This window comes from Cypionkella sp., from assembly GCF_034376685.1.
Taxonomy (GTDB): Bacteria; Pseudomonadota; Alphaproteobacteria; order Rhodobacterales; family Rhodobacteraceae; genus Cypionkella.
On the sequence record NZ_JAXMJJ010000009.1, the window covers coordinates 1 to 56722 of the forward strand.

Genomic DNA, 56722 nt, shown 5'->3' on the forward strand with positions numbered 1-56722 from the left:
GTCGGTGACATCGCCGCCCACCCGTTTGGAGGCATAAAACAGCACGTTCGGCTTGGCCGAGAACGGATCGCGCAAAATCCGCAGATCAGGACGCTCGGCAATGGTGTAGGCCGATTTGAAATCGCCAAAGGCAATCGCATAGGCGTTGGCGGCGATATCGGGCATGTCCTCGCAGATCAGCACAGGATAGCCCATCAGACGCGCAGGTTCCGCCGCAGCCAAGCCATCCGACCACATGAAGCGGCCATCAGCATCCTTCATCTTGCGCACTGCACCTGCGGTTTTCGAATTCATGATGAAGCTGGCATTGGCGCGGTAATCCGCCCCCAAGGCATAGACCAGGCTGATGATGCAATCGACCGAGTTGGTCGGTGCGAAATCTGCTGCGGCCCCGGTTGGGATGTAGCCGATGTTGCCCCAGCTCCAGGACGCATTGGCAACCTTGGTCGGCAGCAAGATGCCCTTCGGTTTGTCGACGCCATCACCGTTGATAAACGCCGAAGCCTCGGCACGGATGAAGCGGGTGGCGATCTTGCCCGCCAACCAGCCCTCCACGTCAAACGCGCTGTCATCGAGCAAGCGTTGCGACGCCTTCGGCATCGCCGACAGCTCATGCAGCTTGATCGAAATCCGCTCAATCGCAGGAGTCCCGGTCTCTGCCGTCGCCGCCGCTTCCGTGGCCCAACCCGAGCCGACTTCCGAACGGTCAATCAGCACGTCAAACGACGTGGCTTCCACCTGAACCACATTTGCAATCGCCCGCAGCGACGAGGTCGAAACCAGCATCGAGCGGATGCTGTCCGCCGTCTGCGGGTCCACCAGATAGCCGCCATCGGCGGCGACGGCGGTGGACATCGCCTTGCCTTCCAACACAAGGCCGCGCAGGCCGTCATCATCGCCCGAGCGCAGATAGGCGCCAAACGCCTTCTTGTGCGGCACGTCAAGTTCCGCCGAGGCCGACAGCGTCGGGCGGGTATAGGTCATCTGTTTGCGATCAAGCATGGTCAATCTTTCGTCCTGTTGTTGCAGTGATTGTTTCACATCGTCCTGAAAGCCCCTGAAGGCGCTCAGAAATCCGGCCATCGCGGATTTCACTTCCGCACCCGGATGTGCGGCTGGATTCTGGTTCATACCCATCTGGGCCGCAGGCAAAGCCTCACCGGCCCGAGCCTTCGTCTCGGTCATCTTGATTTCCCCGTGTTTGGTCGTGGAAGTTGTTTGGTCGTGAAAGGCCGCTAGTTGCGCTCGGCCAGGGATTGGCGCGCGTCGTCAAACACCTGCGCCATTTTGCGCCAAAAATCAGCTTCAGGCAGATCGCCCTTGGCCGAAACCCGCGCCTCGGGAAGCATCGGGAAGGTCACCAGTGACACCTCCCAAAGCTCCAGCTCAGACAAAAGGCGCTGCCCTTTGCCATCGCGTTCCGCTCTGACCGTGCGGTAACCAATCGACAATCCGTCAATCGCCCCCGCCGCCAGCAGAGCCACCGCCTCGCGGCCCTTATCGACTTCCGGCAGGATGCGGCCCTTGACCCACAGGCCCACGCCGTCCTCGCGCACCTCGTCCCACACCCCAATCGGCTGGGTCGGATCGTGCTGCCACAGCATTTTCACCGCACGGCCCTGCCCGATAAGGCGTGCCAGACTGGCGGCATAGGCCCCCTTCTGCACCACATCTCCGCCCTGATCGCGCACCCCGAACAGGCTGGCATAGCCCTCAACCCGGCTGCCATCGGTCACCACCAGCCGCGCTTCGGGTTGCTGAAACTTGCACTCCGGCGCGCCCTGCATTTTCCACTTCATCGCAAACCCTCTCATCTGCCCGCCGCCTGCATCAATGCCTCGGCCATCTGGGCCAGCAAAAACGCCGCGACCCCATAGACGCCCACCCAAATCCGCTTTTCCAACCGCTCCAGCACCGCATCAATCTGGCCCAAACGGTAATCCAGCGCCGCCCAACGCTCCTCGGCCACGCGCTCATTCGCCTCGATCCGTGCGGAAGCCGCATCGAAACTGTCATAAAGATAGCGCGAGCCGTCAGACGCTTTGCGCGGCGGCGTCATTCGCCCTCCTGAATGCGAGGCAGGCCCAGCAGGATGCGCTTTTCCACCTCCGTCAGGAACGCCGCAGCGCCGACCCGCGCCCACAACTGATCACGTTCAACCGCCAGCGCCGGGATCTGATCCAGATCGGGCCTAAGTTCCACCAACTCTCCGGTAAACGTCGACAACCAATGCGAAATCCCCGCCGTCACCCGCGCCACCAGCGGCAGCACGGTCAACCGATAAAACGCCCGGTTGGCCTCCTGATAATTCGAATAAGTCGCATCCCCTGGTATCCCCATCAGCATTGGCGGCACCCCAAACGCTGTGGCAATCTCGCGCCCCGCCGCTTCCTTGGTCTGCTGAAACTCCATGTCGGAAGGCGAAAACCCCATCGGCTTCCAGTCCAACCCGCCCTCCAGCAACATCGGCCGCCCGGCATTGCGCGCGCCCTGATGATGCATCTCCATCTCACTCACCAAGCGATCATACTGATCGGTCGACAGCTGCGCCTGCCCGTCCGCGCCCTTGTAGACAATCGCCCCCGAAGGCCGCGCGGCATTATCCAGCAACGCCTTCGACCAGGCACTCGCCGAGGTATGCACATCAATCGCCACCGCCGCCGCCTGCAACGGGCTGAAACCATAATGATCATCCGATGGATGAAAGGTCTTGATATGACAGATCGGCTGGCTTTCCGGCGTCATCACAAAGCGGTGCGTCCGCCCGCCTACCGAATAGTCATAGGCCACCGGCCAGCCATCCGCCCCCGGCACCAGCGACATCCGATCCGAGCGCAACACATGCAACTCACCCGGCACAGCCCCCGCCCCTGGCACCGCCTCAATGTAGGCATTCCCTGACAACAGCAGATGCCCATAAACCGCCTCCAGAAACTCCGCCCGCCCCTGCGCTCCGTTAGGTCGGCGGATCAGATCCAGCACCGGATGGCTATCATAGCGCCGTCCTTCATCCTGCAAGACCAACGGCATCGCCGAAGCCGCTTCCGAGATCAGCTTCACCGCGCGAAACCCCATCGGATTGCCCTGAAACCCGGTTTTCGCCAGTGACACCAGATCACGCGGGCTCCACGCTACCCGACCCGATCCGCCCCAAGCCACTACGCGCCCGGTGGCCGAGGCCTTCTTCTCCGGCACCTGTGGCGCGCGTTTCAGGAAATCGAACACCATGCTTCAAAGCTCCTATCTTCCCGGCCCATCAGGCTTTCACCGAGGCCGCGCTTGTCTGAAATCCGTTCTAAACGGGAATAGTTTAAATCCCCCGAACCCAGCGCGCGCTGCCCGCTGCAACAGCTAAAGCCCCCGCATTTGCGGGTGGCGATATTTCTCTGCAGGCTCTACGATCAGATCCGTCAGCGCCCAAACCAGCGCATCCAGTCGATCCGGCGAGCCTTTGCCAAGATAGCCCTGCGCCGTCATCTGCAACATCTGCGCCTCCAGCGCCGCCAGCCCCCGCACATGGCTCACCCGGCCCTGCTCATACAAAGCCGACACCGGCTCTGCCCGGATCCCCTTGCCCTTTGAGGCCCGCACCGAGCGATACGGCACCAGTGGGTCAATCTGCCGGATCACCCCCTCCACCAGATCGCCGCCCTGATTGACCTCCGCCACCAGCCGATCCGCGCCAAACCGCTCCATCGCCGCAATCGCCGCTCGCGCCCATTGGTCAGGCGTGGCCCCCTTCACCGAGCAATCCGCCAACACCGCCGCCCGCCAATTCTGCGTCGGCCCCTCGGTGACAGCCCCCACCACCACGATCCCGCATTCATCCGATCTGCCGTGGCCCGTCACCGGCGGGTCCACCGCCACCACAATACGCTGCAAACGCGGCACTTCCGTGATCCGCCCCGCCTCCAGCATCGCCGTCGTCCAAAGCGCCCCCTCGGCATCCTCGATCAACAGCCCATCCAACTCCTGCGCGCCCTTGGTGGTGCCCGCATAACGCGTTCGCACTTCCGCAAGGAACGAGGCCGCCAGATAGGCCCGGTTCGCCTCGGTCGGCGCATGGGTCATCACCGTCGATGGGTTCTTCAGAATATCCTTCAACACCCCGACATTCTGCGGCGTCGTCGTCGCCACCTGTCGCGGGTTCTCGCCTAAGCGCAAACCAAACTGCAACTGATCCCATGCCTGCTCGGCTTTCGGCCATTTTGCCAACTCATCAACCCAAGCCGCATCAAACTGCGGCCCGCGCAAACTGTCCGGCTCATGCGCCGAAAACACCTGCGCAATCGCGCCATTCGGCCAGAGCAACTGCTTCTTGGTCGCCTGCCATTCCGGCCTGCGATCGGGCGGCGAGCAGGCCAAAATCCCACTCTCGCCTTCAATCATCACCGCAATCACCTGATCCACGGTTTCACCCACCAGTGCGACCCGCCGCGAGCGCCCCGCATCCGCAGGCCCCGCCCCCTCAACTTCCGCGCGCACCCATTCCGACCCGGCGCGGGTTTTCCCCGCCCCGCGCCCACCCATGATCACCCAGGTTTTCCATGCCCCCGCAGGCGGCAACTGGTGCGGCAACGCCCAGAATTCAAACATCCACGGCAGCGCCAACAGTGCATTCTCACTCAAACCATCGAGAAATTCGTCAACCTGCGCTTGCGTCGCGGAGGCAAGCCAATCGGCGCCCGATCTCATCGCGTGCGGTGTGTAAATCGAGCGTGCCGGTTCCGACAGCCCCGGCAACTTGTTTGCGAAGTTTTTCAAGACGTCCCCTTTCACTATGGACCAAATCCAACGCCAGCCGCAAATCGCGCACCGTCTGCGGCACCGCCTTTGAGACTTCAAACTCGCCCGCCTTCAGCGCATTGATCGCTTTCAGCAGATCCGAGACCGTGGATTCATAATATTGCTCTGCATCCGCCAGCAGATCGCTTGGCGGCCGTTCTCCGAAGGAGAAATTTAGTGTCATGCCCGTTTTGCCCGCCTCTCATGCCGCCCCCGCACGAGTAAAATGAAAAAACGGCCCAAAGGGAGTTACCCCCTTGGCCGTTCGCCCACCTCTTCCAGCATGTCAAAATCTATAGATCAGAGCGGTCGCAGAGTCAAGTTAAACACTTGATATCAATGTGTTACCGACCGATCGGTTAACCTTCCACTAACCTTAACGCACGCGCCAGCAGTCTGGCCCTCTCCAAAGCAGTCCCAACACCCCGAGTTGCTCTTTTCGAAATACTCCCGCCGGAGGCTCCACCGCACGCCACAATCCAGCCGTCTCAGGGACAGTCAAAGCCACCCCCTCAGCGCTGCATCGGCACCGCCAAAGCCTGCGGCTCCGCGCTCACAATCCTCTGTTGCCCGATCAACCAGCCATAGGGCAAAGACAGCACCACCTCATCGCCCGCCTTGATTTCAGTGGCCTCAACCTGCGGGTCCACCTCGGCATAGCCCACCGACAACACGATGGATGTAATCGCCGTCACCGCAGCCAACGGCGGCGTCACGCCATAGGGCAAATCCTGATCCAGCCGCCCCGGCAGCAGCACCCGGCCCTCCAGCACCGCGCCTGCCGCCAACACCCGCGCATAGGCGACCTCTGGGCTTTCCACCTTCTTACCAGCAGGCACTTGCGGCACAAATTTCGCCACCCGGAACACCCCATCCGGCTCCAGCCAGTGCCAGGCATAATCCGGGTCGACCGTGCGAAACCCCGTCACCGAGGTGCGATACAGCCGATCAAACACGTAGACCTCGGCCGCCCCAGCGTTGCGCAGCTGGTAGCGCCCGACCACACCCGAGTCCTGCACCTCCCAGATCACCCCAACACTGATATCGCCGTCGCTCACCACGCCCATCACTTGCTCCTGTGCCTCGGCACCCATTGTCATCAGCCCGAAAATCAGGGCCAACGCGCGCATCTAATATTCGGTCCGGGGCGGTTGGCCCAGGTCTTTCCTGATGTTGTTCTCGGAATGCGGGTTGTTTTGATAGGGTGGCAGGCCCACCGCCTCCAACTCATTGTTGTTGGTTCCGCCCGTGCTGTCGTCGGTCCAGGTTCCATTCTGCGCCTGCTCGCAATGGTTCAACTCGTGCCCCAGCGCCACCGCAGGCGGCCGCGTCATGTAGGGCTTCGAGCCATCGCCGATCTGGGTCTTGTCCGGGTTGTAATGCAGCGTGCTGCCCGATCCCGCGCCGGGCGTGCCATCGGCGTTTCTGTTGGCCCCCGCCCCGGTGCCGTCCACCTCATTCCCGCCCGTGGTCGCCACGATCGTCACCGGCCCTTTGCCGGGCGCGTTCAGGCTGGTCAGCAAAGCCTGTCCCGACGGCGTCGAATCCAGCCGCTGCAAATCTCGCACCACCGCGTCACGAAAGGCCTTGGTGCCGACGATGGTGATGTTGGGGCCGACATGGGTGACGGTGGTGCCGTCGGGCAGCACCTCTTCCCAGATATTCAGCGCGCCGGGTTCGCCCGGAGCAGGTGTCGCGACGATGCCGATCAGCACGGTGGGAAGGCCGAGGATGATCGCGCCGCCCTTCATCGTCGGGTCGAACTGCCGGGCGGCGGGGAGGCCGCCGATCAGAACGGTGGGCGAGCCGAAGGCAATCGGATCGGGTGACGGGATCGGCACCAGAGCGGGGATGATGCAGGCACAGATATCGGTCATGCGGGCGGCGGGGAGCGAGCCGATCAAGACGGTGATCATCGCGGGCGGCATGATCGGGAACGGCGCGCCCGCACACATCGGGCAGGTGTGCATGTCCGTCACGCGGGCTGCGGGAAATCCGACCATGGCAAAGCCTTTGAAACTACAATGCAGGAAGGCTAGGCCGCTGCCCGCGATGTGTCAAGAAATCGCTGGGGTTGGGAGGGTTGTGGGGCCGGTCCCAACTCGGGACCTTTTTTATGTGTTTGATATCAAGGGGATGGGGTGGTGATGTTAAGGGATTGTTAAGGTTTTGGGTGACCATCCAGACCAACTGCTAAACTCGGCAACATCAGTCAACGATAAAGAAACAAGTTGGAATACAACTAAAATGTCCAGACTTTTGCTTGCCGAATATGATCTGGCACTCGGTAGCCCCGCGCCAAGGGATGATTTTCCAACACCATACGCAAAGTATGAACAGCGCCATAACCCGCTAGGATCAGTTCCCGCTGCTCCGCAAGATATTTCTGATCGAATTCATTATCTTCCACAATGTGGGCTGGCTTCTGCCTAGTCTTTCGCACTGCACGAAAATTCTTGAACATTTCGTCCATAGGCTCGGCCTCGACAGGCCTCACCTTAGCTGTCATCCATTCTTGCAAAAGTTGGATAGTTCCTTTCGGATGAATCTCCACGCGGCCCTCCTCGTTCGTTAAACGTCGGCTGAGTTCGAGGTCACCATTGAAGAATTCTCTGTTGAGGTCGTCACTCAGCAACTGATCAAGCTGCAGCGCAAAGTCCCCAAACTCCTTCTTTGTCGGTCTAAGCAAAATTCCAAAGCCGTGCGGGCGTCTTCCTTCTTGAAACTCAGTTCTAAACAGATTTGGCTTCCTCAGGAGTTTGCATATTTGATTGATGTGAAGTTTTTCTTCAAGGAACGCGTCATAAATAGATGGTCGTTCAGGAAAATCTCCAATTATTTGAGTACGATAAAAGTCCGGATGCAGCGCATACTCACCCTCCAACTCGTGCTTCTTCATTTCAATTTGCTGTTCACTTGGCAGATCGTGAAGATAACGCACGAAAACGGCTATAGCTCTATGCATATCAGGATCATATGCAAAGCCGAAGTCCAAGAACTCTAACCCATCTCGCACAACTGAACGTCCTGCAACTTGTGTCCCTTCCTTTTGAATTATCCTCCCATGTATGTCATCGACATCGAATTCAAATCGCGGGTCATTGCGATACCATTCGAGTGCCCTCAGATCAAAGGCCCGATGACTCAACTGTGGGGCACCTTCCAAAAGCTCACGTGTATAGGGTGCAACTTCTCCATCGCCAGCCTTTCGCTCTTTCAACACTAGCGGCGTAGGATATAGACAACCGACGAGGCCATCACTTCGAATTTTTTCGAGCTGAGTAGCTATAGACTCTGCGACAAATGCTTTAATATGAGGGTTTGGGTGTCCATCCCCTCGAACCAAATCAAGCCTGCCATTCGCTATTAAATGTGAAACGGCTGCAAGCTCATCGTCACTTGTAAGACGTGCGACGCCCATCCCATTGAAGTCACCGGACCGCAGATAAGTCAGTACAACTTGTTCTTCGATTTTCTCGACGCCATCATCTTTTGTCATGGTTTGATGATGTTGCAGCAAATGCCCTTTTGCAAGGAAACTCGACAATGAGAAAGATCTCCTTCGTCGTTTTCCGCGCTGCCCTTGCCCGATTTGTTCCCAAACAAATCGGGCCGCGCCTGCCTGCCCCCGGCAGGCGCGTTACCGCGCCAGCCCAGTCAGGCGCGCCCCGATTTCTGATACGTTCGGTTGTGGCACGACGCCCCTTGCTCAACGGCGTTCCGCCTTATGCGCAATGAACCGGAAAACTCTGCCCCGCAGAGTTTTCTTTCGGTTCGGGTCTGGGTGGCAGCGGGGCTTTCGGCTGTGAAGGTGCAGTCATGGCAGCTTTGTCATTGGCCGCCGCAGTCCTCCGCCCAGTCAGGCGCGCCCCGATTTCTGAGGCGTTGGGTTGTGGCACAGTGCCCCTTGCTCAATGGCCTTTGGCCCTATGCGCAGTAAACCGGAAACAGAAGGAAGGCGTGGTTACTCCTGCACCCCACCCGCCGCTTCTTCGCCCTGGGCGGCCTCAATCGCCCGCCATTTGGTGACGTTTTCGTTGTGCTGCGCCAGTGTCTCGGCAAACGCATGGCCGCCGGAGCCATCGGCGACGAAGTAGAGGAACGGCGTGGTGTCGGGGTTCAGGGCGGCTTCGATGCTCAGGCGGCCCGGATTGGCGATCGGGGTCGGCGGCAGGCCGTCGATGACATAGGTGTTCCACGGGGTGGCGCGTTTCAGTTCGGATTGGCGCAGGCCACGGCCCAACACGCCCTCGCCTTTGGTGACGCCATAGATCACCGTCGGGTCGGTTTGCAGCTTCATGCCCTTGGCCAGACGGTTGATGAACACCGAGGCGACCTGTTTCCGCTCGGTCGGGATGCCGGTTTCTTTCTCGACAATCGAGGCCATCACCAAGGCTTCTTCCGGGGTTTTATAGGGCAGACCTTCCGCGCGGGTGGCCCAGAGTTCGGCCAAGGTTTTGGCTTGGCGGGCTTCCATATCGGCAACCAAAGTGGCGCGGTCAAAGCCCTTTTCGACCTCATAACTATCCGGCGACAGGGTGCCTTCGGCGGGCAGTTTGTCGATGCTACCTTCAAGGAAATCAGCGCGTTTCAGGGCATCGACGACCTGCCATGAGGTCACACCCTCGGCCAGAGTGATGCGCCAGCGGATGTCGGGGGCTTGGGCAGCATCAAGGTAGGCGGTGGGGGCGGCCTCGGCTGCGGGGTCGAATTTGGCGACCTCGACATAGCGGTTGGTGGCGGGGTCAAGCTCGCGCAGGATGACTTCGGCGGTGGCGACCGAGATGCGGAAGTTGACTTCGCGGCCACAGGTGGATTGGCCGCCTGCGGTCAGGGCGGTGAGAACCTCACCCATCGAGGATTGCGGTTGCAGCAGGTAGCTGCCGAATTTCAGATCGTTCGCGGCTTGCGCATAATCGGCGCCGATGCGGAAGATGCGGGCATCGGTGACAGCGCCTTCGGCCTCCAGCCCCCGGCTGATCTGCGCAAGGCTGGCGCCTTTATCGACCTTGAAGCAGATCGCTTGGGTCAGCGGACCCGGCCCGGTGAAGGCCTGCCGCCCCCATGCGATCAGCCCGAAGGCAAAGATCAGCAGCACGATGAACAAGGTCAGCGCGTTGGAGGCGACCGAGCGCCACATCAGTTGGCGACCTTGCCGATGACCAAGCTGGCGTTGGTGCCGCCAAAGCCGAAGGAGTTCGAGAGGGCGACGTTGATGGTGCGTTTGACGGCTTTGTTCGGGGCGAGGTCGAGTTTTGAGGTGACCGCCGGGGTGTCGAGGTTGATGGTGGGCGGGGCGATCTGATCGCGGATGGCGAGGACGCAGAAGATCGCCTCTACCGCACCGGCAGCGCCCAGAAGGTGGCCGATGGAGGATTTGGTCGAGGACATCGTGGCTTTGCTGGCGGCGTCGCCCATCATGCGCTCGACCGCACCGAGTTCGATGGTGTCGGCCATGGTCGAGGTGCCGTGGGCGTTGATGTAGTCGATGGCAGAGGGCTCCAAGTTGGCACGTTTCAGCGCCATTTTCATGCTGCGGAAGCCGCCTTCGCCATCTTCTGACGGCGCGGTGATGTGGTGGGCGTCGCCGGACAGGCCGTAGCCGAGGACTTCGGCGTAGATTTTCGCACCGCGCGCCTTGGCGTGTTCGTATTCCTCTAGCACCACCACGCCTGCGCCTTCGCCCATCACAAAGCCATCGCGGTCGGCGTCATAGGGGCGGCTGGCCTTGGTCGGATCGTCGGCGCGTTTGGTCGAGAGCGCCTTGCAGGCGTTGAAACCGGCGATGCCGATTTCCGAGATCGGCGCTTCGGCACCACCTGCCAGCATCACATCGGCGTCGCCCCATTGGATCAGGCGGGCGGCGTCGCCGATGGCGTGGGCTCCGGTGGAACAGGCGGTCACCACCGCGTGGTTCGGGCCTTTGAAGCCGAAGCGGATCGAGACTTGGCCCGAGATCAGGTTGATCAGGCTGCCGGGGATGAAGAATGGCGAGACGCGTTTTGCGCCCTTTTCCTTGATCAACACGGCGGTTTCCGCGATGGACGTCAGCCCACCGATGCCCGAGCCGATCATCACGCCGGTGCGTTCGCGGTCCTCATCCGTGACAGGCTCCCAGCCGGAATCGCGCACGGCTTGCACGGCGGCGGTCATGCCATACAGGATGAAATCATCGACCTTGCGGCGGTCTTTCGGCTCCATCCAGTGATCGGGGTTGAAGGTGCCGTCGCTGCCATCGCCGAACGGGATTTCGCAGGCATATTGGGTGACCACGCCCGATGCGTCAAAGCGGGTGATCGGCCCTGCCCCGGATTGGCCAGCGAGCAGTCGGCTCCACGTTTCCTCGACACCGCAAGCCAGCGGCGTGACCATTCCCAGACCCGTAATGACAACCCGACGCATCTATATCCCTCGCAATGGTTTTCCGCCTGATACACGCCCGAAAGCCTGCGCGCAACATAGCCGCCGCAAGGTGGCAAGGCAGCGCCGGAAGCCGCCTTATCGCGCGCTTGTGATTCATCTTGACCGTGCAGGTGCAGCAATGGTAATGAATGAACGTTCATTCCAGCAGGTGCCGCCTTGTCGTCTTCAACCGCCCCAACAACCGCAGCCGATACCGCCGCCGATGCGCGCGTCGCCGAAATTTTGGCCGCAGCCCGGCAGGCTTTTGCCGAAAAGGGCTTTGACGGGGCCTCGATGCAGGATCTGGCCCGCGCGGCGGGGATGAGCGTCGGCAATTTCTACCGCTATTTCCCATCAAAAGCGGCGATCGTGCAGGCATTGATCGCGCTTGATATTGAGGAAATGACCCAAGACTTCCAACCGATTTTCGCCTCGGACGACCCGATTGAGACGATGCGGCAGCAGGTGCGGATCAAACTGGTCGAGCACCAATGCAACCATGATGGCGCGCTGTGGGCCGAAATCACCGCGACTGCCCTGCGCAAGCCCGAAATCGGCCTTGCCTGCGGGCTGATGGAAACCACGATTGTTGACTATTTGTTGCAGGCTTTTGCCGCAGCCACCGGTCTGAGCCTAGAGCAATCCCGCGCGCGGTTCGCCGCCCATGCGGCGCTGATTGTGCTGTTGGTGAAATCCTCGGCGATGATGCCGCAGCAGGATGAGACTGTGCGCAATGATCTCAACGCGATGATCTTGCGTATTATTGATCAAACCTTAGACGAAATTGCCGCCAGCAGCGCGAAAGGCTGACCCGATGTTTATCTCCCGTATTGTTGTGATTTTTCTGGCGATGCAGGCTGTTGCAGCCACTCCGATGCTGGCCGAAACCGCCGCGCCTGATGCCCCCGTAGCACAAGTGCTGCCTGCGATCACGGTGTCTGCGGTGGAAACCCGGCATCTGCGCGATGTGGTGCTGGCCTCGGGTCTGGTGGCGCCGCAGCAAACCATTCAGGTCGCCCCGCTGATTGAAGGCCAGCCGATTGAAGCCTTGCTTGCCGATGTCGGGGATAAAGTCACGGCCGGACAAGTGATGGCGCGGTTGTCAACCTCGACACTTGATCTGCAAAAGGCGCAACTTGCAGCCTCTTTGGCCGCCGCGAAGGCGCAGATTGCCCAAGCGCAAGCGCAGGTGATTGCGGCGAACTCATCCGCCGCAGAGGCGCAGCGCACCTCGGACCGCACCACCAAGCTGAAAGCCCAAGGCTCGGCCAGCCAAGCGGCGGCGGATACTGCCCTTGCAGGCTCGGTCTCGGCGCAAGCGCAGGTTTCGGTCGCGGTGCAATCGCTGGAGGCCGCAAAGGCGCAGCAGACCTTGGTCGAGGCGCAACTGGCCAATGTCGATCTGCAACTGGCGCGCACCGAAGTCACCGCCCCCTTCGCGGGCGAGATCACCGCGCGCAATGCGCAGCTGGGGGCGATTGCTTCCGCTGCGGGTCAACCGATGTTCACGCTGATCCGCGATGGCGCGCTGGAACTGCGCGCCGATGTGGCCGAAGCCGATCTGACGCGGTTGGTGGTGGGGCAAACCGCCGAACTGCGGCTGGTGGGCATGGTCAAACCGCTGAGCGGCAAGATTGCTCTGGTCGAGCCGAGTATTGATGCGGTCACCCGTCTGGGCCGGGTGCGGATTGCGATTGACGATGCATCCTTGGTGCGCCCCGGCATGTATGTCGAGGCCAGCATTCTGGTGCGTGAGGGCGACACCCCGGCGCTGCCGATCACGGCGGTGAAATCCTCGGGCGGCAAGACCTCGGTGATGCTGGTGCAAGGCGCTGTGGTGTCAGAGCGCGAGATCACCGCAGGCGTGCGCGATGGCGGCTGGATCGAAGTGCTGGACGGGTTGCAGGTGGGCGACACCGTGGTGACCAAAGCCGGGGCCTTTGTGCGCGACGGCGATCATATCAACCCGGTGGCGGCTGTTGCCGCTGAAACCAACTGAGGGTGCGGCGATGAACTTTTCAGCCTGGTCGATCCGAAACCCCCTCGCGCCGATCCTGGCGTTTTTTATCCTGATGGTGCTGGGCTGGCAGTCGTTCAACGCGCTGCCGATCACCCGGTTTCCGAACATCGACGTGCCGGTGATCGCCGTGACCGTCACGCAAGCGGGCACAGCACCTGCCGAGATGGAAACCCAAGTCACCAAGATCATTGAGGATGCGGTGGCGGGCATCACCGGGGTGAAGAACATCACCTCGACCGTGGTGGATGGCCAATCCACCTCGGCGGTGGAATTCCGCATGGAAGTGCCGACCGACAAAGCCTTGCAGGATGTGAAAGACGCGGTTGACCGGGTGCGGAGCAAGCTGCCCGCCGCGGTGGACACGCCGAAGGTGACGAAGATCGACGTTGAAGGCAACGCGATCATGACCTTCGCGGTTTCGGCCCCCGATATGACCATCGAAGAGGTGTCGTGGTTCGTTGATGACGTGGTGGTGCGGGGCTTGCAAGGCCGCCCCGGTGTGGGCCGGATTGATCGCTTTGGCGGTGCGGATCGCGAGATTCTGGTGGCGCTGGACCCGGTGAAGCTGAACAGCTTTGGCATCTCGGCAGCGTCGGTGAACGCACAGGTGCGCGCGACCAACACCAACCTTGGCTCGGGGCGCTCGGAGATTGGCGCGGGGGAACAGGCGATCCGCACCTTGGGCGATGCGGGCACCGTGCAGGGGCTGGCGGGCACCACGATTGCGCTGCCGTCTGGGCGGCATGTGCGGCTGTCGGATCTGGGCGATGTGCAGGACAGCTTCAAGGAACTGCGCAGCTTTTCGCGGCTGAATGGCGAGCAGGTTGTGACCTTCTCGGTGTTCCGCGCCAAGGGGGCGTCTGAGGTCTCGGTGGCGGAAACCGTCAACCAGACGCTGGACCAGATCCGCGCCGACTATCCGAATGTGGGGATCAAGCTGGTCGATGAGACGGTGTTCTACACCTATGGCAACTACGAATCCGCACTGCACACGCTGCTGGAAGGCGCGTTGCTCGCGGTGCTGGTGGTGCTGGCCTTCCTGCGCAACTGGCGTGCGACGCTGATCACCGCCGTCGCTTTGCCCCTGTCGGCGATCCCGACGTTCTGGGCGATGGATATGCTGGGATTCTCGCTGAACCTGGTGTCCTTCCTGGCGGTGACCTTGGCGACCGGGATTCTGGTCGACGATGCGATTGTCGAGATCGAGAATATCGCGCGGCACATCCGCATGGGCAAAACGCCGTATCGCGCCGCGATCGAGGCTGCCGATGAGATTGGTCTGGCGGTGATGGCCACCACCGCGACGATCATCGCGGTGTTCATGCCAGTCTCGTTCATGGGTGGCATACCGGGGCAGTATTTCCGACAATTCGGGTTGACGGTGGCGATTGCCGTGGCGTTCTCGCTGCTGGTGGCCCGCCTGATCACCCCGATGATGGCGGCCTACCTGATGAGCGCCAAGGATGCCAATGTCGGCCATCATGAGGGCGAGCAGGACGGCTTTTTCATGCGCAACTATCTGCGGATGGTGAAAACCACCATTCAGGGCGGGCTGCCGCTGCCCTTCCTGCCGAAAACCAAATCCGGCCGCTTCCGCCGCTTTCCGGCCTATTACTTCACCCTGATGACGGCGATTGGCGTGCTGATCGTGTCGATCTACTTCATGGTGCAGGTGCCGGGCTCGTTCCTGCCGCCGGAAGATGTCAGCCGGATCTCGATCTCGGTCGAACTGCCGCCGGGATCGACCTTGGCGGAAACAGACAAGACCACCGCCGAGATCCGCGACCATATCAAGGATGTGGCTTGGGTCGAGAATGTGTTCGTGATCGGTGGGGCCTCACCCAAGGGGGATCTTGACGTGCGCCGGGCTTCGGTGACGGTGACTTTGGTCAAGCTGGACCACAGCCTGCTGCTGAAGCTGTCGCAACTTGGGCGATCAATCCCGCTGCTGGGTGCGCTGGTGCCTCAGAAGGAAAACCACGGCCGCACCGTACCGCAAAACGTCATCGAGGCCGAGATTTTCAAGAGCCTCGCTTCTGTCCCCGATATTCGCGCCTTCAAACTGAATGACCGTGGCGAGCGCGACATTGCCTATTCGATTCTGGCCAGCTCGGAAGCCGATCTGAACACCGCGACGGCGGCGCTGGAGTCAGCGCTGCGAGCAGAGCCCTTGCTCGCCGATGTCAGCTCCGAAGGCGCTTTGCCACGTCCCGAGGTGCAGATCACCCCGCGTGCCGAAGAAGCAGCCCGTCTGGGCATCACCACGCAAGACATAGCCACCACGGTGCGGGTGGCGACGATTGGCGATCTGGATGTGTCGCTGGCCAATCTCGCCATCGACAACCGGCTGATCCCGATCCGGGTGCAACTCGCCAATGCCTCACGCGAGGATATGAACCGCATCGCGGCGACCAAACTGACCACCAATACCGGCGCCACGGTGCCGCTGTCGGCGGTGGCTGATATCGTGATCGGCGAAGGCCCCTCGGTGGTCAAACGGCTGAACCGTCAGCGGCAAGCAACGATTGGCGCCTCGCTGCCCGTTGGCGTGGCACTGGGCACCGCCAGCACGCGGCTGGCAGAGATTGTGGCGGCAACGAAACTGCCGCCGGGCGTGGTGGTGAAGGAATCTGCCGATGCCGAGGTGCAGACCGAGCTGTTCGCAAGCTTTGGCAATGCGATGCTGATGGGGCTGATGCTGGTGCTGACCGTGCTGTTCATGCTGTTCAAATCCGTGATCCAGCCCTTCACCATCATGCTGTCGCTGCCCTTGGCGATTGGTGGCGTCGCGGCAGCGCTGATCCTGACCAATTCGGCTTTGTCGATGCCGGTGCTGATCGGTATTCTGATGCTGATGGGGATCGTCACCAAAAATGCCATCCTGCTGGTGGATTTCGTGATCGAGATGCGCCGGCACGGCATGGGGCGGCTGGAAGCGATCATCGAAGCCGGGCACAAACGCGCGCAACCGATCGTGATGACCTCGATTGCGATGTCGGCAGGCATGCTGCCCTCGGCGCTGGGCGTCGGCGAAGGCGGTGCCTTCCGCGCGCCGATGGCCACAGCGGTGATCGGCGGCATCATCGTCTCCACCGTGCTCAGCCTGGTGGTGGTGCCGTCGTTCTATCTGATCATGGATGACCTCTCGCGGCTGATCGCGCGCGCGTTCCGCGGCATCATCGGGCCAAAAGAGCCGGAGTTCGAAGCCGCTTCACCAGAGATGCTGGAAGCGCGGATTGCCGCTTTGGAAGCCGAGCAAGGCGAAAGGCCGCTGCAACGGATGCCGGGACTGGCAGCAGAGTAACCCAGAACCAGCGGCGGTCTCGGAGGCCATCGAGGCCCCGCTCGACCGCAGCTGCCGCTGTCCGGTTCTGAGCTGGTGTGCTGGACGTTAATGACAGAGCCTCCGGCGGGAGTATTTCAGAAAGAGCTACTAGAGGCGGGGACTCTTGGAATTGCTCTATTCGAAATACTCCCGCCGGAGGCTCCATAGATTTCAGCCAGAAGAAACGTTAAAAATCCCTTAATGGCACAATATCAAGTCATTGAAAATAAACAATATTAAAAGGTCCCGAGTTGGGACCACCCTCAGGCGAAACTTCGCACCGTCGCCAAAGCCCCATCCAAGGCCTTGCCTTCCTCATCCATCAAAGCCGCCTCCCGCAGCCGCCGCGCCCAATCCGCCGCATCGGCCCGCCCCGCCACCAAAGCGATCCCCTGCAGCACCCGATCAAACTTCGAGAGCCCGCGCGCATGGGTGTCCGAATAGCCCTTCACCAGCCGCCTGCACCGGATCACCTCAACCGCGAGATCATAGTTGGCAGGCAAATACCCCAGTGCCACCGCAAGCCAAGCCTCCAGATGCGCCACCTCATGCGCGTGCCGCAGCGACCCCAACCGCCGCCGCTTCATGCCGCCCAAAACATACAGCATCAGGTAAGCCCGCAGGCTGTCCGTCCGCATCCGACGCCCCTTGTTGAACCAGCGATCCAACCGCGCCATCCAGATCGGGCTGGCCTCCAGCTTCGCACCCAAGCGCGCCGGAAACAGCCCGACAATCTCCTCGGCCCGAGGATGCAAAAACTCGGTCAGCTGCACCACATTGCCAGCCTTCGCGCCCATCTCAAGCGCAATCCGCTCCGCCCGCCCCGCGCGCGTTTTCAAATCGGCCACCCGGATCACATCATCATAGGCCATCGCGTTGGCCACATACTTCGCCGCCTGCCGCGTCAATTCAAACGGCGCGCGGTCCCGCGAAAGCACCGCCTCGACCCGCTCCAGATAGCCCGCACCATAGGCCAGATCCTGAAACTCCACGACCTTGCGCAGGCCCAGCACCGCCATCTCGGCCACCGCTTCCGGCATCCGCCCCGCCCGATCCACCAGCGACTGCCACGCAGCCACCAACCGCGCCGACCCAACCGGAGCCATCTTCTGTGCCACCGCAACCACCGGCATCGTCACCGGTCCCTGCGCCGCAGCATACCCTGCAGCAAAGGCCCGCAACGAGGCCTCCGCCCCTTTGCCCCCCGATTTAATCGCCGCCTCAAACGCTTCCCGCGGGAAAGGCAGCACCTCGGCCCCCGCCAGCGCGCCAAACAGGCTGGCCGAAATCACCGAGCCTTGGGCAATCGCCAGCGCGTCGAAATCTGCGGCAATAAACCGGCGCGCCGCCACTTCCGCCGCTGCAATCACCTCATCAGACGAGGCAATGCCATCGCCCGGCACCATCTTTTCACTGACCGCCAGCGCGCGATGCGTCGAGGTGATCAAGGTCGTGCGATCCGGCGTCACAAAGCCCCGCATGATCGAGCGGCCAGCCTCCATCATCTCGGCCGTGACCATGATATCGACATCGCCCGCCGCTGGCATCAGCGAGAACACCGGCGCGCGCGGGCCAGCTGGGGCCATCTCCACATAGTAAACCGTAGCGCCCGTCCGCTGCGCCACCCCGGCCACCGAGGTCGCCTGACAAACATAGCCATTCGCCCGCGCCACAGCCTCGATCCAGCCTGTCAGCACGCCGCCGCCCTGCCCGCCCACCGCCAAAAGTGCGAGTTTGATCACGCCGTCCATGCCTTTGCCGCCCAAAGGGATTGCCTGTTGCAAACTCATGCCGCACCCCCAAATACCAAGCGTTTCGCGTCGCGTCGCCGTTGCAGCCAGCCGATCGCCCGTGCGCGGAACCCAGCCAAACGCTTCTCAAACGCGCTTGGATTATGCACCACATCGGCGCGGTAAAAGCTGGGGCACAGCACCGCCGCGTCAGCGACCTCACCACAGTTGCCGCAGCCAACGCAGGATTGGTCAATCGAGGCCACCGGATCATCACGCAGCGGATCATCCAGCTTTTTCAATGACAAAGACGGACACCCCGACAACCGGATACAGGCGTGATCGCCGGTGCAAACCGCCTCATCAATGCCAAAACGCGGCACATCGACCCGGCGCCCCTGTTTGATCGCCGCCGCACGCAGCGGCTTTTCGCGGCGCTGTTTGTTCAGCATACACTCGGATGAGGCCACAATCACCTTCGGCCCCGGCGCATCTGTCGTCAGCGCCTCGCGAATGGTGTCGCGCATCTTTTTCACGTCATAGGTGTGGTCAATCTGGCGCACCCAATCAATGCCGATGCCGTTCAGCGCTTTCGAAATCGGGTTCTTCGTGGCCTTCGTCGCATTGTCCGCGCGACTTGACATCACGTCCTGCCCGCCCGTCGCCGCCGAGTAGAAATTGTCGACCACAATCGCCACGCCATCGGATTTATTGAACGCCATATTGGTAAACGACGAGCTCAATCCGTTGTGCCAAAACCCGCCATCGCCGATGATCGCCACCGGGCGCCGTTCGCCGCCACCATCAAAGGCCGCATTCGCCGCAGGGCCAAGGCCGTAGCCCATCGTCGCCCCGCCAATCTCGAACGGCGGCAGGCTTGCGAACAAATGGCAGCCAATATCGGCAGCGATCTGGTGCTTGCCGAGTTCCTTTTCCACCAGCTTCATCGCCGCAAAAATGGGGCGCTCTGGGCAGCCGGTGCAGAACCCAGGCGGGCGGATCGGCACGGTTTTCGACAGGTCAGGAATTGCAGGCCGGTCGATATTCGGGGCACGCACCACCGCCGCCAGCATCGCGGGTGCTGCGGTTTTCAAGAACCCCGTCACCGCCTCCAGCATCACCGCCCCGGTATATTCCCCGGCTTGCGGAAACAGACCCTTGCCATGCAGTTTCACCGCGGATTCCGCACGATAGAGAAAGCTGCCAAGCTGGGTTTCGATAAACTCCGGCTGGCCTTCCTCGATCACCAGCACATGATCCTTGCCAGCGCAGAACTCCAGAAACTCAGCCGATATCAGCGGGTAAGTGACGTTGAGCACATAGATCGGCACGTCCGAGGTGCCGTAAATATCTGCCAATCCCAGCCGTTGCAGCGCGCGGATCAGCGTGTTGTACATCCCGCCCTGCACCACGATGCCGAAGTCGGAATCCGAGGGGCCAAAACGTTCATTCAATGCCCGCTCACGGATGAATTTCTCCGCCGCAGGCCAGCGGTTTTTCACCTTGTCCTGCTCATGCGCGAAAGACATCGGCGGCAAAACCACCCGTGCGAAATCACTGCGTGGGTTCGACAAAGCGTCCTTCACCGTCAGCTTCGGGCGCTGATTGTCGCGCGTCTGGAACGATCCGGTGACATGACACGACCGGATCCGCACCATCAGCATCACCGGGGTATTGCTGACCTCGGAAAGTTCAAACCCATCTGACACCGCCTGCACAATCGAGGGCAGGTTCGGGCGCGGATCGAGCAGCCAGAACTGCGATTTCATCGCAAAAGCATGGGTGCGCTCCTGCATAATGCTGGAGCCCTCGCCGTAATCTTCGCCCACAATCACCAAAGCGCCGCCCGTCACGCCAGATGAGGCCAAATTCGCCAAAGCATCCGACGCCACATTGACCCCGACCGACCCTTTGAACGTCACCGCCCCGCGCATCGGGTAGTGCACCGAGGCCGCCAGCATCGCCGCCGCCGCCGCTTCATTCGCATTGGCTTCAAACCGCACGCCCAACTCGCCCAGAAGATCCTGTGCATCGGCCAGAACATCCATCAGATGCGAGATCGGCGCGCCCTGATAGCCGCCGACATAGGCGACACCGTTTTCCAGCAGCGCCTTGGTCAGCGCCAATATCCCCTCGCCGGTGAAGGTTTCGCCCGCGCCCAGACGCAGGTCTTCAACTTCGGCCTTGAAAGAACGCTCTGCCATCTAAATCTCGTGCTTTCTGATATTTGTCAGCATTTTCTGAAGGGTAGCGGTGAAGGCCTGCCGTTCAGCCTCGGGAATGCCCCTGAACATCCGCGCCTGAGCTTTCGCCATATGCGGCCAGAGCGACTCAAACGTGCTGCGTCCGGCATCGGTGATGAACACCCGCACCGCGCGGCTGTCGGCACTGTCAACCTCGCGCCGGATCAACCCATCGGCCTGCAACTGGTCCAAGCTGCGACTCAGGGTAGAGGGATCCACCACGGTATAGATCGCAAGTTCCCGGATCAGCGGACCTTCCACCACCGAAAGCACCGCGAGTGCGCGCATTTTTGGCGTCGAAAGCCCCAGATCGGCCATTTCCTCGCGCAAGCTGGCATTGTAACGCCCCATGATGCGGTTCATCAGATAGGGGGCAAAGTTGGTTAACCCAATCTCCCCCAAACGCGGCACAATCGGTGTCTCGTCACTCATGCGCCCAACCTCTTCGCCGCGTTGAAACCCGACCCGCCGCCCAAGCCCGGCCCCGGATGTGTCGAGGCCCCGATATGGATCAAACCGCGCACTGGTCCTACGCCATTGGTCGAATGCGCGAAGGGTCGCCAGATGAAAAACTGGTCAATGCTGCATGCCCCGCCATAGGGATCGCCGCCGACGAGGTTGCAATTCATCCGTTGCAGGTCGGCGGGGGAATAGGCACGGCGGGCCAGTTTGATCTTATCGAAACCCTTGATATAGCGCGATAAAATAGCCTCAATCCGATCCGCAAACGTCTCGCGCGCCGCGTCCCAATCCTGCGCTGCAATCTCGCCACCTGCATCGCCCTTGATCACACGCGGCGCATCAGGGATCTGCAACCACAGAATCGCCTTTCCTTCCGGGCAGCGGCTTGGGTCCAGTCGATGCGGCTGACCAACGCAGATTGTCGGCGTCGCAGGCAGCATGCCGCGCTCGGCCTCATTGGCGGATTTCGACACCGAATCCACGCCATCGGCCAAGTGAATCAGCGCCACATCGTCCAAACCAGCTGTTAACCATTCAGGCGCTCGATCCAACGCATAGTGCAACTGAAAGTTGCCACGGCCATGCCGAAACTGCCGCACCGCCGCCTGATCTTCCGGCAGGTTCACATCCAACAGCCGCCCATACAACTGCCCCGGCGCAACCGAAGCCAGCACCGACCCGCAAGCAATTTCCTCGCCTCCCGCCAGCCGCACGCCCGTCACGCGACCGTCGCGCGTGGTGATTTTCTCAACCTCCGCGCTGGTGCGGATCACCCCACCCTGCGCCTCAATCAACCGCCGAAACGCCAAAGCCGCCTGCCCCGCGCCGCCTTTCGAGATCGGCGCACCCGCCGCCTCCAGTGCGAAGGCGATCACTTTGCCCATCTGCGCCGAATAGGCCGACTCGGGCGTCAGCCCACAATGCAGCACCCAAGGCGCCCACAACGCCTGCACCAGCGGGCTTTGATAATTGCTTTGCAACCAGCCCCGCGCGGGGGTCAAAGCGCTGCCCATCCAAGCCGCAAGACCGCGCAAGCCGCGCTTCCTCACCTGCCCAAACAACAGTTTCGCCGTGGCCCAAGACCACAAATTGCCGCCCAGCAGCGCGAATAGAAACGGCGCATCCGCCGCGATACCGCCGACATCGGCTGCGTGCTGATCGCCGTCACCTGCCGACAACGCATTGAAAGCACGCAGATTCTGCGCCGCATCCATCGTCAAAACCAGTGATGTCCCATCCGGCCGCAACACCGCCGTCGGATGCGGCGTATGGCAATATTCAAAACCATGCTTCGCCAGATGCGGTCCCAAAGCCGCCCCTGCGGGAGAGGTCATGAACAGCACAAAGGTCGCCGCCATCACGTCATGATGAAACCCCGGCAAGGTGATTTCATCCGTCAAAAGACAGCCGCCGATCCGATCTTCCCGCTCCAATACCAGCACGCGCGCGCCTTTCAGCGCGAGCATGCTGGCCGCCACCAGCCCGTTGATCCCCGAGCCGATGATGATGTGATCGAATTTCCCCAGATCGGCGGCCATTGGTTAACGCGCCACCAGCGCCAAAGCCCGGATCGGGCTGCCGGTGCCGTTCTCAATCTTCAACGGTGCCGCAATCAGAATTGCGCCCTTGGCAGGCAGACGGTCCAGATTGGCCAAGGATGCCAGCCCGTAGCAGTTGTTCTTGTGCAGCAGGTTATGCGCCGGGAACGGCGGCGTCATACCCCCGGCCTGGCCCGCATCGGTGCCGATACACTGGCTGCCCCAGCCAACAATTCTCTTTGAAATCAGATACTCGATGACCTCGGCGGTTGGCCCCGGCGTGTGCGGCCCGGTTTCATTGGCGTTCAGGAACAGCGCTTCGTCATGGCTGCGCTTGTCCCAATCGCTGCGCAAAACCACCCACTCGCCCGCGCCAATCGCGCCATGCTTGGCCTCCCAAGCCTTCACATGTTCAATCGTCAGCAGGAAATCCGGGTTGGCACCGCACTCCGCCGCGAAATCCAAAACGTTAACCGGGGCAACCAAGCGCTGTACTGGCAACGTGTCGGTATAACCGTCGGCATAGTCCTTGCCGGTGATCCAGTGATGCGGCGCATCGAAATGCGTGCCGGAATGCTCCCCAACCTTCAGCCAGTTCCACGCCCAGAACGGGCCATCGGCGTCATATTCCGAAATCCGGTGAATCTCGATCGCGGGGGTGTCCTTTGCGAAATCCGGCGGCAGTTTCAACAGCGGCGTGTTCGGCCCCAGAACCCCGGTGCAATCGACGACTTCCACCCCGCCCGAGGCGAGCATTCCGGCCAGACCGGCCAACACATCAGCTGAACTCATCGCTATCTCCCTGATTACGGCGGCTGCCCCGCCTTACGGAATAAGACTAGACAGAATTAAATGCATTTGCAAATATCCTTAAGTCAACCGGAGCGAAATATGTCCGAAAGTTACGACGCGGTCTTCATCGGCGCGGGCCATAATAGCCTTGCCTCTGCCCTGCATCTGGCCGCCTCTGGCTGGAAAGTCGCCGTGTTTGAACAGGCTGCGGTGGCCGGTGGCGCGGCCAAATCCGGTGCCTATACGCTGCCAGGCTTTCAGCATGATTGGGCGGCGATGAACCTGTCCTTGTTCGCCGGATCACCGTTTATGAAGGCCTATGGCGCGGAATTGGCGCAACATGGGCTAGAATTTGCGCCTGTTTCCAACCCCTTCGCCTCTGTATTCCCCGATGGCACTTGGTGCGGGGTCTCTACCGATGCCAGTGCCACCCGCGCCCGCATCGCAAAGCTGTCCCAAGCGGATGCCACCACATGGGACAAGCTATGCGCGCGCTTTCCAACCGAAGCACCGCATCTGTTCGGCCTTCTCGGCGCACGGATGAAATTGCGTGCGCTTGCATATTTCGGGTTCAAAACACTGCGCGCAAAGGGGCTAGGCGGCACGCTGGATATGACCAGATTCTTGCTGCAATCGCCCCGCCAATGGCTCACGCAAACTTTCGAGTCACCAAAGGTTCAAGCCATGCTCGGCGCATGGGGCATGCATCTCGATTTCGCCCCCGATGTCGCGGGCGGTGCACTGTTTCCCTATCTGGAGGGTATGGCGGGGCAAGCTTTTGGCATGGTTTTGGGCAAGGGCGGCTCGGATATCATTATCCGCGCCCTGACAGCCGCGATCAACGCGCGCGGCGGGCAGATTGAAACCGGGCAAACCGTCGCCCGCATCCTGCACAGCAATGGCAAAGCCACCGGGCTTCTACTGGCAGATGGCCGCGAAATCACCGCCCGTCGCGCGGTGATCGCCAATGTAGCACCCCGTGCTTTGCCGCGTTTGACCGGGACCACCAGCGATTTTGACGCCAAACTGGCCGCCTTCGCCCATGCCCCCGGCACGATGATGGTGCATCTGGCTTTATCCGATCTGCCGGATTGGAAGGCGGGTAACGATCTGAAATCTTTCGCCTATGTCCACATCGCCCCCAGTCTGGACCAGATGGCGCGCACCTATCAACAGGCGCAAGCAGGTCTTTTGCCGGATGAGCCGATCCTTGTTGTGGGCCAGCCGACCACGGTTGACCCCTCCCGCGCGCCCGCCGGCCAGCACACGCTTTGGTTGCAAATCCGCATGGCCCCCGGCGTGATCAACGGCGATGCCAAGGGAGAAATTGCGGCGAAAGATTGGGCTGAAGCCGCTGAACCCTTTGCCCAACGTGCGCTGGATATTCTGGAGGCCTATGCCCCCGGCACCCAGGCCAAAATCCTTGCCAAGCGTATCGTGCCGCCGACCGAACTCGAATCCGACAACCCCAATCTGGTCGGCGGCGATCAGATTTGCGGCAGCCATCACCTTGCGCAGAACTTTCTGTTCCGCCCCGTGCGCGGATATGCGGACGGTTCTACCCCGGTCCAGAACCTGCACCTGACCGGGGCCGCCGTTTGGCCCGGCGCGGGGCTGGGGGCTGGCTCAGGCTATCTTCTCGCCCAAAAACTGACCGGGAAATAACCCCGGCTTCAACCATAACCTCAGGGAATTGCTATGAAACTCAACCGTCGTGCGCTTTTACAACTTTCCGCCGCCACCGTGTCATTGGCCGCCTTCAGCCTGCCCGCCCGCGCGCAAGCCATCGAAGAACTGGTGATCGCCTATAACGTCAACCTACCCGCTTGGGATCCGACCACCGGCCCTTCGGCGGTCAATCCGACGATCCAAGGCATCTACCAATCGGTGTTCGACCAATACATCCTGCAACAGCCCGATCTGAAACCTGCCCCCGGCATTCTGACCGAATGGGGCTGGAACGAGGATAAAACCCAAGTCTGGATGACCGTCCGCGATGGCGTGACATGGCACGACGGCTCGCCCTTGACCGCCGAGGATGTCGCGTGGAGCCTTGCGCGTGTGGCCGATCCCGCCACCGGCAGCCCGATCCAATTCGTCTGGGGCACGCTGAAAAACCACCGCGTTGAAGGCAACAAGGTGCTGGCCGATGTCGCGCAATTCGACCCCACCATCTTCAAATGGATGTATTTCCTGACCGGCTATGTGCTGCCGAAAGCCTATTACGAAAAGGTCGGCGCTGAGGGCTTTGAGGCCGCCCCGATTGGTTCCGGCCCCTACATGGTGGAAAAATTCGAACGCGACGCCTTCGTGCGGCTGAAAGCCAATGCCAACTACTGGGGCGGCAAGCCGGAGTTTGAAACCGTCACCATCAAATTCGTCACCGACGCCGCCGCCCGCGTGGCCGAGGTGGAATCCGGCAACTCTCATGTCACGCTGGAAGTGCCCTACGAGGAATACGACCGTCTGAAAGCCACGCTGACCGGCACCGTGGCGCCCGTGTCGGATATCGGCATGATTTTCCTCAATGATATTGACGTCATGCTTGACCCGAACGTGCGCAAGGCCGCCGCCCATGCCATCGACAAGCAGACTATCATCGACCGTCTGTTGAAGGGTTACGGCGTGGCGATTGATACGCTGGAAACCCCGGAATACGACGCTTACGACGCCAGCATCAAAGTGCCTTACGATCCCGATCTGGCGGTCAAGCTGCTGGCAGACTCGGGCTATTCCGTTGATAATCCTGTGAAGTTCAAGATTCAGACCACCAAGGGCTTCAAGCCCAAGGATTATGAGATGATCCAGGCCATCGTCGGCCTCTGGCGCAAAGTCGGGATCGAGGCCGAGATCGAAATCTACGAGATCGCCAAGCATTACGAGTTGCGCGCCGCCGATCAACTCGCCCCCGCCGCCTTCTACAACTGGGGCAATTCGGTGGGTGATCCTACCACCTCGACGGGGTTTGCGATGTTCGGCCCCTCGCCGCATTCGGTTTGGGACGGCAAGGATCTGATCGACATGATTGGCCCGCTCTGGGGTGAGGCCGACGAGGCCAAGCGCATTGACGGTTGGAAGAAGGTTGACGCCTATATCGCCGAAAACGCTTTGGTGATCCCGCTGCTGCAATATGTGCAGCCGATCCTGTCGGCGCCGGGCGTGGTGGTCACGCCGCATGCTTCGGGTGCGCTGTTGCCCCATCTGATGAAGCGGGCCTGAGCAGGCTGATTTCGTTTACCTATCCTGCCACGGGTTGGGGGACTTTGGTTCCCCAGCCCGCCGCGGGATGTTTCTGCCCTGCAAACGCAACCGAAACCGTTTGACCCCTGCATCGCCCACCAAGGAAGACCCCGTCTATGCAATTCCTCCAATCGGTGCTTCTCCGATTATGCACCACCCTGATCACGCTGATCGGCGTGGCGGTGATTGTGTTCTTTGTCATCCGCGTGGTGCCTGGCAACCCCATCGCCATGATGCTGCCTCCGGGCGCGACCGAGGCCGACGTGGCCCGACTGACAGCACTTTACGGCCTTGATAAAACCATCCCGCAGCAATTCCTGATCTGGCTGTCCGGTGTGGCGCAGGGGGATTTTGGCACCTCGATCACCACCAAACAGCCGGTGTTGCAACTGGTGCTCAGCCGCCTGCCCGCGACGCTGGAGCTGTCGGTGATGGCTTTGTGCATCGCCATCCTGATCGGTGGTTTCATGGCGCTGACAGGCACCCGCCTACGCGGCAGCAAAACCGAGGCCGCAATTGATATCGGCAACGGCATGGCGCTGTCGGTGCCAGATTTCCTCTGGGGGTTGATCCTGATCCTCAGCTTTGGCGTCTTGATGCCAATCTTTCACATCTCGGGTCGCGTCACACCATCCCTTCCCCTTCCCTTCACCACGAATTTCTACCTGACCGAATCCCTCCTCCGCCTGCGCTTTGATCTCTGGCTGGATATCGCCTCTCACATGTTCATGCCCGCCCTCGCCCTTGCGATTCCGCTTGCTGCCATCATCGGCCAACTTCTTAAACAATCGCTTAAAGAAACCATGCATCTGGATTACGTCACCCTCGCGCGCACCAAGGGCTACTCGGAAACCCATGTGATCCTGCGCGAGGCGCTGCCGAATGCCATCCTGCCGACCCTGACTTTGGTCGGCGTGCAATTCACCTTTCTGATCGGCGGCACCGTGATCATCGAGCGGCTGTTTTCCTACGAAGGCCTTGGCAACATGGCAATTGATGCGGTGGTCAACCGCGATTTGCCGCTGATTCAAGGCATTGTGATCCTGTTCGCGGTGATCTTCACCGGCGTCAACCTGTTGGTGGACCTGACTTATGCCGCCCTGAACCCGAGGTTGCGCCATGCTTGACAGTCGCAGCACCATCAAACGCAAGCTGCCCATGCGGCTGGTTCTCTCGGCCAGTTGGCTGACCTTGCTGACGCTCGCCGCCATTTTTGCCCCGCTGATCGCGCCAAAAGATCCCCTTGCCCAAGACCTTTTCCTAGGTCAGTTGCCGCCATTCTGGATGCAGGGCCACGAGCCCGGCTATCTGCTTGGCACCGATTCCCTAGGTCGTGATGTGCTGTCGCGCATTCTTTACGGCGCGCGATTGGCGCTGACCGTGGCGCTGGTTGCGGGCAGCATCACCTGTATCATCGGTGCCACGATGGGCCTGCTGGCCGGATTTCTGCGCGGCTGGGTCGATATCCTGATCAGCCGCGCCATTGATATCTGGATGGCCTTCCCGCCGGTTTTGTTCTCGATCCTGCTGATCGCCGTGCTTGGCCCCGGCCTCACGTCGATCATCATCGCCATCGTGGTGATCGACTGGACCCGCTTTGCCCGCGTCATCCGGGCCGAGGCGATGACCCAAGGTGCGATGGATTACGTCGCCTCGGCCCAAGTCGCGGGCCGCACCCGGCTCTCCACCATGGTGGCCGAGATTTTGCCCAACGTGCTGCCCACCATCACCGTTCTGCTCACCCTTGAAATGGGAATTGCCATCATCGTCGAAGCCATCCTGTCTTTCGTCAATCTGTCGATTTCCACCGATGATCCAACCTGGGGTGGCATGATCGCCGAAGGCCGCGCCTCGATCCACCAGGCCTGGTGGGTGCTTGTTTTCCCGCTGGTCACACTTTTCCTCACCGTCCTCAGCTTTTCGCAACTGGGCGAAGGCATGAAAGACCGTTTTGACCCGGTGCTGCGATGAGCTATCTTTCGATCCGCAACCTGTCGGCCCGCCTGAAAGGCCGCCCCGATCAGATCCTGCGCCGGGTTTCGCTGGAAGTGGCGCCCGGCGAGGTGCGCGGGCTGGTGGGCGAATCCGGGGCGGGTAAGTCGATGATCGGCAAAGCTATTCTGGGCACTTTGCCGCAATCGGTTGAAATCAGCGGCGGTCAGATCATCTTGGACGGAACCGATCTGCTGGCCCTGCCCCCGGCGCAGCGCCGCAGCTTGATCGGCGCGAAATGCGCCTTGATCCCGCAAGACCCGCTGACCGCACTGAACCCCTCGCGCCGCATCGGGCCGCAGATCACCAACCGTCTGGTGGATATCCTGCACTGGAGCCGCGCCGATGCTGAAAAACGCGCCCGCGACCTTTTGGCCGAGGTGCAGATCCCTGATCCCGAGCGGGTGATGCGCAGCTATCCGCATGAACTTTCCGGCGGCATGCGCCAACGCATCCTGATCGCATCGGCTTTTGCTGCCGAGCCCAAATTGATCATCGCGGATGAGCCGACCACGGCGCTGGATGTCACCGTTCAAAAGCAAATCCTGAAACTGATCGCCGCGATGCAGGCCCGCCACGGCACCGCTTTGCTGTTTGTCACCCACGATCTGGGCGTGGTCTCGAAAGTCTGCCAAAGCCTGTCGGTGCTTTATGCGGGCTATGTGCTGGAAGACAGCACCACGCCTGATTTCTTTCATGCCCCCAAACACCCCTATTCCCGCGCCCTGCTGGCCGCGACCCCAAAATACACCGACCCCGATGGCAGCCTGACCCCGGTGCCCGAGGAAGTCATCGCAGCCACCCGCGCCGAAGTCGCAGAATCCGACAGGAGCGCGCATGTCTGAAGCCTACGCCCCAAACCTTTACCAAATTGATAACTTGCGGCTGTCTTTGGCCGATATGACGCAAAAGCCGCTGATCGGCGCGGCACCGCGCTTGGAAATTCTGAAAGGCCTCAGCTTCAGCATCCCGAAAGGCGAAATTCTTGGCATCGTCGGCGGTTCCGGCTCGGGCAAATCCACCCTTGGCCGCGCCTTGGTGCGCCTGCTGGAACCCTCTGCAGGCAGTATCAAATTCGACGGCCAAGACATCACCCACCTGCCGGAATCCGCCCTGCGCGCGCTGCGCAGGCGCTTTCAGATGATCTTTCAAGATCCGATGAGCAGCCTCAACCCGCGTCACCGCGTCGGCCAAATCATCGCAGCCCCGCTGTCGTTACACGGCCTATCGAACCCTAAACAACGCGCCTTGGAGGCGCTCGATCACGTCGGCCTGCCGCGCAGTTTTGCCGCCCGCTACCCGCATGAATTGTCGGGCGGCCAGCGCCAACGCATCGGCATCGCCCGCGCCATTGCGCTGAAACCGGATTTCATTCTGGCGGATGAGATCGTCTCGGGCCTTGATGTCTCCAGCCAAGCGCAAGTGCTTAACCTGCTGGAAACGCTGGTGAAAGATCTTGGTCTGACCCTCGCGTTCATCTCCCATGACCTCTCCGTCATCCGCCGCCTCTGCACCCGCATCCTGGTGCTGCACCAAGGCCAGATCGTCGAAAACGCCGCCACCGCAGACCTGTTCGCCAACCCGCAGGCCGCCTATACCCGCGACCTGCTGGAGGCTATTCCGCTGCCAGACCCAAACCAGGTCTGGGTCTGATCCGTTTCATCTTGGCAAAAATATCCCCGCCGGAGGCTCCTTGTGTGGTCACAAAGCGCAAGCCCGCAGGCTAAATCCGCGGTAAATCCACCACGCCCTTCTTCAGGATAAAGCAGCCATACGGCCCCGGATCAGAGGTGCGGACAATCGCAAACGCCCGCCCGGCGGCCTCGTAAAACGCAAACCGTTCCAGCGCTTGCATCGGCACCGCCCGCCCCTCGGCGGCGTCAATCACCGCCTGCACCAGCCCAAACACCGGCATATCTGCGCCCGGATCGCCCACCGCCTGCATCCGCGCGACCGGAGCATCGACAAACGTATCCAGCGGCAGCAACGTCAAAATCGCAGCCAGCCCGGTCGGAATATCACATCCCGCCATATCGACCACCCGGCCATGCACGGTCTTGGCGGCAATCGTTGCCGCCGGATGGTTCACGTCGCAGATCACCAGATCATCGCCATGCCCCATCAGCATCAGCACATGCACCAGCTCCGCAGACAGATGCCGATCAATCCCCTTCAGCATCTACTTAATAGCCCCGGCCGCCATGCCCTTGATAATGTAGCGTTCCAGCACGATACCGATCACGATCAGCGGCAGGATCGCCGCCCAAGACAAAGCCGCCATCGACCACCACGAAATTCCCTGCGATCCGGTCTGCGACGCCACCATCACCGGCAGAGTGTTGGCATGGGTCGAGGTCAGCAGTGCTGCGAAGAAATATTCATTCCACGTCAAAACCAGTGACAGGATGAACGCCGCCACCATGCCCGGCAAAGCAATCGGCAGGATAATGGTGAAAAACGCCCCCCAGATCGACAGACCATCGACCAAAGCCGCCTCTTCCAACTCGGTCGGAATCGAGGAAAACTGATCGCGCATGATCCAGATCACAATCGGCAGCACCGACAGAGTATAGAGCAAAATCAAGCCGATACGGGTATCCAGCAGCGCCAGTTCTTTATACAACACCAGCATTGGCAAAGCCAAAACCACCGGCGGCAGGATCAACTGGCTGAGGAAAAAGAACGAAATATCGCCATTGCCCATCCACAGGAATTTATAGTTGAATCGGCTCAGCCCGTAAGCCGCCAAAGACCCCAGCATCACCGCCAGCACCGAAGATGTCACCGAGGTGATCGCGGAATTGGTGAAGCGCTTCATGAACTCATCACGCACCGTGCTGTCGGCGCCAATCGTGTCGGGTGACAGGCCCAAAGATTTCCAGCCCAGCCATTTCGGGGTGAAATCCCACCACGGGATCAGATTGCCCTTCATCACATCCGGCGCCATCTTGAAGCTGGTGGTCAGCGTCCAATAGATTGGAAACAAACAGATAAACGCCCAAAGCAGCAGCAGGCCATAGACGAACAGCCGCCCCGTGAACCATTTCGGGCGAAAGCTGCGGTCGGCGGCGGAATCCTTGAAAATCTGCCCGTTCATATTGGTCTCAGTCATGCCAGCTTTACTCATGTTCTGGGCCTCGCAAAGCGATCCGCCAGCTTCATCAAGATCGTCATCACGATGATGATGACCACCAAATAGAACATCGCGAGCATCGTGCCGTAGCCAACATTACTTCGATCCCGATACTCGCGGAAAATGAACGAGGTCACTGTATCGGTCGCCCCGCCCGGCCCCCCCGAGGTGACTGCAATCACGATATCGGCCAGCTTCAGCTTGAAAATGATGCGGATCAGAATCGCGGTGATCGACACCGGCAGCAGCATCGGGAACGTCACCTCCCAAAACGCCCGCCAGCCGTTCGCGCCATCGACCTTGGCGGCCTCATTCAGCTCTCTCGGGATAGCCTGCAACCCGGCCAAAATCATGATCATCATGAAGGGAATGAAGGTCCAGGCGTCCATCAGCATGATCGTCGCTTTGGCCACCCCCGGCGTGCCGAAAAACGAAGGCGTCTCCCAGCCGAAGAACCGCGCCAGCCGCGCCACCGGGCCAAAGCGCGCCTCCAGCATCGACTTCCCGATCATCCAGCTGACCGCAACTGGCGACAGCATCAAAGGCAGCAAGAACGCCACCCGGAAAAACTTCCGCGCCCGGATGTCAGCGTTCAGCGCCAAGGCCAGCGCAAAGGCAATCGCATATTCTACAAGGATCGCAAGCACATACCAGACCATGTTCAACAAAGCGTTCCAGTAGAACGGATCGGCCCACATCTGCCGCACATTGGTCAGCCCGTTGAATTGTCGCCCGGTCGGGCTGGACAGGTTCCAATCCGAAAACGCAATGATCAGCCCGAACAGCAGCGGAAACACCGTGAGTGAAATCACAAACAGCGCCGCAGGCAGCACGAACAAGGTGCGCTTGCCATGCTCGCCATGCAGCAAAACCTGCCCCCAGCTGAGACAGATTGCCCACAGGATATAGGCATAGAGCGTCGGCCGCCAACTGACGAAGCCGAAGTCATGCACGCCCTGCCCCTGCAACAGCTGCGCCAGCGCCACCAGCGCCATCAGACCCGCAGAGCCCCAGATGATGCCCCGGCCCAGCGCCTTTCGGCTGTCAGAGATATTGTCATTGCTGACAACGTGTAAATGATCGCCTGAACCGCTCACCGCATCGCCCCGCTTGGGAAAATTAGGGTGCGCAAACCATGCGCACCCCTTGTTATGCACAGCATAGGGTTAAAAATCCCCTATGCGATTGTCGTAGGGTGGGTGCTAACCCACCGCCACGCCGAAATCACATCCCAAGCGACGCCTTATAGAGCGCAATCTGGCTGTCGCGGCCGATCTGGTCGGTGATTTTCTCCCAAGCCGCCGCAATTGCATCGGCGGTCTCTTGTGCCGATTTGTATTGGCCGGAATAGCCCTTGGCCAACTCATCCTCGGCAACCGAATAGTATTGGAAGATGCCGGGGATACGCGGCTCAATCGCGGCGTTCGGGTGGTTGTAGCTGTCAAGGTTCGAGCCAAGGTAATCCTCGATGAACGCTTGATCGTAGCCTGCGGCCACCCATTCCTCATACTGGAACTGGCTGTTACGATAGGGCTGGAAGCCCGAAGGATAGGCCGCCATCCACAAGGAAATATCCTTGCCACCCAGATGCGCCGCCGCAGACCACGCCGCCTTGCGCTTTTTCTCATCCGCCGAGACGCGGTTGGTCACATAGACGCCCCAGCCAAGGAAGGCCATGTTCGGCGCTTCGTTGTAGGTTTCTTCCCAAGCCGAAGTCGCGTGGTTGTAAACCTTGTCCGAGCCGCGGTTGATGCCAAAGCCCACCACATCGCCGACCACAGATGTATCGGATGTGCGCGCGTTCGAGCCCACATCGCCCCACCACATCAGGCTGGAACCGGTGCCCGCGAGGAACTGCGAGAACGCCGTGGTGCCCGGATCGGCGTTGATCTGGTCAGCCGGATAAGCCCCCGGCGTCGCAATCAGGTCCATCACATCCTGAATCGCCTGCACCCAACCCGGATTGTTCACCCGCGGTTTCATCGTCTCCGGGTCAAACAGCCAAGCCGGATCGGACGGATGCTTCACATAAGCCGCCGCGCGGTTTTCCAGGAAGTAAAACCCAAAGCCGCCCCAGCCCTTCAGCGGATCAAGATAGCCAATCGCTGGCAGCCCGGTCAAAGGATCGGTCTGGCCGACGATCGCCTTGGAATAAGCGTTGACCTCTTGCCAGGTCTTCGGCGGCTCAGCCATGCCAGAAATTGAGCCCTCACCGAAGTAATCGGTGCGATAAGCAAAGGTATGGCAGTCGCCGTCAATCGAGATCCGGTAGGTCTTGCCATCCCATGTCCCCACCGGGGCCTTCAGGTAGTTCACATAATCATCCATGTCGATCTGGGTCTTCACCCAATCCGGCATCTCATCCAGCAAGCCCTTGCTGGCGGTATCGCCCTCCAGAGGCGCGCCCATCGCCAGAATGTCGAAATCGACGGTCCCGGTGGCAATGCTCTGCTGCAAACGCGGATTGTAATCGGCTTGGGCAAGGTCGATCCAGTTGATTTTGGCACCGGTATAAGCCTCCCAGCCCTTCAGCAGCCCACGGAACAGGATGTTGTGCAAACCATTGTTGTTGATGCCGAAGAAGCTCAACTCCACGCCCGCAAACTCGCCCTCGGCGACATTGGCTTTGGTTTCGGCCAGACACAACTCGCCAACCTTTTGCCAATCCGCATCGGTGGGTGAGCCCTTGCCGACGCCGGGGATCTGCAAGATCTCCGCGCGCACCGAATCCTGCGCCATCGCCGGGCCGTACCCCATCACCTTCGGCATCACCGCAAGCGCAGTCAGCGCGGTGGCCCCCTGCAACATGCGACGGCGGCTTAACGTGGCCTGAACAGCGGCCTGATAAATCTCTAGTTTCAAGACGTCTCCTCCCTTGGTTGCCCTTGTGCGGCAGTTGGCCGCCAGGCTGTTATATGTCGAAACTTCGGGAACCCCGGTTGCTGCCGCATCGGCACACCCTGCAAGCGGGCCTCCCCTCCCACTGCAAACACATTCCCCAGGCTTAGCTTGCCTCAGCCTTAGCTTGGCCTGCGCCAATGCCCCTGTCAAGATTCTAACATGTTAGTATGATCAGCCGATAGACAGCACCCCCCGCCTTCGCTTAATCTTGCGGCAACAACTGGGGGGAACCACATGGCTGAAGTCACAATCCGCGATCTGCGCAAGGCTTATGGTGGGGTGCAGGTGATTCACGGCCTGAACCTTGATATCAAAGACGGCGAGTTCGTGGTGCTGGTCGGGCCATCGGGCTGCGGAAAATCCACCCTGCTCCGCATGCTGGCAGGGCTGGAAGAGGTCACGGCGGGCGACATCAACATCGGTGCGGCGCGTGTGAACAATCTCCCACCGTCCGAGCGTGACATCGCGATGGTGTTCCAGAACTACGCGCTTTACCCGCATAAAACCGTCGCGGCCAACATGGGCTTTGCGCTGAAAATGCGCGGGATGGAGGCATCAGCGATTCGCGCAAAAGTCGAACGCGCAGCCGAGATTCTCGGCCTGACCCCCTATCTCGACCGTTTCCCGCGCGCTTTGTCAGGCGGCCAGCGCCAGCGCGTCGCCATGGGCCGCGCCATCGTGCGTGACCCCAAGGTGTTCCTGTTTGACGAGCCGCTCTCGAACCTTGACGCCAAACTGCGCGTGCAGATGCGGACCGAGATCAAGGAACTGCACCAGCGCCTGAAAACCACCACGGTCTATGTCACCCATGACCAGATCGAAGCCATGACCATGGCCGATAAAATTGTCGTCATGCAGGGCGGCCGCATCGAGCAGGTCGGCGCACCGTTAGAGCTTTACGACCGCCCCGCCAACATCTTCGTGGCCTCCTTTATCGGCTCGCCCTCAATGAACCTGATCGACGGTGTGGTGAAAAACGGCATGGTTGACGTTGACGGCGCGCGGCTTGCCCTGCCGCCCGGATCAACCGCCACCGAAGGCCAAAAGGTCGTTTACGGCGTGCGCCCCGAAACCTTCACCGCCAGCGCCGAAGGCCTTGCAGGCACCATCGCCGTGGTCGAACCGACAGGCTCGGAAACCCACGTTGTCGTCCGCATCGCGGACCGCGAAGTCACCGCCGTGTTCCGCGAACGCGTCAGCTTCCGCCCCGGTGAGACCATCACCTTGGCCCCAGACGCCAGCCAATCGCATATCTTTGACAAAGCCAGCGGGCAAAGGCTGGCTTGACCCTTCGCGGGAATCCAGCACATTAAGGCGGTTCTCCGTCCCTCTGAATCAGAGTGGTGGAGAACCAAGACAAAACCAACCTGTGAATGTTGGTGTTTACGCCAAAAGGGAGGGCACCATGCTCAAAGGAATTGACCCGCGGTTGAACGCGGAAGTGCTGCACTGCCTGCGGGCAATGGGCCACGGAGATGTGCTGATTTTGGCCGATACCAACTTCCCCTCCGATTCGGTGGCCCGCGCCACCGTGACGGGCAAATTGCTGCGGATGGAAAACCTCACCTCTGCTGAAGCCGCGCAAGCCATCCTGTCAGTCTACCCGCTGGATACCTTCGTGCCAGACTTCGCAGGCCGCATGGAAGTGGTCGGCTCCCCCGATGAAATCCCGCCCGTGCAGGCCGAGGTTCAGGCCGAAATCAACGCCGCCGAAGGTTCCGCGCGCCCGATGATCTCAATCGAGCGTTTCGCCTTCTACGATATGGCCCGCGAAGCCTATGCGGTGATCCAAACCGGAGAGCGCCGCTTCTACGGCTGCTTCATGTTCCGCAAAGGCGTGATCCCGCCAGAGGCGCAATAACATGAACAGCACCGCAAAACCGATTGTTATCCTTGGCATCTTCGTCGCCGACACCGCCTACCGCGCCGTGCGTCAGCCCAAAATGGGCGAAACCATCCTGGGCAATTCCTTCGTGCTCGGGCCGGGTGGCAAAGGCTCAAACCAATCCGTCGCCGCTGCGATGGCAGGCGGTAAAACCCATTTCATCACCCGTCTGGGCGATGACGCTTTCGCCGAAATCGCCCGCTCCACCTGGGCCAAAGCAGGCGTGATCCCCGAGGTGAAAATCGACGCCGAAAGCTACACCGGGGCCGCGTATATTTTCATCGAAGAAGCCACCGGCAACAACGCGATCATCGTCTCGCCGGGTGCCGCTGGCCGCGTCTCGGTGCAAGACGTTGAAGAAAAATCCGACCTCATCGCCTCCGCCGCGATCTTCGTCACCCAGCTGGAACAACCGATCCCCGCCGCCAAACGCGCGCTGGAAATCGCCCGCGCCGCAGGCGTCACCACCATCCTAAACCCCGCCCCCGCCGCCACGTTGGGCGATGATATTCTCGCGCTCTGCGATTACGTCACCCCGAATGAAACCGAAACAGAGGCCCTGACGGGACTCCCTGTGACAACGATTTCCGAAGCGGAAATCGCGGCCGACGCTTTGCTCGCCCGCGGCGTCGGCGCCGTGGTGATGACACTAGGTGACAAAGGCGCGCTTTACCGCGACCGCAGCCGCTCGATGCATGTGCCCGTGATGTCCGTAGGCAAAGTCGTGGAAACCACCGGCGCAGGCGACGCCTTCAACGGTGGCTTTGCCGTCGCCCTCTCCGAAGGCCGCGACGTGGTAGATGCCGTCCGCTTCGGCTGTGCTGTCGCAGGCATCTCCGTCACGCGCCCCGGCACCGCGCCGTCGATGCCATCCCGCGCCGAGATCGACGCGCTCCTCGCGAAAAACGCCTGATCGCTGCATCCCTGCCGGATGCCTCCGGCGGGAGTATTTCAAAAAGAGCAAATACGGCTTCTTTGCATTGCTCTTTCTGAAATACTCCCCCCGGAGGGTTCACCACCTGCCCAAGCCGATCCGATGTCAAACCCGGCCCCGGTGGCACAGGTTAACAAAGGGTGAATCGTCCCCCACTAACACCTTGATTTCGCTAAGACGCAGTCGATGTCCACACGTGGACATCACTCCATATTGGTATGCCGCGCCCGCATCGCCTCAGCTGCCTCAGCCTTCAATTCCCGCAATCTCAGCACCATGATTTCAAACACCAAAAACATCGCCCCCTCAAACAGCGACCCCATCGGCAGCACAGATCCCCCCGCCAAATCCCGCGCCCCCATATCACTGGCCATCGTCTGCGCCGGAATAACCAAAACCTGATCCGCCAGCGCCAGCGAGGCCCCGGAAACCTCTGCCGTCACCATCAAAACCCCAGCGCCCGCCGCCTTCGCCACGCCCGCCAAAGCCGTGACCGTCGAAAGCTCCCCCGGCCCACAAGCTGCAAAGAACAGATCCCCCACCCCCAGCGGCGGCGCGGTCAAATCGCCCTGCATCGAAACCGCCACCCCGAGATGATAGAGCCGCATCGCAAGCGCCCGCATCATCAACCCCTCACGCCCGCAACCATACAGCATCACCCGACGCGCCGCTAAAATCCGCACGCAAGCGGCCTGCACCGCCGCCTCATCCACCCTGTCCGCCACCGCCCCCAGTTCCGCCAGCGCCGCCTGCATCAATGCCTTCACACCCCACCCCCCAATTCCCGCGCAATATCGCGGGTCTGTAGATACAGCCGCTTCCACAACGGATACTGCCGCGCATAAACCGGCTCAAACGCAGGCTGCACCACCCGCGCCACTGGGTTCCACTCGCTGATCTCGTCGGGCAACACCCGCCCCACCGCCACCGCCGCCAGAAACGCGTCGCCATAACTTGCGCCGATGGTCTTTTCCGCCACGATCTGCGGCACGCCCCCGATATCCGAAGTCGCCTGCATCCAGACTGCGTTCTTGGTCCCACCGCCGACCGCCAACACCCGCACAGGTTCCGCCCCCAATTCGCGGCACACCTCCATCACATGCGCCGTGCCTGACGCGATCCCCTCCAAAACCGCGCGAAACAGATCGCCCCGGCCATGCGTCAAGTTCAGCCCAAAGAACGCGCCCACCGCCGCCGGATCATGGATCGGCGTGCGCTCGCCTGAGAAATACGGCAGGCACAGCAGCCCCTTCGCGCCTTTCGGACTCGCCGCCGCCTCGCGCGCCAACACGCCAAACGCCCCCGCGCCCAATTCGCGCGCAAATTGATCGCGGAACCAATGCGTCAGCGTGCCAGAGGTCGCCAACCCCGCCATCGAGGCGTGCTGCCCCGGATAAAGCCACGGCGCATACCACATCCGCGGGTCACGCACCGGCTCCGCTGTCAGTTGGATGATGAAGATGGTTGAGCCATACATCATCATCATTTCGCCCGGATCTTTCACCCCCACCGAAACCGCCTCTGCCGCCGCATCAATCGTGCCCACCGTCACCGGAGTGCCCATCGCCAGCCCGGTTTCCGCAGCCGCTGCCGCCGTCACATGCCCGGCAATTTCCGTGCTCCAAGCCAAGCGCGGCAGTCGATCCAGCGGCAGGATATCGGCGGCCAATTCATCCGTCCAAGCCAGCCGGTTCACATCATACAGGGGTGAGAAATTCGCCGCCGTATAGTGGTCGATCACATATTCCCCGGTCAGCTTCCACGTCAGGTAAGGCGTGGCCGACAGCACCTTGGCGGTCTGGGCGTAAATCTCGGGCCGTTCTTGTTTCAGCCACAAAATCTTTGGCCCCACCGATTGCGAGGTCAGCGCATTGCCGCAGCGCGCCATGATCCGATCCGCGCCAATCCGGTCGGTCAATTCGGTGATCTGCGCCGCCGCCCGCGTGTCCACACCATAAAGCACACCGTTCATCAACGGCTTGCCCGCCGCATCCACCGGCAGCATACAGGGGCCAATGGCCGAGCAAGCAACGGCGACAACATCTTCAGGTTTTACCTGAGACTCGGCCAACAACTCCTTGGCAACAAATACAAAATCACCCCACCAATCTTCCTCGGCGCGATGCTCGGCCCAGCCCGATTGCGGCACCAGCATTTTATGCGAGCGCGTGGCTTGCGCCACGATGGCACCCGAGGCATCGACCAGCACGCCCTTGGTCTCAAACGTGCCAATATCGACGCCAAGGGTGCAGCTCATCGCGGCTTCCGGCTTAGATCAAAGCCCGGACCAATCTGCGACAATGCCTGTTCCAGCAGGTCGACCATGCCGGAAAGATCGCCCATATCAAGCACTTCCAAGGCAGAGTGACTGTAACGCATCGGGAAACCCACATCCAAGCAGGCAACGCCTTCCGTTCCCATGAACTGGATATAGGACAGATCGGTCAGCGCCCCGGTATGTGCGGAACGTTGCAGCGACAGCCCGCGCGCCTCGGCCGCCGCCTCAAACAACTTCACCAAGGCCGGATGCGGAATAACCCCGTTCAAAGTGCCGCGCCCGTGGAAGGAATACAGTGAAATCCCCGGCCCACCGCCCAATGTCACCTCACCGCGCCCGGTCATATCCGGGGTGTCGCAGGCCAACAGCAAGTCAATCTGCAAGGCAATATCCGGCGCGCAGGCGGTCGCCGCCGGCAGCACGCCGCGCAGGTTGTACTCCTCTTGCACCGACCAGACCAGATGCACCGTCGGGCCACCTGAACGCCCCACCAGCCGCCGCCCCAGCTCAATCAGCGCCGCACAGCCCGCGCGATCATCCACCGATGTGCCTGCCATCCTATCCCCCGCCAGATCAATCACGCGGGGCAAATAAACCACCGGACAGCCGATGCGGACCCCTGCCGCCTCGGCCTCGGCACGGCCGGTAAAGCCCGCATCGACGTAAAGTTCAGCATATGGCACCACCCGATACTTCTCCTCCGGCGTGGTGGCATGGTGGCTTTTGTTGGCAATCAGCCCCGGCAGATCACCCTGATCGGTGCAGATCAGCACCGCCTGCGCAGCCAAGGCCCGCTCTGGCACCCCACCCAGCCGCTCTAATCGGATCAGGCCCGACTCCTCGACCTTGCGGATGATGAACCCCAGCTGATCCATATGGGTGAACACCATCACCGAAGGCGCATCAGGATCGCCCGGCATAGTCGCGATCAGATTGCCCAAACGGTCGCTGCGATGCGCAATTCCAAAGCCATCAAGATGCCGCGCAATGCAGCCCGCGACGCGTTCTTCATAGCCTGACAAACCGGGCACCAGCATCAGTTCTTTCAGCAACGCCTGCATCATGCCCCCCGCACCGCGCGCACGCGGTCCATGAAATCGCGCGCCCGCACTGGATCAACTGCGGCCCAAGTATCGCCGCCATGCTTCAAAGCCGACCCCACAATGCAGCCGTCCGCCACCCGCAATACCTCGGCCACCGTGTCATGCTTCACCCCGGTATTCGCCAGTACGGGCGTGTTTGGCAGCACCCGCTTCACCGCCTCCAGATCGACCATCTTTGCGGCTTCCCCGGTGATCGCGCCCGAGACCAGCACCGCATCCGGGATCGAGGAAAACACCGCCGAACGCGCCCGATCCGGCAACGACCGTGGATCCAAAGACCCCGCGAACTCTGCCGAAACGTTATACAATTTCGCCACGCCACCCGCGCCGATCCGCTGACCATAGCGCAAAGCCGCCCCGGCATCCGGTGCCCAGACCCCCATATCCGAGGCATAGGTTCCGGTGAAAATCTCCCGCACGAAAGCCGCCCCAGTCGCCGCCGCCAAAGCCATCGTCGCCATCGGATCCCACAGCACATTCACCCCAAACGGCACGGTAATCTGCCCCCGCAACCGCCCAATCACATAGCCCATCGTCACCGTGCTCGCCTGATCCACCTTCAATTCATAGGGCCGATCATTCTCATTGCCGAACATCACCGCATCAAAGCCCGCCGCCTGCAGCGCCGCCAAATCCGCCGCGGCCCCGGCGATAATCCCTTCGACCCCTGCCTGCGCATCATGCAGCGGCGTCCCCGGCATCGCCCCCAGATGCACCATCGCAATCACCGGCTTCTTCGCCCCAAACACCTGCGCAAAGCGTGTCATAAAAACCCTCCCGTTTTGCAAAGGCTAGCGCGAAAGCCATTGGCCGGGAAGGCAGAACATACTAGCATGTCAGTGAAATCGAAGGGGACAATGATGCGGATTAGACATTGGGATCGTTTGGGCAATGGCGGCTTGGATTTCACCGAGCTGGGCTTTGGCGCGGCCCCGATCGGAAACCTTTACCGCGCAATTTCCGAAGCTGACGCCCAAGCCATCCTGACCCGCGCCTGGGAAGCTGGTGTGCGCTATTTCGATACCGCGCCCCTCTACGGATTGGGCCTGTCGGAAACCCGGCTGAACCATTTCCTGCGCGGCAAGCCCCGCGATGCCTATGTCATCTCAACGAAAATCGGCCGCCATCTGCGCCCCTGCGCGCCCGATCAGCGTGACGGCATCGGCAAATGGTTTGAAGTCCCCGCCCGGAATGAGGTCTATGACTACAGCTACGATGGCGTGATGCGCTCGCTGGATGCGTCGCTTGAACGCACCGGCCTTGACCGCATCGACATCCTCTACGCCCATGATCTTGACGTCGCCAACCACCGCTCGCAATCCGGTCTTGACGCCAAACTCAGCGAATTCATGTCCGGCGGCTACCGCGCCCTGCTGGAATTGCGCGACCAAGGTGTGATCAAGGCCTTCGGCGCGGGCGTCAACGAATGGCAACCCTGCCAATGGCTGCTGGAGCGCGGCGATTTCGACCTGTTCCTTCTCGCGGGCCGCTACACGCTGCTCGAACAAGCCCCACTCGCCAGCTTCCTGCCGCTCGCGACAAAACGCGGCGTCGGCATCGTCATCGGCGGCCCCTACAACTCCGGCATTCTCGCCACCGGCCCGAAACCCGGCGCGTTCTACAACTACGATCCCGCCCCCGAGGCCATTCTCGCCCGCGTCACCGCCCTGCAAACCGCCTGTGCAGCCCACGGTGTCCGCCTCGTCGATGCCGCCTTCCAGTTCCCGTTGCGCCATCCGGCGGTCGTCTCAAACATCCCCGGCGGTCAGGGCGTCGCCGAGATGGACAGCAACGTCACCGCAGCACAGACCGAGATTCCGCCCGAACTCTGGGCCGATCTGAAAGCCCAAGGCTTGCTGCACCCAGATGCCCCGGTTTGACGAAACCTTATCTAAAATTGTCATCCTCTTTGCTCAAGTATCCCACGGGGGAAGCCGCCCTTCGCCGCGCAGGGGGAACCCCCCGCTTTTGGCTCTCAGCAGACCGCCCTCTCAAGGATTAAACAACTCCGGGTGACTGCGCTCCAATGGCTCCAGATAGGTCACCAGCTTGCGCAGATGCGCCCGCATCGCCGCCCGTGCCGCCACCGGATCGCGCGCCTCCAATGCCGCCAAAATCGCCCGATGCTCGTCCAAGGTGGCATTTACCCGGCCATCCACCGGCAACACTAACCGCCGCGCCCGCTCGACATGCACCCAAGCGGTTTCCGCCACCGTCGACAGTTTACGAAAGCCGGTGAAGCTGCGGATCAACTCGTGCATCTCGCCGTCCAACTGGTAAAATCCGGGAAAATCGCTGTCCGCCAAAAGCGCCGCCTGCACGGTGATATTGCGCCGCAGCGTCACCAACTGCTCATCGCTGATGCTTTCGGCCACCATTTCAATCGCTTGCAACTCAATCGCTTCCCGCAGAAACGCGCCTTCGCGAATTTCGGCCATCGAAAACCGCGCCACATAGGTGCCGGCTTGTGGCACCACATCGACCAGCCCTTCCCCCGCCAGCCGCGCCACCGCATCCGACACCGGGCTGCGCGAGACGCCCAGTTCGGTACAAATCTCAGGCTTGCGCAGGATTTCACCGGGGCGATAACTCAGCGATAAAATCGCCTGCCGGAGCGTCTGATAGACCTTCGCGCCAAGCGATCCAGAGAACGCTTCAAGCGGTTGCAAGCGGTGATTATCCGCGATCGGGTCTTGTGGGAAGGCGACATCGGGCTGTAACATGCTAACATGTTAGCCGAGCCGCGCCTCGGGATCAAGCAAAGGCGACAGCAAAATGTTACAAAGCAATCAAAGCGTGATACGGTTGAATCCAGCCGATAATCTGGTGATCGCCTTGGTCGATCTGCCTGCTGGCGCACAACCGGGCGGTCTTGATATCGCCACCACCCAAGCGATTCCCCGTGGCCACAAGATCGCAACCCGACCGATTGCAACTGGTGAACAGGTGATCCGCTACGGCCAGATCATCGGTCAGGCTTTGGTCGATATCCCCCCCGGCGCGCATATCCACAGCCATAATCTGGGCATGGGGCCGCACACCGACGATTACGCCATAGGTTCGGAAAGCCACCCGCTGCCCGCCCTGCCGCCGCGCGAGTTCATGGGCTACCACCGCGCCGATGGCCAGGTTGGCACCCGCAATTACATCGGCATTCTCACTTCGGTGAACTGCTCGGGCTCGGTCGCCCGCTTCATCGCCGAGGCTGCCGAGAAAGACCCTGTGCTGTCGTCAATGCCGAATATCGACGGCTTTGTGCCCATTGTGCACAACACCGGCTGCGGCATGTCCGGCGTGAATGAGGGCTACGACACCCTGATGCGCACCCTGAAAGGCTATGCCCGCAACGCCAATTTCGGCGGCATCCTGCTGATAGGTTTAGGCTGCGAAGTGATGCAGGTGCCCGATCTGGTCGGCCAAGGTCGGCTGCGCCCGGATGGCAATTTCCGCTACATGACCATTCAGCAAACCGGCGGTACCCGCGCCACCATCGCGGCAGGCCTGAAGGTTCTGCGTGAAATGGCCGAGGTCGCCAGCCACACCGCCCGCGCCCCCGCCCCGGTTTCCAAGCTGATGATCGGTCTGCAATGCGGCGGCTCTGACGGCTACTCCGGCATCACCGCAAATCCGGCGCTGGGACATATGTCCGACTTGCTGGTGCAGATGGGCGGCACCACGATCCTGTCGGAAACTCCTGAGATTTACGGTGCCGAACACCTGCTGACCCGCCGTGCGGTGTCGAAAGAAGTCGGCGACAAACTGCTGGAACGCATCCAGTGGTGGGAAGACTACACCGCCCGCAACGGCGGCGAGATGGACAATAACCCATCGCCCGGCAACAAAAAGGGCGGCTTGACCACGATCCTGGAAAAATCCCTCGGCGCGGTTGCTAAAGGCGGCACAGCACCCTTGGTCGGCGTCTATAAATTTGCCGAACCGATCACCACCCCCGGTTTCACTTATATGGACAGCCCCGGCTACGACCCCTGTTCCGTCACCGGCCAAATTGCTTCCGGGGCCACGATGATCATCTTCACCACCGGACGCGGATCAGTGTCCGGCTACAAACCCAGCCCCTGCATCAAGCTTGCGACCAACAGTGAAATGTATGCCCGCATGGCCGAAGACATGGACATCAACTGCGGCGACATCCTCACAAACGGCGTGAGCATCGCCGCGAAAGGCGCTGAAATCCTTGAGAAAGTCATCGCCGTGGCCTCGGGCCAACGCACATTCTCTGAAGAGTTGGGCTTCGGCGGCGCCGAGTTCGTGCCGTGGCAAATTGGTGCTGTGATGTAGCCAAGAAAGCGCCTCCGGCTACCCGGAATGCCAAAGCATTCCGGGCTGAGTATTTCAAAAAGAGCAAATCCTTTCGCGGGATTTCATCTGTTGTTAAATATCCCCGCCGGAGGCTTCCACCGTCTCAGCCCACCGACCCGATCAAAGCCGAAATCTCGGCCACAGCAGCTTCAACCAAATCCACCCGCCCACGCGACTCGACATTCAGCCGCAGCAATGGCTCGGTGTTGGACGAGCGCAGATTGAACCGCCAATCCCCGAAATCCAGTGACAGCCCGTCCAGATCATCGCGTGCCAGCGCTTTCGGCGCATAAACCGCTTCGATCCGTGCCACCACGGCCTTGGCATCCTTCACGCGGAAGTTGATCTCGCCCGAAGACGGGAACGCCGCCCGCCGCTCGGCCAGCAGATCGGCCAACGACAGCCCGGTCCGCCCCATCAACTCCGCCACCAACAACCACGGGATCATCCCGGAATCGCAGGACATGAAATCGCGGAAATAGTGGTGCGCCGACATCTCGCCACCATAAACCGCGCCGGTATCGCGCAACGCCTGCTTCAGAAACGCATGCCCGGTGCGCGAGGCCACAGCCTTGCCACCCGCCCGCGCCACCACGTCCTGGGTGTTCCAGATCACCCGCGGATCATGGATGATCACCGCCCCCGGCTCTTTGGCGACAAACACATCGGCCAGCAGCCCGACCACATATTCCCCCGGCACGAAGGCGCCATTACCGTCAAACAGGAAGCAGCGGTCGAAATCACCATCCCAGGCCACCGCCATATCCGCCCCCGCCGCCAGCACCGCCGCCGCCGTCACCGGCTGGTTTTCCGGCAGCAACGGGTTCGGGATACCATTCGGAAAACTGCCATCCGGGTCGTGATGCATCCGCACGAACTCCAACGGAGCCCCCTTCGCAGCCAGCGCCTCGGCAATCGCATCAAACGTCGGCCCCGCGGCGCCATTGCCCGCGTTCACCACGATCTTCAAAGGCCGCAGCGCACCAAGATCAACAAACGACAGCACCCGTTCGACAAACCCTGCCCGCGTCCCGCTTGCATCGACCACACGCCCCCCCGGCTGATCCGGTGCAAACGCTCCGCTCTCCGCCAAAGCCTTGATCCGCGCCAGCCCAGACGCTGCATCCAGCGGAGCAGACCCGCGCCGCACCATTTTCATGCCATTGTAATCCATCGGATTATGCGAGGCCGTCACCTCGATGCCGCCATCGGCATCCAGCGCCGTGGTGGCAAAATACATCTCTTCGGTTCCACTCAGGCCCAGATCCATCACCTCGACCCCAGCCGCCACCAGCCCCTCGGCCACCGCTGCCGCCAACTCCGCCGAAGACGCGCGGCAATCCTGCCCCAGCACCACCCGCTTCGCTCCCAGGCCCTCGGCAAACGCCCGCCCGATCCGCCGGGCAATGTCCGGGTTCAACTCGTCGCCAAGTTTGCCGCGAATGTCATAGGCCTTGAAGCAGGTATATGTTGTCATGTCTCACCAGATTGCCGCCAAATATCCGCGCCACAATAGGCATCATCGCGTAAAGGTCCAGCAGCCAAAGCCTTTCCAAACCGCCCCCCCCGCCCTATAAGGCCGCAACCCTAAGCAGGAGTCCGCCGATGCGCAGCGCCGAGATCACCCGCAACACCAATGAGACCAAGATCAGCGTTGCCATCAACCTTGACGGCACCGGTCGCAGCGAAATCGCCACCGGAGTAGGCTTCTTCGACCACATGCTGGATCAGCTCGCCCGCCACTCGCTGATCGACCTCACCGTTCAGGCCAACGGCGATCTGCACATCGACGATCACCACACCGTCGAGGATGTCGGCATCGCCTTGGGCCAGGCCCTGACCCGCGCTTTGGGCGACAAAAAGGGCATCCGCCGCTACGGCCATTTCCGCCTTGCGATGGACGACACGCAAGTAGCCTGCGCGCTGGATCTTTCCGCGCGGCCCTTCCTCGTCTGGAACGTCGACTTCACCGCCGCCAAAATCGGCACGTTTGATACCGAACTGGTGCGCGAATTCTTCCAAGCGCTTGCCACCCATGGCGGCATCACCCTGCATGTCGATAAGGTCCATGGCATCAACAGCCACCACATCGCCGAAGCCGCCTTCAAATCGGTCGCCCGCGCCTTGCGCGAAGCTGTCGAGCCTGACCCGCGCATGGCAGGCGTGCTGCCGTCCACCAAGGGCGCGCTTTAACCCAATCTTTACTGCCGCTTAGGTCATCCTCTCTGCTCAAATATCCCCGCCGGAGGCATCCCACGCTCCAGCCGCGCGATAGGTAAAAATATGCTCACCGTCCTCGTCGACTACGATTCCGGCAACCTGCACTCCGCCGAAAAGGCCTTCCAACGCATGGCCGTTGAGGCTGATGCAGGCGAAGTCCTCGTGTCCTCACGCCCCGAGGATGTCGCCCGCGCCGACCGCATCGTGTTGCCCGGAGACGGCGCATTCCCGTCTTGTCGGCGCGCCTTAGGCACTTATGGCGGGCTGTTTGAGGCCATCGAAGAGGCGGTAACCACCCGCGCCCGCCCCTTCCTCGGCATCTGCGTCGGCATGCAGATGATGGCGACATGGGGCCGCGAATATCAAGACACCAAAGGTTTTGCGTGGATTCCGGGTGAAGTCGTCAAGATCACCCCCGCCGACCCTGCCCTGAAAGTCCCGCATATGGGCTGGAATGATCTGGTGATAGACCACCCGCATCCGGTGCTCGCAGGCATCAAGACCGGCGACCATGCCTATTTCGTCCATTCCTACCATTTCCGCGTTGAAAACCCCGCCGAACGGCTCGCCCATGTCTATTACGCCGGTGACATCACTGCCATCATTGGTCGCGATACGATGGTGGGGATGCAGTTCCATCCCGAGAAAAGCCAAGCCACCGGCCTGCGCCTGATCGCCAATTTTCTGCGCTGGAAGCCGTAAGCGATGCAGGATCTGCTCGACCAGATCGCGACCGAGATGGGCGATGCCACAGATCGCGGTAAAGTCGCCAATTACATCCCCGAACTGGCGAAAATCGACCCGCAGCAATTCGGCATTGCGGTGGCCCTGTCCTCTGGCGAGGTCCTCACCGCAGGCGATGCGCAAACCCCGTTCTCGATCCAGTCAATCTCGAAGGTCTTCACCCTCGCCATCGCCTTGGGCCGCTTGGGGGATCAGATATGGGCGCGGGTCGGCCGCGAGCCCTCTGGCCTCGCCTTCAACTCGATCCTGCAACTCGAGCAAGAAAACGGCATCCCGCGCAATCCCTTCGTCAACGCGGGCGCGATTGCCGTGACGGACGCGATCCTGCAAGGTCGGCAACCGCGCGAGGTGCTGGCGGAACTGTTGCGCTTCATTCAGGCCGCCGCCGAAGATGAGAGCATCACCATCAATCAGGCCGTGGCGAAATCCGAACAAGCCACCGCCCACCGCAACATCGCGCTTGCCGAATTCATGGCCGCGATGGGCAACCTGCGCAACCCGACCCAACTCGCCATCGGCACCTACGTCCACCAATGCGCCGTCGAGATGACCACCACCCAGCTCGCCCGCGCAGGCCGCTTTCTTCTCGGCGCCCCCGGCTGCCCGAAACTGGTCTCCATCGCCCGCATCCGCCGCATCAACGCGCTGATGATGACCTGCGGCCATTACGATGCCTCAGGCGAATTCGCCTATCGCGTCGGCCTTCCCGGCAAATCCGGCGTCGGCGGCGGTATTCTGGCGATTGCCCCCGGCAAAGCCTCAATCGCGGTCTGGTCGCCGGGCCTGAACGAGTATGGCAACTCCAAACTCGGCTCCATCGCCGTGGAAAAACTCGCCCGCGGCATGGGCTGGTCGGTGTTCGGATAAAACCCGAAACCCCTAAACAATTTCACATTGGCCTAAATACTCCCGCCGGAGGCTCCACCGCCAAACCCAGCGCAATCGTTAACAATCTCTTAAATCAAAACCACAACCTACTGATATCATTCAAGACACCCAATGGTCCCAACTCGGGACCGCTACCGCGCCGCCTTCTCCACAATCCCAGAAACCCCCTCGCGCCGCTCCAATTCCGCGACTACGTCCGCGAGCGATACATCCCGAGAAGCCAGCATCACCAACAGATGATACACCACATCGGCCGCCTCCGAGGTCAACTTGACCCGGTCCCCCTTCACCGCCTCAATGATCGCCTCAATGGCCTCTTCCCCGAACTTCTCGGCGCATTTCTCCGGCCCCTTGGCCAGTAATTTCGCCGTCCAAGAACTCTCCGGGTCCGCCGATCTGCGGGCAAAAATCGTCTCGCTCAACCGCTCCAGCGCGCTCATGTCAACCTCATCGGAATACCCGCTGCCGCCATATATTGCTTGGCCTCGCCAATCGAAAACTCACCAAAGTGAAAGATCGAAGCCGCCAGCACCGCCGATGCACCTCCCTTGGTGACGCCCTCGACCAGATGCTCCAACGTGCCCACCCCACCCGATGCAATCACCGGCACCGACACCGCATCCGACACCGCCCGGGTCAGGCCCAGATTGAACCCCGCCCGCGTGCCGTCCCGGTCCATCGAGGTCAGCAAGATCTCTCCCGCCCCCTTGGCAACCACCAACCGCGCGAATTCCACCGCATCAATCCCGGTGGCCTTGCGCCCGCCATGGGTGAAAATCTCCCACTTGCCGGGGCTGACCGTCTTGGCATCAATCGCCACCACGATGCACTGGCTGCCAAACCGATCCGCCGCTTCCGCCACCACATCGGGATTGGCGACCGCCGCCGAGTTGAACGACACCTTATCCGCCCCCGCCAGCAGTAACGCCCGCACATCCTCATGCGTGCGCACCCCACCGCCCACGGTCAGCGGCATGAAGCAGGCCTCAGCCGTCCGCGTCACCAGATCGAACATCGTGCCGCGATTTTCATGCGTCGCGTGAATATCCAGAAAACACAACTCATCTGCCCCCGCCGCATCATAGGCGCGCGCGGCTTCCACCGGATCGCCCGCATCGCGCAACGAGACGAAATTCACCCCCTTGACCACACGGCCATCGGCGACATCAAGGCAGGGGATCAGGCGAGTTTTCAGCATGATTTGACCTTATCGCTTGCGACGGGACGGCGAAAGGGGGCTCGCCCCCTCGGCTGCGCCTCACCCCGAGGATATTTGAGCACAGAGAATGACCTTAGAGTTGCAACGCCTTCAAAGCCGCGCTGAGATCAATCGCTCCATCATACAGTGCGCGACCAGAGATCGCCCCCGCGATCACCCCGGTATCGCGCAGCGCGATCAAGTCTTCCATGCGGGAAACGCCGCCACTCGCGATCACCGGGATGCTGACAGCCCGTGCCAAAGCCTCGGTTGCCTCAAGGTTCGGCCCCTGCATCGCGCCGTCGCGGTCAATGTCGGTGTAAATGATCGCGGCGACACCTGCGTCTTCAAAGCTGCGTGCAAGGTCGGTGACCTTTACCGTCGTCTCCACCGCCCAGCCTTTGGTGGCAACGAAGCCCTTGCGGGCATCAATGCCAACCGCCACCTTGCCGGGAAACGCCTTCGCCGCCTCGCGCACGAGGTCAGGATTTTCCACGGCCACCGTCCCCAGGATCACCCGCGACAGCCCCTTTTCCAGCCACATCGCAATCGTCGCCATATCGCGAATGCCGCCACCCAACTGCGCTGGAACCTTCACCGCCGCCAAAATCGCTTCGACCGCCGCCGCATTGACCGGAGCCCCGGCAAACGCGCCGTTCAGATCAACCAGATGCAGCCACTCGCAGCCTGCGTCCTGAAACTTCAGCGCCTGCGCCGCCGGGTCATCGCCGAATACGGTTGCCTCTGACATCTCACCGCGCAGCAGCCGCACGCATTGGCCGTCTTTGAGATCAATCGCCGGGTATAGGATCATTGCCGCCTCCATCGTTGCCGCAGGCTTTAGGCCGCATGGCCGCGATTGCCAAGACCCGCGCGACCCTACGTCAGTGTTGATTTGCCCCGAATTGCAGGCAAACTTGCAAAAGTCCTTGAGGGAGGAAGACAATGATCAAGAAACTGATACTCGCCGCAGCCCTGACTTTGGGTGCAAGTGCTGCCTTTGCAGATGCGGTGGAAGGGGTTTGGCAAACGCAGGAAGACGATGGGGCTTTTGCTTTCGTCACAATGGCACCTTGTGGTGCTAACTTCTGCGGCAAGATCGCCCGGACGTTCAAAGATGGCGCGGAGTATAAATCCGAGAACCTTGGTAAAACGCTGGTGATCGACATGGCTCCGCAAGGAGGTGGCGAGTATGAAGGGCAGGTTTGGAGGCCTTCGAACAACAAAATCTACTACGGTACGATTACCTTGAACGGCGACTCGCTGAAGCTGGCGGGATGCGTGGCGGGCGGATTGATTTGCTCGAAGCAAACCTGGACCCGGGTGAAATAGCATAAACCGGGTCGCCTTCGCGGGACGACCCGGTTTATCTGGCGGCTGATAGAGGAGCCGCCTATGTCCGTCAAAGATTGGAATCGTTTGGTGATCCTGTCCCTACTTTGGGGCGGGTCATTCTTTTTTGTCGAGATTGCGCTGCGGGGGCTGCCGACGCTGAGCGTGGTTTGGGGGCGGGTCGGTCTTGGCGCTGCATGTCTGGCGCTGGCTTTGTGGGTCAGCAAGACAGCGTTTCCGCGTGGGTTTCCGGTGTGGCGCGCGCTGGCAGTGATGGGACTGCTGAACAATGCGGTGCCCTTCACTCTGTTCGTGTTGGCGCAGGGGCGGATCAGTGGTGGCATGGCCTCGATCCTGAACGCGACGACGCCTTTGTGGGGCGTTGTGTTGGCGCATTTGTTGACCGAGGAGAAGATCACCGTGCCGAAGGCAGCAGGGCTGGCCTGCGGATTTGCGGGCGTGGTGGTGATGATGGGCGGCGCGGCTGTCGGCGATCTTTGGGCCAGTCTTGCCTGTCTGGGGGCGGCGTTTTCTTACGGGCTGGCGGGGATCTGGGGGCGGCGGTTCCGCGCGCTTGGGGTGCCGCCGCTGGCCACGGCTTTCGGGCAGGTGGCCTCGGCGGCGGTGATGCTGGCTCCGATCTGGCTGGTGGTGGATCAGCCTTGGAACCTGCCCATGCCGGGGCCGTCGGTGATCGGGGCGGTGCTGGCGATTGCGGCGTTCTCGACAGCGTTGGCCTATCTGATCTATTTCCGGCTGCTGGCCTCCGCTGGGCCAACCAATCTTATGCTGGTGACGTTTCTGGTGCCGGTTTCGGCTTGCTTGCTGGGGGCGGTGTTTCTCGGCGAGCCGATTTTGGCGCGGCAGTTGGCCGGATTTGGGTTGATCGCGGCGGGGTTGGCGGCGCTGGATGGGCGGGTTTTGAAATGGCGGTAACAGGAGGCACCCCGGCCAGCGATCAGGACTGGGCGGATCTGCTGGGCAAGGCCGTGCGGGCGGGGTTTTATGGGGTTTCCAGCACCGGGATATATTGTGATTTTGGCTGCCCGTCGCGCCCACCTTTGCGGAAGAATCTGCGGATTTTTGCTGCCGCAGACGAGGCCGTGGCAGGTGGGTATCGGCAGTGTAAACGCTGTGCGGCGAAGGGTGTCCGCGTGTGGACAGACCCGTCACCTACATAGAATCAATGGGTTAGTCTTGTGTCTTTAACGGTTTGTTAAGACTTGCGCGCGATGCCGAGCCTTGGAATTTCAATCGCCGGGCAGCGATTCATGATCGCCACAACACCGCGATCTTCGGCGCGTTTGGCGGCGTCGGCATCTGTTACGCCAAGCTGCATCCAGACGGCTTTGAGGTTCGGGAAGGCCGCCAATGCCTCATCCACCACAGCGCCTGCTTCCTCTGAGCGACGAAAGATGTCGACCATATCCACACCGTCTTCGATCTCGGTGAGGCTGGCGCGCACCACTTCCCCCAAGGCCATCTGCCCCGCCTGCCCCGGATTGACCGGGATCACCCGGTAGCCTTGCTGGGCAAGAAACCGCGCGACACCGTGGCTGGGGCGATCCGGTTTCGGCGACCAGCCGACCACGGCGATGGTCTGCACATTGCTCAGAATGTCGCGGATTTCGGCATCGGTGCTGTGCAGCATGGCAGGCTCCAGATAAAAAGACGTCCGGGGCACAGGATCAACCCGTGGGCCGGACGTCAAGGTGTGGAACGAGGGACAGTAAACAGGCACCGCGAGGGTTCCGGCTCGCGTGCTATTGATATGGATGTCACAGGGCCAGATTAAAGGCCCGGTCGCGCATTTGTGATAATGCAAGTGCGGCGAATCTTTGGGGGCTTGCCCCCCGCCTATTGGTTTTTCGAGCCGATGGCAAAACCAATAGGCACCCAGAGTATTTTCGCCAGGATGAACCCAAACTTTAGATAAAATCTAGCGCGTTGCGGCAGCGTAGAGGCCCACAGCGGCGGCGTTCGAGACGTTGAGGCTGCCAAATTCGCCCACGAACGGGATGCGGGCGATCATATCGCAGGTTTCGCGGGTTTTTTCGCGCAGGCCGGGGCCTTCAGCGCCCAAAACCAAGGCCACCGGGCGTTTGCCGACCAAGGCCATCGCGGCAGACAGCTCGATGGTGCCGTCGCCATCAAGGCCGATCAGGGTGTAGCCCATGTCTTTCAGCTCTACCATTGCCTCGGCCAAGTTGGTGACTTTGAGGTAAGGCTGACGCTCCAAAGCGCCGCTGGCGGTTTTGGCCAGAGCTCCGGTTTCCGGGGCGGAATGGTGGCGGGGGGCGACGACGGCACGCGCGCCAAACACTTCGGCAGAGCGCAGGATTGCACCAACGTTATGCGGGTCGGTAACGCGGTCCAAGAGCACGATCAGCGGCTCGCCTGCCCCGGAAATCGCCACATCGGCCAGCTTGCCCCAGTTTAGCGCCTTGACCTCCAAAGCCGCCCCCTGATGCACCGAGCCTTCGTCGATCGGCACCGAAAAACTGCGCGGGTCAGAGAGTTCAGGCTCCATTTTGGAAAAGGCCACGGCCTCTTCCAGCTTGTCGAGGGCGTTCTTGGTGACAACCAGACGGATCTTTTCACGCGCGGGGTTCATCAGCGCATCGCGCACCGCGTGCAGACCAAACAGCCAGACGGTTTCGCGCGCCTCGGCCCGACGGTTGCGTTCTTTGTCCACAACCCAAGTTGGTTTTTTATCACCCGACATCGCGTATCAGCCCCCGTTCATCCGGGCGCGACAATGCGGGCTGCGGGGTTTGGGCGCAAGGCGAAAGCTTTGAAAATTCCTCCGATCCGCCCTTGACGCCCCCGGTGGGCTTCGGTAATCACCGCCGCAGTGGGCGATATGCTGCAAGGTGCGGCAGCGGACTGTAACTCCGCCGAGGCGACTCATGCTTGGTTCGATTCCAAGATCGCCCACCATCTTTCCAAAATAAGATGACAGACCAATGGCTTAGGCCTTGGCTTGTCGGTTTTGGCAGCAAGGGCGCCGCGCATGGATTTGCGGGCGGATTGGCTTTGCGCTAGGCTCGCCAAAGTTTCGGATCAGGAGCCTTTCATGCGGTCTTACACCTTCAGCCATGCCATCACCCGCCGCCCGTCGGCCAGCATCATTGCCGGATTGCGTGCGGTGGATACCGGCATGCCGGATCTGGCCCTGATGCAGGCGCATCACGCCGATTACATCGCGGCATTGCGTTCGACCGGGGCAGAAGTAGTGGAATTGGCCGCGCTGGAGGCTTTCCCGGATTCGGTGTTTGTCGAGGATACCGCGCTGTGCCTGCCCGAAGGCGCTGTGGTGATGCGGCCCGGCGCGCCCTCGCGTCTGGGGGAAGCGGCTGAAATGGCGCCGCATTTGCAGGCGTTGTATGGCCAAGTGCTGCGGATTGAGGGGGCAGACAGCTTCATCGAGGGCGGCGATATTCTGACCACCGAGACCGAGATTCTGGTGGGGCGTTCGGCGCGCACCAATGCCGCCGGTGTGGCGGAGCTGACGCGGCTGGTGGCGGATTGGGGCTATACGGTGCGCGAAGTGTTCACGCCGCCGGGGGTTTTGCATTTCAAAACCGACTGCTCGCTGCTGGATGCTGAGACGATTCTGTCGACCAAGCGGCTGGCGGCGTCGGGGTGTTTTGACGGCTATAAGGTGATCTATGTCGCCGATGGCGAGGAAGCCTGCGCCAATACCATCCGCTTCAACGATCTGGTGATCATGCCTGCGGGCTTTGCGAAGACCCGCGTGACGTTGGAGCAGGCGGGCTATACCGTGCGCGAGATCGGCAACAGCGAATGCGCCAAGCTGGATGGCGGCATGTCTTGCCTGTCGCTGCGGTTCACCCCTGCGCGCTGAGGATTTGCTCTTTTGAAAATACTCCCGCCGGAGGCTCTTGAGGTTAGCGTCGATTGCCCCGGCCCGAGTATTATACCAAGAAGCAGCCTAAGGCGTCATCACGGCGGCGCGGTTGAAATCGGCGCTGGCCTCGCTGCCATCGTCGTAGGTGACGCTGACGTTGATGGTCTGGATTGAGCCGAGCGGCTCGGTGAGGTAGATCTCTGCCCCCTCCATCTTCAGCGCGTTGGGCTGCGGCTCGGTGTCATAGCAGGGTTCCATCGGCCAGATTTTGTCGGGGGCAGCTCCGTTCAATCCGTAGCGGATTTCCGAAAGCCCGCAGCGCCATGCCAGAAGATGGGTGAAATACAACAGATCCTTGCCATCATATTCGCGCACCGCGATCCAGTTGGCGCGGGTGGCGTCGAGGATCGGCTTGATCTCGGCGGCGGTGGTGAAGTTTTCGGCCAAGGCAGCGGTGGGCATTGTCGCTATGGCGACGGGGGGCATTGTCGCGATGGCGGCAACAATCAGGCAATTCCTAATCATCTGAACCTCCTTTTGCTTTTGCTGCCGCGCAATCGCGCCTAATGTCGCGCCAACAGCAGCAGCACGGGGGCCAATCCCCGCGAGAGAAACATGACCGATCCCAAGCCCGCGCGGCAAGCGTTCAATATCGTCGCGGTGGTGCAATCGGGGCGGCTGCAATATGAGGCGTTGCTGTTGGCGGCCAGTTTGCGGGCGACCAACCCGAATTTTGCCGGCAAATTGTATCTGGCGGAACCGCAGCAAGGCGGGGCTTGGCAGAAATCTGTGGCGGTGACGGATGCGGCGGTGCGGGGGATGCTACAGGAGCTTGGGGCGGAGTTTCTGCCGTTTGAGGCGCGGCATTTCGGGCAAAGCTATCCGCATGGCAACAAGATTGAGGCTTTGGCGGCCCTGCCGGATCAGCCGTTCTTGTTTCTGGATACTGACACGCTGGTCACCGGCAATTTCGACACGGTAGGGTTTGATTTCAGCAAGCCCTCGGCCTCGATGCGGCGGGAGGGGACTTGGCCGAGCCAAGAGTTATATGGGCCGGACTTAGCGGCGACGTGGAAGGCCCTGTATGATCGGTTCGGGTTGCGGTTTGAGGACACGATTGATCCCAACCAGCCCGCGAATTACTGGCAGAGGTTCCTGTATTTCAACGCGGGGTGGTTCTTTCATGCCAGCCCGAAGGCGTTCGGGCAGCGGTTTTTGGACTATGCGCTGACGATCCGGGATGATCGGCCTGAGGCTTTGGTCTGTCAGGAGATTTACCCCTGGCTGGACCAGATCGCGTTGCCCTTGGTCATCCACAGCTTTGGCGGCGGGCGTCCGGGGCCGGACCTTGCGGGGCTGGATGGCGCTGTGACTTGCCATTACCGC

At 61.2% G+C, this 56722-nt stretch carries 54 protein-coding genes and 1 tRNA gene (1 of these 55 cut by a window edge); 23 read left to right on the top strand and 32 right to left on the bottom strand.

Features of this window, described 5'->3' with window-relative positions; genetic code table 11:
• The 11 genes from U1A24_RS02430 to fabF form a co-directional block, all read right to left on the bottom strand.
• Positions 1–1185 (bottom strand): phage major capsid protein (locus U1A24_RS02430; protein ID WP_322320400.1); only part of this gene is annotated, 1185 nt, incomplete at its 3' end.
• Positions 1186–1235: 50 nt separating this feature from the next.
• Positions 1236–1799, bottom strand: coding sequence for an HK97 family phage prohead protease (locus tag U1A24_RS02435; RefSeq protein WP_322320401.1), 564 nt, complete (start codon positions 1797–1799; stop codon positions 1236–1238).
• Positions 1800–1810: 11 nt separating this feature from the next.
• Complete coding sequence (locus U1A24_RS02440; RefSeq protein ID WP_322320402.1) at positions 1811–2059, bottom strand: GTA head formation protein, RCAP_rcc01685 family; 249 nt, start codon at positions 2057–2059, stop codon at positions 1811–1813.
• Entirely contained in the window at positions 2056–3228 is a 1173-nt protein-coding gene (locus tag U1A24_RS02445) for a phage portal protein (protein WP_322320403.1), read from the bottom strand. The genes U1A24_RS02440 and U1A24_RS02445 overlap by 4 nt, the downstream gene beginning before the upstream one ends.
• A 123-nt stretch (positions 3229–3351) precedes the next feature.
• Positions 3352–4695, bottom strand: coding sequence for a DNA-packaging protein (locus U1A24_RS02450; protein WP_322320404.1), 1344 nt, complete (start codon positions 4693–4695; stop codon positions 3352–3354).
• The gene (locus U1A24_RS02455) at positions 4646–4969 is read right to left on the bottom strand and encodes a hypothetical protein (protein ID WP_322320405.1); all 324 of its coding nucleotides are present in this window, start codon (positions 4967–4969) and stop codon (positions 4646–4648) included. The genes U1A24_RS02450 and U1A24_RS02455 overlap by 50 nt, the downstream gene beginning before the upstream one ends.
• A 328-nt stretch (positions 4970–5297) precedes the next feature.
• Positions 5298–5915, bottom strand: a complete 618-nt coding sequence (locus U1A24_RS02460; RefSeq protein WP_322320406.1) for a hypothetical protein — start codon at positions 5913–5915, stop codon at positions 5298–5300.
• A complete protein-coding gene (locus U1A24_RS02465; protein ID WP_322320407.1) occupies positions 5916–6788 on the bottom strand; it encodes a M91 family zinc metallopeptidase in 873 nt (290 codons plus the stop codon). It abuts the gene before it with no gap.
• Positions 6789–7027: 239 nt separating this feature from the next.
• A complete protein-coding gene (locus tag U1A24_RS02470) occupies positions 7028–8284 on the bottom strand; it encodes a hypothetical protein (RefSeq protein ID WP_322320408.1) in 1257 nt (418 codons plus the stop codon).
• Positions 8285–8749: 465 nt separating this feature from the next.
• Complete coding sequence (mltG, locus tag U1A24_RS02475) at positions 8750–9925, bottom strand: endolytic transglycosylase MltG (RefSeq protein WP_322320409.1); 1176 nt, start codon at positions 9923–9925, stop codon at positions 8750–8752.
• On the bottom strand, positions 9925–11187 hold the full coding sequence (gene fabF, locus U1A24_RS02480) for a beta-ketoacyl-ACP synthase II (RefSeq protein WP_322320410.1): 1263 nt from the start codon (positions 11185–11187) through the stop codon (positions 9925–9927). Before fabF ends, mltG begins: the two co-directional genes overlap by 1 nt.
• Positions 11188–11364: 177 nt before the next feature.
• Between fabF and U1A24_RS02485 the strand changes: the two genes are divergently transcribed.
• From U1A24_RS02485 to U1A24_RS02495, 3 genes are read left to right on the top strand one after another with little or no spacing between them, the layout of a single operon-like run.
• Complete coding sequence (locus U1A24_RS02485; RefSeq protein WP_322320411.1) at positions 11365–11997, top strand: helix-turn-helix domain-containing protein; 633 nt, start codon at positions 11365–11367, stop codon at positions 11995–11997.
• Positions 11998–12001: 4 nt separating this feature from the next.
• Positions 12002–13186: an efflux RND transporter periplasmic adaptor subunit gene (locus tag U1A24_RS02490; RefSeq protein WP_322320412.1), complete on the top strand. Its 1185-nt coding sequence runs from the start codon at positions 12002–12004 to the stop codon at positions 13184–13186.
• Between the two features lie 10 nt (positions 13187–13196).
• Complete coding sequence (locus U1A24_RS02495) at positions 13197–16511, top strand: efflux RND transporter permease subunit (RefSeq protein ID WP_322320413.1); 3315 nt, start codon at positions 13197–13199, stop codon at positions 16509–16511.
• A gap of 284 nt (positions 16512–16795) precedes the next feature.
• Here the strand turns inward: U1A24_RS02495 and U1A24_RS02500 are convergent, their stop codons facing one another.
• From U1A24_RS02500 to U1A24_RS02520, 5 genes are read right to left on the bottom strand one after another with little or no spacing between them, the layout of a single operon-like run.
• Positions 16796–18322: an indolepyruvate oxidoreductase subunit beta family protein gene (locus U1A24_RS02500; protein ID WP_322320414.1), complete on the bottom strand. Its 1527-nt coding sequence runs from the start codon at positions 18320–18322 to the stop codon at positions 16796–16798.
• Complete coding sequence (locus tag U1A24_RS02505; RefSeq protein WP_322320415.1) at positions 18319–20466, bottom strand: indolepyruvate ferredoxin oxidoreductase subunit alpha; 2148 nt, start codon at positions 20464–20466, stop codon at positions 18319–18321. The genes U1A24_RS02500 and U1A24_RS02505 overlap by 4 nt, the downstream gene beginning before the upstream one ends.
• On the bottom strand, positions 20467–20937 hold the full coding sequence (locus tag U1A24_RS02510) for a MarR family transcriptional regulator (RefSeq protein ID WP_322320416.1): 471 nt from the start codon (positions 20935–20937) through the stop codon (positions 20467–20469).
• Positions 20934–22505 carry an NAD(P)/FAD-dependent oxidoreductase gene (locus U1A24_RS02515; protein WP_322320417.1) on the bottom strand — a complete coding sequence of 524 codons (1572 nt, stop codon included), beginning with the start codon at positions 22503–22505 and terminating at the stop codon, positions 20934–20936. Before U1A24_RS02515 ends, U1A24_RS02510 begins: the two co-directional genes overlap by 4 nt.
• Positions 22506–22508: 3 nt before the next feature.
• Complete coding sequence (locus U1A24_RS02520; RefSeq protein ID WP_322320418.1) at positions 22509–23297, bottom strand: cyclase family protein; 789 nt, start codon at positions 23295–23297, stop codon at positions 22509–22511.
• A 99-nt stretch (positions 23298–23396) separates the two neighbouring features.
• Here U1A24_RS02520 and U1A24_RS02525 point away from each other — a divergent pair, with 99 nt between their 5' ends.
• The 6 genes from U1A24_RS02525 (at position 23397) to U1A24_RS02550 (ending at position 30182) form a co-directional block, all read left to right on the top strand.
• Positions 23397–24962: an NAD(P)/FAD-dependent oxidoreductase gene (locus U1A24_RS02525; protein WP_322320419.1), complete on the top strand. Its 1566-nt coding sequence runs from the start codon at positions 23397–23399 to the stop codon at positions 24960–24962.
• Positions 24963–24995: 33 nt separating this feature from the next.
• Positions 24996–26516, top strand: coding sequence for an ABC transporter substrate-binding protein (locus tag U1A24_RS02530; RefSeq protein ID WP_322320420.1), 1521 nt, complete (start codon positions 24996–24998; stop codon positions 26514–26516).
• Positions 26517–26653: 137 nt separating this feature from the next.
• The gene (locus tag U1A24_RS02535; protein ID WP_322320421.1) at positions 26654–27664 is read left to right on the top strand and encodes an ABC transporter permease; all 1011 of its coding nucleotides are present in this window, start codon (positions 26654–26656) and stop codon (positions 27662–27664) included.
• A 31-nt stretch (positions 27665–27695) separates the two neighbouring features.
• Positions 27696–28508 (top strand): ABC transporter permease, encoded by an 813-nt coding sequence (locus U1A24_RS02540; RefSeq protein ID WP_322320422.1) that lies wholly within the window; start codon positions 27696–27698, stop codon positions 28506–28508.
• Complete coding sequence (locus U1A24_RS02545) at positions 28505–29374, top strand: ABC transporter ATP-binding protein (RefSeq protein ID WP_322320423.1); 870 nt, start codon at positions 28505–28507, stop codon at positions 29372–29374. The genes U1A24_RS02540 and U1A24_RS02545 overlap by 4 nt, the downstream gene beginning before the upstream one ends.
• Positions 29367–30182: an ABC transporter ATP-binding protein gene (locus U1A24_RS02550; protein WP_322320424.1), complete on the top strand. Its 816-nt coding sequence runs from the start codon at positions 29367–29369 to the stop codon at positions 30180–30182. Before U1A24_RS02545 ends, U1A24_RS02550 begins: the two co-directional genes overlap by 8 nt.
• A gap of 70 nt (positions 30183–30252) precedes the next feature.
• On the opposite strand, the gene U1A24_RS02555 is transcribed toward U1A24_RS02550, so the two are convergent.
• From U1A24_RS02555 to U1A24_RS02570, 4 genes are all read right to left on the bottom strand, one after another.
• A complete protein-coding gene (locus tag U1A24_RS02555) occupies positions 30253–30708 on the bottom strand; it encodes an RbsD/FucU family protein (RefSeq protein WP_322320425.1) in 456 nt (151 codons plus the stop codon).
• Positions 30709–31641 carry a carbohydrate ABC transporter permease gene (locus tag U1A24_RS02560; RefSeq protein ID WP_322320426.1) on the bottom strand — a complete coding sequence of 311 codons (933 nt, stop codon included), beginning with the start codon at positions 31639–31641 and terminating at the stop codon, positions 30709–30711.
• A gap of 11 nt (positions 31642–31652) precedes the next feature.
• Positions 31653–32759: a sugar ABC transporter permease gene (locus tag U1A24_RS02565; RefSeq protein ID WP_322320427.1), complete on the bottom strand. Its 1107-nt coding sequence runs from the start codon at positions 32757–32759 to the stop codon at positions 31653–31655.
• Positions 32760–32886: 127 nt separating this feature from the next.
• Entirely contained in the window at positions 32887–34524 is a 1638-nt protein-coding gene (locus U1A24_RS02570; RefSeq protein ID WP_322320428.1) for an ABC transporter substrate-binding protein, read from the bottom strand.
• 273 nt (positions 34525–34797) lie between these two features.
• On the opposite strand from U1A24_RS02570, the gene U1A24_RS02575 reads away from it, so the two are divergent.
• The 3 genes from U1A24_RS02575 (at position 34798) to rbsK (ending at position 37361) form a co-directional block, all read left to right on the top strand.
• Positions 34798–35850 carry a sn-glycerol-3-phosphate ABC transporter ATP-binding protein UgpC gene (locus U1A24_RS02575; RefSeq protein ID WP_322320429.1) on the top strand — a complete coding sequence of 351 codons (1053 nt, stop codon included), beginning with the start codon at positions 34798–34800 and terminating at the stop codon, positions 35848–35850.
• 118 nt (positions 35851–35968) lie between these two features.
• Positions 35969–36424 (top strand): RbsD/FucU family protein, encoded by a 456-nt coding sequence (locus U1A24_RS02580; protein ID WP_322320430.1) that lies wholly within the window; start codon positions 35969–35971, stop codon positions 36422–36424.
• A gap of 1 nt (position 36425) precedes the next feature.
• Complete coding sequence (rbsK, locus tag U1A24_RS02585) at positions 36426–37361, top strand: ribokinase (protein ID WP_322320431.1); 936 nt, start codon at positions 36426–36428, stop codon at positions 37359–37361.
• A gap of 224 nt (positions 37362–37585) precedes the next feature.
• On the opposite strand, the gene U1A24_RS02590 is transcribed toward rbsK, so the two are convergent.
• The 4 genes from U1A24_RS02590 to U1A24_RS02605 are packed head-to-tail and all read right to left on the bottom strand — an operon-like array spanning position 37586 to position 41530.
• Positions 37586–38149, bottom strand: a complete 564-nt coding sequence (locus U1A24_RS02590; RefSeq protein ID WP_322320432.1) for a 6-phospho-3-hexuloisomerase — start codon at positions 38147–38149, stop codon at positions 37586–37588.
• Positions 38146–39639 (bottom strand): FGGY-family carbohydrate kinase, encoded by a 1494-nt coding sequence (locus U1A24_RS02595; protein WP_322320433.1) that lies wholly within the window; start codon positions 39637–39639, stop codon positions 38146–38148. The genes U1A24_RS02590 and U1A24_RS02595 overlap by 4 nt, the downstream gene beginning before the upstream one ends.
• On the bottom strand, positions 39636–40721 hold the full coding sequence (locus U1A24_RS02600; RefSeq protein WP_322320434.1) for a M42 family peptidase: 1086 nt from the start codon (positions 40719–40721) through the stop codon (positions 39636–39638). The genes U1A24_RS02595 and U1A24_RS02600 overlap by 4 nt, the downstream gene beginning before the upstream one ends.
• Positions 40721–41530, bottom strand: coding sequence for a BtpA/SgcQ family protein (locus U1A24_RS02605; RefSeq protein WP_322320435.1), 810 nt, complete (start codon positions 41528–41530; stop codon positions 40721–40723). The genes U1A24_RS02600 and U1A24_RS02605 overlap by 1 nt, the downstream gene beginning before the upstream one ends.
• Before the next feature lie 93 nt (positions 41531–41623).
• Here U1A24_RS02605 and U1A24_RS02610 point away from each other — a divergent pair, with 93 nt between their 5' ends.
• Positions 41624–42643 (top strand): aldo/keto reductase, encoded by a 1020-nt coding sequence (locus tag U1A24_RS02610; RefSeq protein WP_322320436.1) that lies wholly within the window; start codon positions 41624–41626, stop codon positions 42641–42643.
• A gap of 111 nt (positions 42644–42754) precedes the next feature.
• Here the strand turns inward: U1A24_RS02610 and U1A24_RS02615 are convergent, their stop codons facing one another.
• Positions 42755–43486 carry a GntR family transcriptional regulator gene (locus tag U1A24_RS02615; RefSeq protein ID WP_322320437.1) on the bottom strand — a complete coding sequence of 244 codons (732 nt, stop codon included), beginning with the start codon at positions 43484–43486 and terminating at the stop codon, positions 42755–42757.
• A 52-nt stretch (positions 43487–43538) separates the two neighbouring features.
• Here U1A24_RS02615 and U1A24_RS02620 point away from each other — a divergent pair, with 52 nt between their 5' ends.
• Complete coding sequence (locus U1A24_RS02620; protein WP_322320438.1) at positions 43539–45062, top strand: altronate dehydratase family protein; 1524 nt, start codon at positions 43539–43541, stop codon at positions 45060–45062.
• A 124-nt stretch (positions 45063–45186) separates the two neighbouring features.
• On the opposite strand, the gene U1A24_RS02625 is transcribed toward U1A24_RS02620, so the two are convergent.
• Positions 45187–46560: a phosphomannomutase gene (locus tag U1A24_RS02625; RefSeq protein ID WP_322320439.1), complete on the bottom strand. Its 1374-nt coding sequence runs from the start codon at positions 46558–46560 to the stop codon at positions 45187–45189.
• Between the two features lie 128 nt (positions 46561–46688).
• Between U1A24_RS02625 and hisB the strand changes: the two genes are divergently transcribed.
• The 3 genes from hisB to U1A24_RS02640 all read left to right on the top strand — a co-directional run bounded on the left by hisB (position 46689) and on the right by U1A24_RS02640 (position 48914).
• A complete protein-coding gene (hisB, locus tag U1A24_RS02630; RefSeq protein ID WP_322320440.1) occupies positions 46689–47276 on the top strand; it encodes an imidazoleglycerol-phosphate dehydratase HisB in 588 nt (195 codons plus the stop codon).
• 90 nt (positions 47277–47366) lie between these two features.
• A complete protein-coding gene (hisH, locus tag U1A24_RS02635; protein WP_322320441.1) occupies positions 47367–48005 on the top strand; it encodes an imidazole glycerol phosphate synthase subunit HisH in 639 nt (212 codons plus the stop codon).
• Between the two features lie 3 nt (positions 48006–48008).
• Complete coding sequence (locus tag U1A24_RS02640; RefSeq protein ID WP_322320442.1) at positions 48009–48914, top strand: glutaminase; 906 nt, start codon at positions 48009–48011, stop codon at positions 48912–48914.
• 152 nt (positions 48915–49066) lie between these two features.
• Here U1A24_RS02640 and U1A24_RS02645 read toward each other — a convergent pair whose 3' ends face one another.
• The 3 genes from U1A24_RS02645 to hisA all read right to left on the bottom strand — a co-directional run bounded on the left by U1A24_RS02645 (position 49067) and on the right by hisA (position 50947).
• On the bottom strand, positions 49067–49375 hold the full coding sequence (locus U1A24_RS02645; RefSeq protein WP_322320443.1) for a phosphoribosyl-ATP diphosphatase: 309 nt from the start codon (positions 49373–49375) through the stop codon (positions 49067–49069).
• Positions 49372–50133 (bottom strand): imidazole glycerol phosphate synthase subunit HisF, encoded by a 762-nt coding sequence (hisF, locus tag U1A24_RS02650; protein ID WP_322320444.1) that lies wholly within the window; start codon positions 50131–50133, stop codon positions 49372–49374. The genes U1A24_RS02645 and hisF overlap by 4 nt, the downstream gene beginning before the upstream one ends.
• Before the next feature lie 94 nt (positions 50134–50227).
• Positions 50228–50947, bottom strand: coding sequence for a 1-(5-phosphoribosyl)-5-[(5-phosphoribosylamino)methylideneamino]imidazole-4-carboxamide isomerase (gene hisA, locus U1A24_RS02655; RefSeq protein WP_322320445.1), 720 nt, complete (start codon positions 50945–50947; stop codon positions 50228–50230).
• Between the two features lie 131 nt (positions 50948–51078).
• Between hisA and U1A24_RS02660 the strand changes: the two genes are divergently transcribed.
• The 3 genes from U1A24_RS02660 (at position 51079) to U1A24_RS21645 (ending at position 52646) form a co-directional block, all read left to right on the top strand.
• The gene (locus tag U1A24_RS02660) at positions 51079–51465 is read left to right on the top strand and encodes a DUF2147 domain-containing protein (RefSeq protein WP_416136295.1); all 387 of its coding nucleotides are present in this window, start codon (positions 51079–51081) and stop codon (positions 51463–51465) included.
• 63 nt (positions 51466–51528) lie between these two features.
• Positions 51529–52401 carry a DMT family transporter gene (locus U1A24_RS02665; protein ID WP_322320446.1) on the top strand — a complete coding sequence of 291 codons (873 nt, stop codon included), beginning with the start codon at positions 51529–51531 and terminating at the stop codon, positions 52399–52401.
• Positions 52392–52646, top strand: coding sequence for an Ada metal-binding domain-containing protein (locus U1A24_RS21645; protein ID WP_416173448.1), 255 nt, complete (start codon positions 52392–52394; stop codon positions 52644–52646). The genes U1A24_RS02665 and U1A24_RS21645 overlap by 10 nt, the downstream gene beginning before the upstream one ends.
• Positions 52647–52681: 35 nt before the next feature.
• Here the strand turns inward: U1A24_RS21645 and U1A24_RS02670 are convergent, their stop codons facing one another.
• Positions 52682–53116, bottom strand: coding sequence for a CoA-binding protein (locus U1A24_RS02670; RefSeq protein ID WP_322320447.1), 435 nt, complete (start codon positions 53114–53116; stop codon positions 52682–52684).
• A 288-nt stretch (positions 53117–53404) separates the two neighbouring features.
• The gene (rlmB, locus tag U1A24_RS02675) at positions 53405–54190 is read right to left on the bottom strand and encodes a 23S rRNA (guanosine(2251)-2'-O)-methyltransferase RlmB (RefSeq protein WP_322320448.1); all 786 of its coding nucleotides are present in this window, start codon (positions 54188–54190) and stop codon (positions 53405–53407) included.
• Between the two features lie 131 nt (positions 54191–54321).
• On the opposite strand from rlmB, the gene U1A24_RS02680 reads away from it, so the two are divergent.
• Positions 54322–54405 (top strand) — tRNA-Tyr (locus U1A24_RS02680).
• 136 nt (positions 54406–54541) lie between these two features.
• The gene (locus U1A24_RS02685; RefSeq protein ID WP_322320449.1) at positions 54542–55333 is read left to right on the top strand and encodes a dimethylarginine dimethylaminohydrolase; all 792 of its coding nucleotides are present in this window, start codon (positions 54542–54544) and stop codon (positions 55331–55333) included.
• An 87-nt stretch (positions 55334–55420) separates the two neighbouring features.
• Here the strand turns inward: U1A24_RS02685 and U1A24_RS02690 are convergent, their stop codons facing one another.
• The gene (locus U1A24_RS02690; protein ID WP_322320450.1) at positions 55421–55861 is read right to left on the bottom strand and encodes a hypothetical protein; all 441 of its coding nucleotides are present in this window, start codon (positions 55859–55861) and stop codon (positions 55421–55423) included.
• A 90-nt stretch (positions 55862–55951) separates the two neighbouring features.
• Here U1A24_RS02690 and U1A24_RS02695 point away from each other — a divergent pair, with 90 nt between their 5' ends.
• Positions 55952–56722, top strand: partial view of a hypothetical protein gene (locus U1A24_RS02695; protein WP_322320451.1) — the 5' portion only. The gene runs 231 nt beyond the window's last position; the window shows 771 of its 1002 coding nt (coding positions 1–771); the start codon lies at positions 55952–55954; the stop codon falls past the right edge of the window.

Coding starts and splice junctions, on each gene's coding strand:
- U1A24_RS02435 (WP_322320401.1), bottom strand. CDS start 1,799: ATGAAGTGGAAAATGCAGGGCGCGCCGGAGTGCAAGTTTCAGCAACCC.
- U1A24_RS02440 (WP_322320402.1), bottom strand. CDS start 2,059: ATGACGCCGCCGCGCAAAGCGTCTGACGGCTCGCGCTATCTTTATGAC.
- U1A24_RS02445 (WP_322320403.1), bottom strand. CDS start 3,228: ATGGTGTTCGATTTCCTGAAACGCGCGCCACAGGTGCCGGAGAAGAAG.
- U1A24_RS02450 (WP_322320404.1), bottom strand. CDS start 4,695: ATGAGATCGGGCGCCGATTGGCTTGCCTCCGCGACGCAAGCGCAGGTT.
- U1A24_RS02455 (WP_322320405.1), bottom strand. CDS start 4,969: ATGACACTAAATTTCTCCTTCGGAGAACGGCCGCCAAGCGATCTGCTG.
- U1A24_RS02460 (WP_322320406.1), bottom strand. CDS start 5,915: ATGCGCGCGTTGGCCCTGATTTTCGGGCTGATGACAATGGGTGCCGAG.
- U1A24_RS02465 (WP_322320407.1), bottom strand. CDS start 6,788: ATGGTCGGATTTCCCGCAGCCCGCGTGACGGACATGCACACCTGCCCG.
- U1A24_RS02470 (WP_322320408.1), bottom strand. CDS start 8,284: ATGACAAAAGATGATGGCGTCGAGAAAATCGAAGAACAAGTTGTACTG.
- mltG (WP_322320409.1), bottom strand. CDS start 9,925: ATGTGGCGCTCGGTCGCCTCCAACGCGCTGACCTTGTTCATCGTGCTG.
- fabF (WP_322320410.1), bottom strand. CDS start 11,187: ATGCGTCGGGTTGTCATTACGGGTCTGGGAATGGTCACGCCGCTGGCT.
- U1A24_RS02490 (WP_322320412.1), top strand. CDS start 12,002: ATGTTTATCTCCCGTATTGTTGTGATTTTTCTGGCGATGCAGGCTGTT.
- U1A24_RS02495 (WP_322320413.1), top strand. CDS start 13,197: ATGAACTTTTCAGCCTGGTCGATCCGAAACCCCCTCGCGCCGATCCTG.
- U1A24_RS02500 (WP_322320414.1), bottom strand. CDS start 18,322: ATGAGTTTGCAACAGGCAATCCCTTTGGGCGGCAAAGGCATGGACGGC.
- U1A24_RS02505 (WP_322320415.1), bottom strand. CDS start 20,466: ATGGCAGAGCGTTCTTTCAAGGCCGAAGTTGAAGACCTGCGTCTGGGC.
- U1A24_RS02510 (WP_322320416.1), bottom strand. CDS start 20,937: ATGAGTGACGAGACACCGATTGTGCCGCGTTTGGGGGAGATTGGGTTA.
- U1A24_RS02515 (WP_322320417.1), bottom strand. CDS start 22,505: ATGGCCGCCGATCTGGGGAAATTCGATCACATCATCATCGGCTCGGGG.
- U1A24_RS02520 (WP_322320418.1), bottom strand. CDS start 23,297: ATGAGTTCAGCTGATGTGTTGGCCGGTCTGGCCGGAATGCTCGCCTCG.
- U1A24_RS02525 (WP_322320419.1), top strand. CDS start 23,397: ATGTCCGAAAGTTACGACGCGGTCTTCATCGGCGCGGGCCATAATAGC.
- U1A24_RS02530 (WP_322320420.1), top strand. CDS start 24,996: ATGAAACTCAACCGTCGTGCGCTTTTACAACTTTCCGCCGCCACCGTG.
- U1A24_RS02535 (WP_322320421.1), top strand. CDS start 26,654: ATGCAATTCCTCCAATCGGTGCTTCTCCGATTATGCACCACCCTGATC.
- U1A24_RS02540 (WP_322320422.1), top strand. CDS start 27,696: ATGCGGCTGGTTCTCTCGGCCAGTTGGCTGACCTTGCTGACGCTCGCC.
- U1A24_RS02545 (WP_322320423.1), top strand. CDS start 28,505: ATGAGCTATCTTTCGATCCGCAACCTGTCGGCCCGCCTGAAAGGCCGC.
- U1A24_RS02550 (WP_322320424.1), top strand. CDS start 29,367: ATGTCTGAAGCCTACGCCCCAAACCTTTACCAAATTGATAACTTGCGG.
- U1A24_RS02555 (WP_322320425.1), bottom strand. CDS start 30,708: ATGCTGAAGGGGATTGATCGGCATCTGTCTGCGGAGCTGGTGCATGTG.
- U1A24_RS02560 (WP_322320426.1), bottom strand. CDS start 31,641: ATGACTGAGACCAATATGAACGGGCAGATTTTCAAGGATTCCGCCGCC.
- U1A24_RS02575 (WP_322320429.1), top strand. CDS start 34,798: ATGGCTGAAGTCACAATCCGCGATCTGCGCAAGGCTTATGGTGGGGTG.
- U1A24_RS02580 (WP_322320430.1), top strand. CDS start 35,969: ATGCTCAAAGGAATTGACCCGCGGTTGAACGCGGAAGTGCTGCACTGC.
- rbsK (WP_322320431.1), top strand. CDS start 36,426: ATGAACAGCACCGCAAAACCGATTGTTATCCTTGGCATCTTCGTCGCC.
- U1A24_RS02595 (WP_322320433.1), bottom strand. CDS start 39,639: ATGAGCTGCACCCTTGGCGTCGATATTGGCACGTTTGAGACCAAGGGC.
- U1A24_RS02600 (WP_322320434.1), bottom strand. CDS start 40,721: ATGCAGGCGTTGCTGAAAGAACTGATGCTGGTGCCCGGTTTGTCAGGC.
- U1A24_RS02605 (WP_322320435.1), bottom strand. CDS start 41,530: ATGACACGCTTTGCGCAGGTGTTTGGGGCGAAGAAGCCGGTGATTGCG.
- U1A24_RS02610 (WP_322320436.1), top strand. CDS start 41,624: ATGCGGATTAGACATTGGGATCGTTTGGGCAATGGCGGCTTGGATTTC.
- U1A24_RS02615 (WP_322320437.1), bottom strand. CDS start 43,486: ATGTTACAGCCCGATGTCGCCTTCCCACAAGACCCGATCGCGGATAAT.
- U1A24_RS02620 (WP_322320438.1), top strand. CDS start 43,539: ATGTTACAAAGCAATCAAAGCGTGATACGGTTGAATCCAGCCGATAAT.
- U1A24_RS02625 (WP_322320439.1), bottom strand. CDS start 46,560: ATGACAACATATACCTGCTTCAAGGCCTATGACATTCGCGGCAAACTT.
- hisB (WP_322320440.1), top strand. CDS start 46,689: ATGCGCAGCGCCGAGATCACCCGCAACACCAATGAGACCAAGATCAGC.
- hisH (WP_322320441.1), top strand. CDS start 47,367: ATGCTCACCGTCCTCGTCGACTACGATTCCGGCAACCTGCACTCCGCC.
- U1A24_RS02640 (WP_322320442.1), top strand. CDS start 48,009: ATGCAGGATCTGCTCGACCAGATCGCGACCGAGATGGGCGATGCCACA.
- U1A24_RS02645 (WP_322320443.1), bottom strand. CDS start 49,375: ATGAGCGCGCTGGAGCGGTTGAGCGAGACGATTTTTGCCCGCAGATCG.
- hisF (WP_322320444.1), bottom strand. CDS start 50,133: ATGCTGAAAACTCGCCTGATCCCCTGCCTTGATGTCGCCGATGGCCGT.
- hisA (WP_322320445.1), bottom strand. CDS start 50,947: ATGATCCTATACCCGGCGATTGATCTCAAAGACGGCCAATGCGTGCGG.
- U1A24_RS02660 (WP_416136295.1), top strand. CDS start 51,079: ATGATCAAGAAACTGATACTCGCCGCAGCCCTGACTTTGGGTGCAAGT.
- U1A24_RS02665 (WP_322320446.1), top strand. CDS start 51,529: ATGTCCGTCAAAGATTGGAATCGTTTGGTGATCCTGTCCCTACTTTGG.
- U1A24_RS21645 (WP_416173448.1), top strand. CDS start 52,392: ATGGCGGTAACAGGAGGCACCCCGGCCAGCGATCAGGACTGGGCGGAT.
- U1A24_RS02670 (WP_322320447.1), bottom strand. CDS start 53,116: ATGCTGCACAGCACCGATGCCGAAATCCGCGACATTCTGAGCAATGTG.
- rlmB (WP_322320448.1), bottom strand. CDS start 54,190: ATGTCGGGTGATAAAAAACCAACTTGGGTTGTGGACAAAGAACGCAAC.
- U1A24_RS02685 (WP_322320449.1), top strand. CDS start 54,542: ATGCGGTCTTACACCTTCAGCCATGCCATCACCCGCCGCCCGTCGGCC.
- U1A24_RS02690 (WP_322320450.1), bottom strand. CDS start 55,861: ATGATTAGGAATTGCCTGATTGTTGCCGCCATCGCGACAATGCCCCCC.